This is a genomic window from Aestuariibaculum sediminum (assembly GCF_014596945.1).
Lineage (GTDB): Bacteria > Bacteroidota > Bacteroidia > Flavobacteriales > Flavobacteriaceae > Aestuariibaculum > Aestuariibaculum sediminum.
This window is the reverse complement of the sequence record NZ_JACVXB010000001.1, coordinates 835,028-892,698: the sequence shown is the minus strand read 5'-3', so window position 1 is coordinate 892,698 and position 57,671 is coordinate 835,028. Positions and strand designations below refer to the sequence as shown.

The 57,671-nt window shown below is 33.3% G+C and carries 44 protein-coding genes, 1 tRNA gene and 1 riboswitch (2 of these 46 running past the window's edge); of the genes, 33 read left to right on the top strand and 12 right to left on the bottom strand.

Annotated elements, in window-relative coordinates; genetic code table 11:
- The 6 genes in view from ICJ83_RS04075 to ICJ83_RS04050 are tightly spaced (at most 32 nt apart) and all read left to right on the top strand, a layout consistent with a single transcriptional unit that may run on beyond the window.
- Positions 1–481, top strand: partial view of a DNA cytosine methyltransferase gene (locus ICJ83_RS04075; RefSeq protein WP_188229066.1) — the final stretch only. The gene continues 1,226 nt to the left of window position 1, outside the view; only the last 481 of its 1,707 coding nucleotides appear in the window; its start codon lies beyond the left edge, outside the window; it ends in the stop codon at positions 479–481.
- Position 482: 1 nt separating this feature from the next.
- Positions 483–2,225 (top strand): nuclease-related domain-containing DEAD/DEAH box helicase, encoded by a 1,743-nt coding sequence (locus ICJ83_RS04070; RefSeq protein WP_188229065.1) that lies wholly within the window; start codon positions 483–485, stop codon positions 2,223–2,225.
- Entirely contained in the window at positions 2,225–4,726 is a 2,502-nt protein-coding gene (locus ICJ83_RS04065; RefSeq protein ID WP_188229064.1) for a hypothetical protein, read from the top strand. The genes ICJ83_RS04070 and ICJ83_RS04065 overlap by 1 nt, the downstream gene beginning before the upstream one ends.
- Positions 4,723–9,021 (top strand): helicase-related protein, encoded by a 4,299-nt coding sequence (locus tag ICJ83_RS04060; RefSeq protein ID WP_188229063.1) that lies wholly within the window; start codon positions 4,723–4,725, stop codon positions 9,019–9,021. Before ICJ83_RS04065 ends, ICJ83_RS04060 begins: the two co-directional genes overlap by 4 nt.
- A gap of 4 nt (positions 9,022–9,025) precedes the next feature.
- Entirely contained in the window at positions 9,026–11,290 is a 2,265-nt protein-coding gene (drmB, locus tag ICJ83_RS04055; RefSeq protein WP_188229062.1) for a DUF1998 domain-containing protein, read from the top strand.
- A gap of 32 nt (positions 11,291–11,322) precedes the next feature.
- On the top strand, positions 11,323–11,625 hold the full coding sequence (locus ICJ83_RS04050; RefSeq protein ID WP_188229061.1) for a (deoxy)nucleoside triphosphate pyrophosphohydrolase: 303 nt from the start codon (positions 11,323–11,325) through the stop codon (positions 11,623–11,625).
- Between the two features lie 54 nt (positions 11,626–11,679).
- Here ICJ83_RS04050 and ICJ83_RS04045 read toward each other — a convergent pair whose 3' ends face one another.
- The 4 genes from ICJ83_RS04045 to mce all read right to left on the bottom strand — a co-directional run bounded on the left by ICJ83_RS04045 (position 11,680) and on the right by mce (position 13,862).
- Positions 11,680–11,898, bottom strand: coding sequence for a hypothetical protein (locus tag ICJ83_RS04045; RefSeq protein ID WP_188229060.1), 219 nt, complete (start codon positions 11,896–11,898; stop codon positions 11,680–11,682).
- A 45-nt stretch (positions 11,899–11,943) separates the two neighbouring features.
- Complete coding sequence (locus ICJ83_RS04040) at positions 11,944–13,053, bottom strand: Fic family protein (protein ID WP_188229059.1); 1,110 nt, start codon at positions 13,051–13,053, stop codon at positions 11,944–11,946.
- 277 nt (positions 13,054–13,330) lie between these two features.
- Positions 13,331–13,404 (bottom strand) — tRNA-Ile (locus ICJ83_RS04035).
- A gap of 47 nt (positions 13,405–13,451) precedes the next feature.
- Positions 13,452–13,862: a methylmalonyl-CoA epimerase gene (gene mce, locus ICJ83_RS04030; RefSeq protein ID WP_188229058.1), complete on the bottom strand. Its 411-nt coding sequence runs from the start codon at positions 13,860–13,862 to the stop codon at positions 13,452–13,454.
- Between the two features lie 168 nt (positions 13,863–14,030).
- On the opposite strand from mce, the gene rbfA reads away from it, so the two are divergent.
- The 3 genes from rbfA to ICJ83_RS04015 are packed head-to-tail and all read left to right on the top strand — an operon-like array spanning position 14,031 to position 16,732.
- The gene (rbfA, locus tag ICJ83_RS04025) at positions 14,031–14,435 is read left to right on the top strand and encodes a 30S ribosome-binding factor RbfA (RefSeq protein ID WP_188229057.1); all 405 of its coding nucleotides are present in this window, start codon (positions 14,031–14,033) and stop codon (positions 14,433–14,435) included.
- Entirely contained in the window at positions 14,436–15,641 is a 1,206-nt protein-coding gene (locus ICJ83_RS04020; protein ID WP_188229056.1) for an FtsX-like permease family protein, read from the top strand. It abuts the gene before it with no gap.
- Between the two features lie 23 nt (positions 15,642–15,664).
- Positions 15,665–16,732, top strand: coding sequence for an endonuclease/exonuclease/phosphatase family protein (locus ICJ83_RS04015; RefSeq protein WP_223154584.1), 1,068 nt, complete (start codon positions 15,665–15,667; stop codon positions 16,730–16,732).
- Between the two features lie 145 nt (positions 16,733–16,877).
- Here ICJ83_RS04015 and dusB read toward each other — a convergent pair whose 3' ends face one another.
- The 3 genes from dusB to ICJ83_RS04000 all read right to left on the bottom strand — a co-directional run bounded on the left by dusB (position 16,878) and on the right by ICJ83_RS04000 (position 20,717).
- Complete coding sequence (gene dusB, locus ICJ83_RS04010; RefSeq protein ID WP_188229055.1) at positions 16,878–17,873, bottom strand: tRNA dihydrouridine synthase DusB; 996 nt, start codon at positions 17,871–17,873, stop codon at positions 16,878–16,880.
- Between the two features lie 92 nt (positions 17,874–17,965).
- Entirely contained in the window at positions 17,966–18,724 is a 759-nt protein-coding gene (locus ICJ83_RS04005; RefSeq protein WP_188229054.1) for a LytR/AlgR family response regulator transcription factor, read from the bottom strand.
- A 10-nt stretch (positions 18,725–18,734) separates the two neighbouring features.
- A complete protein-coding gene (locus ICJ83_RS04000) occupies positions 18,735–20,717 on the bottom strand; it encodes a sensor histidine kinase (RefSeq protein ID WP_188229053.1) in 1,983 nt (660 codons plus the stop codon).
- Between the two features lie 151 nt (positions 20,718–20,868).
- Here ICJ83_RS04000 and ICJ83_RS03995 point away from each other — a divergent pair, with 151 nt between their 5' ends.
- The 3 genes from ICJ83_RS03995 (at position 20,869) to ICJ83_RS03985 (ending at position 23,401) form a co-directional block, all read left to right on the top strand.
- On the top strand, positions 20,869–21,612 hold the full coding sequence (locus ICJ83_RS03995) for a prolipoprotein diacylglyceryl transferase (RefSeq protein ID WP_188229052.1): 744 nt from the start codon (positions 20,869–20,871) through the stop codon (positions 21,610–21,612).
- The gene (locus ICJ83_RS03990) at positions 21,602–22,996 is read left to right on the top strand and encodes a radical SAM protein (RefSeq protein WP_188229051.1); all 1,395 of its coding nucleotides are present in this window, start codon (positions 21,602–21,604) and stop codon (positions 22,994–22,996) included. The genes ICJ83_RS03995 and ICJ83_RS03990 overlap by 11 nt, the downstream gene beginning before the upstream one ends.
- Positions 22,997–23,200: 204 nt before the next feature.
- Complete coding sequence (locus ICJ83_RS03985) at positions 23,201–23,401, top strand: hypothetical protein (protein ID WP_188229050.1); 201 nt, start codon at positions 23,201–23,203, stop codon at positions 23,399–23,401.
- Between the two features lie 3 nt (positions 23,402–23,404).
- On the opposite strand, the gene ICJ83_RS03980 is transcribed toward ICJ83_RS03985, so the two are convergent.
- Positions 23,405–25,855 (bottom strand): TonB-dependent receptor plug domain-containing protein, encoded by a 2,451-nt coding sequence (locus tag ICJ83_RS03980; RefSeq protein WP_188229049.1) that lies wholly within the window; start codon positions 25,853–25,855, stop codon positions 23,405–23,407.
- Between the two features lie 202 nt (positions 25,856–26,057).
- Between ICJ83_RS03980 and lepA the strand changes: the two genes are divergently transcribed.
- The 5 genes from lepA to ICJ83_RS03955 all read left to right on the top strand — a co-directional run bounded on the left by lepA (position 26,058) and on the right by ICJ83_RS03955 (position 35,146).
- The gene (gene lepA, locus ICJ83_RS03975) at positions 26,058–27,854 is read left to right on the top strand and encodes a translation elongation factor 4 (protein WP_188229048.1); all 1,797 of its coding nucleotides are present in this window, start codon (positions 26,058–26,060) and stop codon (positions 27,852–27,854) included.
- A 148-nt stretch (positions 27,855–28,002) separates the two neighbouring features.
- A complete protein-coding gene (locus ICJ83_RS03970; RefSeq protein ID WP_188229047.1) occupies positions 28,003–29,424 on the top strand; it encodes a glycogen synthase in 1,422 nt (473 codons plus the stop codon).
- A complete protein-coding gene (locus ICJ83_RS03965; RefSeq protein WP_188229046.1) occupies positions 29,417–30,682 on the top strand; it encodes a glucose-1-phosphate adenylyltransferase in 1,266 nt (421 codons plus the stop codon). Before ICJ83_RS03970 ends, ICJ83_RS03965 begins: the two co-directional genes overlap by 8 nt.
- Before the next feature lie 3 nt (positions 30,683–30,685).
- Positions 30,686–32,602, top strand: a complete 1,917-nt coding sequence (gene glgB / locus ICJ83_RS03960; RefSeq protein ID WP_188229045.1) for a 1,4-alpha-glucan branching protein GlgB — start codon at positions 30,686–30,688, stop codon at positions 32,600–32,602.
- Positions 32,603–32,746: 144 nt separating this feature from the next.
- On the top strand, positions 32,747–35,146 hold the full coding sequence (locus ICJ83_RS03955) for a glycoside hydrolase family 31 protein (protein WP_188229044.1): 2,400 nt from the start codon (positions 32,747–32,749) through the stop codon (positions 35,144–35,146).
- A 109-nt stretch (positions 35,147–35,255) separates the two neighbouring features.
- Here the strand turns inward: ICJ83_RS03955 and ICJ83_RS03950 are convergent, their stop codons facing one another.
- Positions 35,256–37,091, bottom strand: a complete 1,836-nt coding sequence (locus ICJ83_RS03950) for a cation:proton antiporter (protein ID WP_188229043.1) — start codon at positions 37,089–37,091, stop codon at positions 35,256–35,258.
- A gap of 286 nt (positions 37,092–37,377) precedes the next feature.
- Here ICJ83_RS03950 and ICJ83_RS03945 point away from each other — a divergent pair, with 286 nt between their 5' ends.
- The 14 genes from ICJ83_RS03945 (at position 37,378) to ICJ83_RS03880 (ending at position 52,010) form a co-directional block, all read left to right on the top strand.
- Complete coding sequence (locus ICJ83_RS03945; protein ID WP_188229042.1) at positions 37,378–38,238, top strand: MBL fold metallo-hydrolase; 861 nt, start codon at positions 37,378–37,380, stop codon at positions 38,236–38,238.
- A 26-nt stretch (positions 38,239–38,264) separates the two neighbouring features.
- A complete protein-coding gene (locus tag ICJ83_RS03940; protein WP_188229041.1) occupies positions 38,265–39,875 on the top strand; it encodes a S8 family peptidase in 1,611 nt (536 codons plus the stop codon).
- 106 nt (positions 39,876–39,981) lie between these two features.
- Positions 39,982–41,826 carry a M1 family metallopeptidase gene (locus ICJ83_RS03935; RefSeq protein WP_188229040.1) on the top strand — a complete coding sequence of 615 codons (1,845 nt, stop codon included), beginning with the start codon at positions 39,982–39,984 and terminating at the stop codon, positions 41,824–41,826.
- A 130-nt stretch (positions 41,827–41,956) separates the two neighbouring features.
- Positions 41,957–42,054: riboswitch (TPP riboswitch) on the top strand.
- Positions 42,055–42,160: 106 nt separating this feature from the next.
- A complete protein-coding gene (gene thiS, locus ICJ83_RS03930) occupies positions 42,161–42,364 on the top strand; it encodes a sulfur carrier protein ThiS (RefSeq protein ID WP_188229039.1) in 204 nt (67 codons plus the stop codon).
- Positions 42,365–42,386: 22 nt separating this feature from the next.
- On the top strand, positions 42,387–44,246 hold the full coding sequence (gene thiC / locus ICJ83_RS03925; RefSeq protein WP_188229038.1) for a phosphomethylpyrimidine synthase ThiC: 1,860 nt from the start codon (positions 42,387–42,389) through the stop codon (positions 44,244–44,246).
- 9 nt (positions 44,247–44,255) lie between these two features.
- Complete coding sequence (locus ICJ83_RS03920; protein ID WP_188229037.1) at positions 44,256–44,840, top strand: thiamine phosphate synthase; 585 nt, start codon at positions 44,256–44,258, stop codon at positions 44,838–44,840.
- A 4-nt stretch (positions 44,841–44,844) separates the two neighbouring features.
- The gene (locus ICJ83_RS03915) at positions 44,845–45,609 is read left to right on the top strand and encodes a hydroxymethylpyrimidine/phosphomethylpyrimidine kinase (protein ID WP_188229036.1); all 765 of its coding nucleotides are present in this window, start codon (positions 44,845–44,847) and stop codon (positions 45,607–45,609) included.
- Positions 45,610–45,613: 4 nt separating this feature from the next.
- On the top strand, positions 45,614–46,255 hold the full coding sequence (gene thiE, locus ICJ83_RS03910; RefSeq protein ID WP_188229035.1) for a thiamine phosphate synthase: 642 nt from the start codon (positions 45,614–45,616) through the stop codon (positions 46,253–46,255).
- A gap of 2 nt (positions 46,256–46,257) precedes the next feature.
- A complete protein-coding gene (locus ICJ83_RS03905; RefSeq protein WP_188229034.1) occupies positions 46,258–47,028 on the top strand; it encodes a thiazole synthase in 771 nt (256 codons plus the stop codon).
- A gap of 6 nt (positions 47,029–47,034) precedes the next feature.
- The gene (gene thiH, locus ICJ83_RS03900; RefSeq protein WP_188229033.1) at positions 47,035–48,156 is read left to right on the top strand and encodes a 2-iminoacetate synthase ThiH; all 1,122 of its coding nucleotides are present in this window, start codon (positions 47,035–47,037) and stop codon (positions 48,154–48,156) included.
- Positions 48,157–48,300: 144 nt separating this feature from the next.
- Entirely contained in the window at positions 48,301–48,942 is a 642-nt protein-coding gene (locus ICJ83_RS03895; RefSeq protein WP_188229032.1) for a DUF3826 domain-containing protein, read from the top strand.
- A 91-nt stretch (positions 48,943–49,033) separates the two neighbouring features.
- Positions 49,034–49,405, top strand: a complete 372-nt coding sequence (rnpA, locus tag ICJ83_RS03890) for a ribonuclease P protein component (RefSeq protein ID WP_188229031.1) — start codon at positions 49,034–49,036, stop codon at positions 49,403–49,405.
- A gap of 19 nt (positions 49,406–49,424) precedes the next feature.
- Complete coding sequence (locus tag ICJ83_RS03885) at positions 49,425–51,059, top strand: S41 family peptidase (protein WP_188229030.1); 1,635 nt, start codon at positions 49,425–49,427, stop codon at positions 51,057–51,059.
- Between the two features lie 69 nt (positions 51,060–51,128).
- A complete protein-coding gene (locus ICJ83_RS03880; RefSeq protein ID WP_188229029.1) occupies positions 51,129–52,010 on the top strand; it encodes an OmpA family protein in 882 nt (293 codons plus the stop codon).
- A gap of 15 nt (positions 52,011–52,025) precedes the next feature.
- Here the strand turns inward: ICJ83_RS03880 and ICJ83_RS03875 are convergent, their stop codons facing one another.
- Genes ICJ83_RS03875 through rpiB form a run of 3 tightly spaced genes read right to left on the bottom strand, consistent with a single transcriptional unit; the run spans position 52,026 to position 53,876 of the window.
- Entirely contained in the window at positions 52,026–52,469 is a 444-nt protein-coding gene (locus ICJ83_RS03875) for a GNAT family N-acetyltransferase (protein ID WP_188229028.1), read from the bottom strand.
- Positions 52,470–52,523: 54 nt separating this feature from the next.
- On the bottom strand, positions 52,524–53,441 hold the full coding sequence (locus tag ICJ83_RS03870) for a cation diffusion facilitator family transporter (protein ID WP_188229027.1): 918 nt from the start codon (positions 53,439–53,441) through the stop codon (positions 52,524–52,526).
- A complete protein-coding gene (gene rpiB / locus ICJ83_RS03865; protein ID WP_188229026.1) occupies positions 53,442–53,876 on the bottom strand; it encodes a ribose 5-phosphate isomerase B in 435 nt (144 codons plus the stop codon). It lies immediately after the preceding gene.
- A gap of 699 nt (positions 53,877–54,575) precedes the next feature.
- Here rpiB and rnr point away from each other — a divergent pair.
- Together rnr and ICJ83_RS03855 are read left to right on the top strand one after the other, a co-directional pair.
- Positions 54,576–56,768, top strand: coding sequence for a ribonuclease R (gene rnr / locus ICJ83_RS03860; protein ID WP_188229025.1), 2,193 nt, complete (start codon positions 54,576–54,578; stop codon positions 56,766–56,768).
- A gap of 336 nt (positions 56,769–57,104) precedes the next feature.
- Positions 57,105–57,671: the 5' portion of a head GIN domain-containing protein gene (locus tag ICJ83_RS03855; RefSeq protein WP_188229024.1), read on the top strand. It continues 108 nt past the right edge of the window; the window shows 567 of its 675 coding nt (coding positions 1–567); it begins with the start codon at positions 57,105–57,107; its stop codon lies beyond the right edge, outside the window.

Below are 57,671 nucleotides of genomic sequence, written 5' to 3'. Positions count from 1 at the left end.
GTTTAGACGACATGCCATTAAAGAGGGAAATTTAACTGTGACATTATCAAATTATGATATTGAAAAAAACAGTAAATCACATGGAAAATGGTATACCTCAATCCAGTACGGAACTGGTAAAGGGTTTCCTATTCAAAAAGTAGAAGACAGTTATTATAAGGAACTGGAGCCTATATTGAGACTTCATGCAAATGGAGAAAAATTTATTAAAATTATAAATAATGGATTTTCAGAGGCAATAGCTAATTCATCTTTGCTTCAGGACATGTATGAAAAGCAAAAATCAATTTCAAATTATAAAGAACCTACAATCTTAGTTGATGAAATTTCGGTAATACTCAAATCACTTAATATAGAGGACCGAAATTTTAAGCAAAAAAATAATGAGATTTTTTTATATAAAGAAGAAATTCCTGTTAGACAATTATTTGCTCTTTACGCAATAAATAAAATTTCAACGAAAACAAATTTGATTAAGTAACATGCCGGTTTCCTTTTACCCCAATAACCCGATAAATTCACTAGAAAAAATAATTGTCAAAAAGGATGGAACACCTCTCAAGGGTGAAATAGATGTCTACAGAAGGTTGTGGGAGGATTTAAGTAAAAGTCAAATTCAATGGGACGTTTGGCACGATTTAAAATTACCAGAGCATTCGGATAATTTTAACTATTATAAAAAGACAAGTGCTCAGATTGATTTTTTAATAATTTGCGAAAATGGCATAGTCGTTCTGGAAGTAAAAGGAGGTCCAATATCAACAAAAGATAATATATTTTATTATGGTAAAAATTTTGAAAAACCAATAAAGCAAAACCCTTTTAAACAGGCAGAAGGATACAAATTTACTCTTAAGGATATTATCTTAAATAATTTTAAAGATTGCTTTTTTTGTGAAGCTGTAGTTTTTCCTCATGTTAATTATCCTTTTGAGTCTAAGTTAATTGATAGTAATCTCCTTTGGACTTCATTTAATTCAAAAATTTACGACAATTCGATTGAAAAGTTTTTAATAAATGTATTTGAATATTCAAAGAATAAGCATAAAAAACACCATAGAACATATAATTATATTGAAGGCAAAAAATATGTTGCAATAAAAAAAATATTAAGTCCAACAATTGGTGATAGAAATCATTTTAACACAATTAATACTTTAGAATGGCTGGGTATTCAAAATATTGAAATTCTTGAGAGTTTATATAAGAATACTAGAATAATGATTGAAGGGCCTCCTGGAACAGGAAAAACCACTATAGCAAAAGCATTTATAGACAAACAACATAACAAAACAGGAATTTATTTATGTTGGAATAATTTATTAATGCACTACACAAGATCCGTTTTAAATGAACGTAACTTATTAAGTAATCTAGAGGTTACAACTTTTTTTAAGTTTTTTCTAAAGTATAATAAAGATTTAACTTATAATGAATTAATCTCTTTTAATGAAGATGACTTTTATAACCTTGTTAAAGATACTATACTATATCTTGAAATTAATGGAAAACTAAGACCTTATGATTTTATAGTGATAGATGAAGCTCAAGATTTGTTTGATAGAGGAATTGATTTGTTTATAAATAAGTTTTCTGGATATAATGGAAATGGTCTTTTAAATGGAAATTCCTTAATTCTATATGATATTGACCAAAGTTATTCTTCAAGTGGAAGAAATGTTTCTGAAATAGCGGATTTAATGACAGAGTATTATTCCCATTTTAAACTAAATGAAGTAAAAAGAAGTTCTCAGAATCCTAAAATCAGACATTTATCTTCAGAGATTATTGAAAACCCTACAATAATATTAAATCAACAATTTGAAGATTTATATCCTAATATTAAAGTTCAAAGATTTGCTGCTCTAAAATATGTTAAAAAATATATTTTAAAGAATATTTTAACTCCTATTAGAGAAACAGACTCTTCATTAATAGGCAAAGATTGCGTTTTACTTATTGAATCTACTTTTTTAAGAGGCACTTATAAAGGAGATGAAGACCTGAGAGAGATGTTAATTATCAAAGATGTGGAGGAACTGAATCAAAGAAATATAGGAGATACATCAAATAAATTAAGATATACCTCAATACTTAAGTATAAAGGGTTAGAAAAAAAGAATGTATTTCTAGTGGTTTCAGAACCGTCAGAATTAAATAAATATGAACTTTTTGTCGGAATTACAAGAGCAATTTTGAATGTTGAAATTTATATAGTAGCATAATGGAAATTATAAATCAACATATCAATACTCTATTAAAAAAAAACATTCAAAAGAAAGAAGTTAAAAATAATTTGTTTAGTAGTTTAAGCAATTATAAGTTAAAAAAAAGATTTAAAAACGTACTTGCTTATTTCGATTTAATATTAGATTATCACATACAAGATAAATCAAATGATATAAATTCAATTCATATTCATTTTGAACTTGATTTTTCAGATGAATTGGAGGCATTATTATTTGAATTTATCATTCTTAAATTATATTTTAATTCTAATTTAAATGATTTAAATAAGCAAAATAAGGAATATAAAAACCACCTTCTTAAAGATAAAGTAGAGGAGCTTCAAAGGAAGAATAAGATTTTAAATGCACGTTGTCCTGAAGGAGCAAGTGCTAAAAATGGCGGAAATAAGATTTATAAAAAATGGGTATTAAAGAAAAGTGAATCAAATTGTCTTTATACATTTTTTGATAGTTTAGATTTATCTTCAAGCTTTTCTATAAAATCATTAATTAATTGTAAAGTTAGGGAAAAACAGGAAATAATAAAAATATTTAAATTAACGCCTTATGCTGTAGATATTGATAGCAATCAAATAGATTTAGCATATAATTGTTTTAATACTGATTATACCTTAAATGAAATAGATACTCAAAACAGTAGACTAGTTGATAACATTAAAAATATTATTCTATTTGACTGCGAAAGTAAAAAGATAATGTCTAGTTTTTCTTTGCAAGAGATTGAAAAATGGAATGAAGAATATGGAACAAACTTTAATCGTTACGCAATTATAACTTTTGGTAAGGGGCATAAATCTTTTAATTCAATTCGAAATAAAATAGAAATGATTAAGGAAAGGTTTAAAATCCCTCAAAATGCAACATATACAATACTAGGTTCTGAAATTGACTTTCTTTTAAGAAAAAAAGAAAAAACTTCTATTCCAGTTGATTTTTTGGGGTTTGATTCTTGTAGTTTTTGGGATGCATTTCTATTAGAAACTGGTATTAGAGATTTATATGAACTAAGGTCCTTAAAAATGATGAATATTTATTCTTTATGCTTAAATGAAGATATTAAATGTTTTCTTTTAGAAGATCTATTTTCTCTTAATGAATCTTCGGAATTAATTACTTTGACTACTAAACAATTAATTCTTGAATTAAGAGAAGAGGATATAGAAACTCTTAAAGATATTCTTTCGAATGTTTTAGATTTCATCATAAAAATCAATTTAACATCTAAAATTACTGAATTCTTAAATAATGATATTTCAACAATCATTGTAGATGATTCAGTTGTAAAATGTCCAAAATTAATTTCTAAACTAATTAAGACAATTAATCTACCGAGTAATTTTAAATTTAAATTATGGTCTGAATTATCTAATTCAAATTCAGAAGCAGCACTTATACTTTCTTACAGAGATCAAGGAAAGTACCCTAATAATTTTCACCCTAATTTACTTGAAATCACAAAGGAAAAAGACGAAAATTTTAAAGCATTATTAATAAGTTTTTTATTCAAGCATCAGTATAGTTGGTCAAGATATAATCTTTATAATGATTATCATAAATATCTCGATCACAATATTAGGCAGAATAGTTTTGGTTGGGATAAACTTAAAAATTTAATTAGAAATGAAAAGCCCAGTTTAAATCCTAACATTGATTGGAATCTCGAAAATGAATATTCTAGTTCTGATCAAAGAGAGTTTTATAAAATAAAATCAAAAGGTAAAAGCTCTAAAACCTTCTATGGGTCAGACCTATTCATTATATCTGATGAAAGCAATACTACTTTTAGAGTAGAAAGAGTAGATTATTTATCAGAATTAGAATTTGATGATAGAAAAATGTTCATTCAAAATTTAGATGAAATCCAAGAAGATATTAATATTTATGAAAAAATAACAGATACAAAACAACAGGATGAAGAATTAAGTGTCATTCGTGAAAGATTTGATATTGGACATGAAAGTGTAGGAAGGTTATGGAAAATACTATTAAAACAAAAATCAGATGATAGGGGTGAAAGTAAATTATATAGCGAGTTAAAAACCTATTTAGAAACTAAAAATTTAAGAATTGTTTCTTATTCTTACTTTAAAAAGAATTGGATAAATCCTCAAAGTGACTCAATTGCACCTCTTAGTAAGCGTGTTTTTATTGAATTGTGTGAATATTTGGATATACCTAAAATTTACTTTATTATTATTCAAAGGATTAGAAATTCTTCAAAACTATCGAGTCGTAAAAGCACAAAGCAAATGAATCAATTGCTAAAAGATTTGTTTAATGATTGTTGTTTTGATGAGAATATAAATGTTAGAAGTATTATAAGTCAAAAATTGTTTTATTATAAAACGAATCATCCTATAGATGAACTTGGAATTGACGAAAATTACCTGGTAGATAATTTAGTTGTGCTTACGGAATTAATTCAGCCAGAATTAAAACTAATTGAACTTGAAACTATTGAAAAAATTGAAGCATGAGTAAGATATTAAATAAAAGAAAATCTTTAGAACGTTTTATTCGAGAACAAACTTTAGGGCCAGGAATAAATGGGTATCGATTTGTAGATTTAGAAAATGAAAATATTGTTAATAAGCTTCTTATTGAAGAAGCTCCTTTAGACTACTCATCTGAAATTTTAGATATTGTTCCTGCTGCTATATATAGTACAGGAATTTTATTTCCTGAAGATAACAGCGATACTTGTAAATCTGGAATTACCTTAGATAACAATGAACAAACAGATCAAAAAGATGAAGTATATGAACAAGATTCTCAAAATAGTAGTTCTGAAGATATAGAAGACACAGAAGGTGTTGAATTAAATCAAATGTTTCCCAGAACAATGGGGTTAACATGTTGTTTGGATGAGAAAGTACTAGAAAAAGGAGAAATAGAATTTAAAGTTCGTTTCCGATATTATCAAAAATTAAAGAAAGATATAGAAGGAAAGTTTAATAATAAATATGGACTTCTTTGTGAAGTTAATCCTGATGAAATACAGAGATTCTTAATGAAATATGAGTTCAATTCGTTTAGAATTAGGTCTATTAATGAAAATCATTTTTTATTACTTTCTAAATTATCGCATGATGAAATTACACAAACAAAGAAAAGGGTTAGAGAAGTGCAGAAGGCCGTTGCAGAAAGACTTTTCGATGAAGCTAGTGCAATTTTAAAAATTCCTCAACTGACAAAGGCCTCTTGCTATCTTAGTAATTTGAAATCATCTATATACTATGAATTAAAAAGTACAATTACAGATAAAGATTTACAAAAGAAAGTTTATGGGGTAACTCAGAAAATTGAGCTTATTGAAAATATAACAGATCATTTAAGAAATTTATTAGATGTTTACTCTGCTGGTTATGGTTTATGGCAGTCTAAACCTATTGAAAGAATTATAAAATTAGCAAATATTAATTTCCCAAAGACTCTAAGAAAAAAATCGTACTTGTATACTAAAAAAAATGAGGATGGGATTATCTCGATTATCAGAGAAGATGGTATTATTCAAAATGGATTAAAAGATGTTTTTCGATTTGATTTAGATGACAAAAAAGAAGATTACGCTTCAATATCAGTCAACATCCAATTAAGTAGAGATTCAAGAAAGGAAAACAACCAAGTGTTTTTTAAAATTCAATTGGTAAATACAAGTATTCCATTTATTAAAGATAAACAAAACGACAGTAGGTATTATTCTACTTTTAATGAATTGGTCAATCAAAAATCATTTTTTGGTGTTAATCTTTCTGTTGAGAATGCTTTTTTGAGGCCATATAGTAATCATTCCTATAAACCTGATAAAGAAAATATTTATTCTGAAGATACAACAACATCATTTATTTATTACCAATTCAAGGATTTTGCGATTGGTCATGGATGTTCCGTAAGGTGGAGCCACAATAATGGCACTCCATTTGTTGAAACGGAATATTTACCTTCATGTGAAACTCCAGATATTGATCCCGTACCAAGAAATAAAAGTAAGGAAGCTGTATTTGATAAAAAGGAAGGATTTGTTTCTCCTTTATTTTTGGAAAATTCAAAATCTCAAGAATTTAAATGGCTATCTATTTTTTCAGATGCATCTAATAATGATATTATTAAAGGTTTAAATGAATTTGTCGATTCCTATAGAATCTGGATTGATATAAAAAGAAAAGACGAAAAATATCAAGGAGCTTTTTCTGGTATTGCAAATCAGGAACTTGAAAAATGCCTGAAGGATTATGAAAGAATGAAAAAAAATATTACAATTTTTCTTTCAGGCAAAAGTAATGAAGAAAAACTTGATTCTTTTCGGCTAATGAATGCAGCAATGTTTATGCAATTGTGGCACTCGGTAAATGCCAAAAATGGTAAGGTAACATCATTAATGAGTAAAGATGATTTTAGTTATTTTAATTCGGATTTTTATTCCAATGTTGATGATAAGCTATTCCCTCCATTCACACAATCAGCAGGATGGAGAGCTTTTCAGCTTGCTTTCATACTTTTAAATCTAGATTCAATTTATAAAGAAGATGTCGATAATAATTGGGACACAAGAAATAATTGGGTTGATTTACTATGGTTTCCTACTGGAGGCGGGAAAACAGAAGCTTATTTAGGTTTAATTGCCTTAACTATAATAAATAGAAGGAAAGAGTTCAAAGAAAGAGGTGGAGGTACCGCTGCCATCATGAGGTATACTCTTCGATTGCTAACTATGCAACAATTCCAAAGAGCAACTTTAGTAATCATGTCATTAGAATTAATAAGGAGATGGGGGAATTATCAATTAGGAGAAGAACCTATTTCTATTGGACTATGGGTGGGGAATAATTCTTTACCAAACAAATTATTGCATAGGCCCAATGATCGAAATAAAGATTCTCTTTTATCTGAGTTTGAAAAATTAAATAGAAACGAGAAAAATAAAGTTCCTTTGGATAAATGTCCTTGGTGTGGTTCTAAAATAAAAGGTGAAACTGCAACTCATTCAGACTCAACCGCATCTGTATTTAACAAAGATAAACTTTATTTAATTTGCTCTAATTCTCAAAAATGTTCATTTGCTTTCGGTAAAGGAAGGCCGAGCCATAGAAAATTATATCAAGGCCCAATACCTGTTTGTTTATCAGATGAAACTATTTATCAACATCCACCAGCATTACTTTTTGGAACAGTAGATAAGTTTGCTCAATTAGCTCATAAAGTGGATGGAACTAACAATGGTAGAAATGCCGATTCAAGAAGAATATTTGGTACAGGTAACTGGGAGCAAGGAAAACCTAAAAATGGTTATTTACCTCCGGATTTAATAATTCAAGATGAGTTACACTTACTATTGGGGCCACTTGGTTCGGCAGTAGCTTTGTTTGAGTCAGCTGTAGATCAACTATGTACCAGGGAAGACGGTACGAGGCCTAAAATTATTTCATCAACCGCGACAACGAGAAACACTCAATTACAAATTGCGGCACTTTTTGATAGAAAAGTAAATCTTTTTCCAAAGCCTGGTGTGGAGTGTGATGATTCGTTCTTTGCCTTTTATCGAAGAAGGTTTAAAAGCCCTGAAGATAAAATACCTGAATATCTTTCTAAAAGAAAATATATTGGCGTTTTACCAACAGGTAGAACACAAATTTGGATGCAGATGAGGTTAGCTGCTATATTAATGACTCATAGAGCAATTTTTGAACTAAAGGAATTGGGAGATAAGCATCCCGTGGAATTTGATTCATATAAAGATTTTGAAAAAGCAATTGATTTTTATCATACAACTATATCCTATTTCAATAGTCTCAAAGAAGTTGGAAAAACACAATCTCAAATTCAATCATATATTTTAAAAGAATTAAGAAGGGTGTTTTCAAGGTCTGTAAGACCTCAAAAATTAATGCATTCTATTTATACTTATGGACCAATTCAAGAATCAGAATTAACAGGAAGATTGTCCGGAGAAGAGGTTAAAAACGAATTAAAAAATGTACAAACGAAATGGGATGCAAAAAAACGTTTTGCTTACAAGCAAGATGATGAGTTGATTAGGGGAAAGATCCCTCCAGAATTCGTTGTTGCAACTAATATGATTTCAGTAGGTATTGATGTCTCTAGATTCAATAGTATTATTATGAATTCTATGCCAAGAAATACAGCCGAATATATTCAAGCAAGCAGTCGTGTAGCTAGGAATGATTATGGACTTGTATTAACAGTTCATCATCCGTTTAGGGCAAGAGATATTTCTCATTATGAAAAATTTATTGAATTTCACGAAAAAATGTATAGTTATGTTGAACCAATATCCATAACGCCTTTTACCCAAAAAGCAGTAGAAAGATACATGGGTTTGTATTTAGCAACTATGATTAGGCATACAACTATATTTACAGAAAGACAGTCTGCTAGTGATATCTCCTCAATTTCAGAAAGAGAATTAGCAATTATTATTTCTAATTTGACTAGTTATTTTGAATCAAGGAAATTAAGAATGAATTACTTTGACAAATTAATAAGCAACTTACTGAAGGAAGAAGATGTTGTTCAAATAAAAAAATGGATTGAGATTGCTTTTAATGAATGGAAAGAAGAGTCAAATAAGAATTTAGCTCAAAATAAGAGGTTTGTTTTTAATAATAAATCAGCTAAATCTATTCCTCCACAAGAACAACTCTATGTTGATATTGAAGAATATGAAGGAAATATTCATAGTAAAAAATGGCAAATACCCATGTCTTTAAGAGTGATTGAACCGGAAGCTGCAATCAAAATAAATTCAATTTAAAAATATGATATTAAAACAAAATCAATATAATCAAGGAGTTGGAAAATATAAATTACTATCCTCTACATCTGGTGTTGGTTCAATAATCACTACTAAACTTGGTTCATATGTCTTAATTTCAGATATAAATAAATGGAAATTCATTAGATGGGCTAATTCAAAAATTGAAATTATTAGAACTAATAATTCAGATGATAAAAAAGTTTATGAATTAAGTAAATCAGAAGTTTTAAATAGAGGATTAGAATTTATAGATGATTTAAGGTTTATTAAGTTTGTTAAGTCTGAAAAAAATCTTGAAAATTTAGTTTGCTTAGTAGGTATCCCTCATATGTCATTAAATGAGTCATTTAATACGCCGAATTGGAGAAATCACCCTATTAGAACGGCTTTAAAGAATACAGGAGAACAATTTGAAGGAGTATCAAGTCACTATATGATTAATGGGAATCATTTTCCAAAATGGTTCAAAAATAGTAAAGGAGAATTAAAAAAGATTGGTGAATGGTTTTCAATATGGGAAAGGGAATGCCGGAGGTATCCGGAAACATTAAAGTTAGATTATTTTGCTCCGCCAAGGGACGCAAACCATTTTTTAAGAGTGATTAATTCTAAAAATGAGGATAGAAATACAATTAGGATTAGAGAGTATAAAACTTTAGAACAAACAAATCTTGTTTTAATTTGTCCAAATGGACATCTTTCGGATATACCTTGGCCAAATTATTTAAGGTGGAAAACGGAAAAACATCTTAGGCTAAGACCTGATGACGACAAAGGAGAAAACCTGTTATCAAGTGAAAGTGTTGGTCCTTGCTGTAGTAATCCAAAGCTTAAATGGACAGAAAGCAAAACAAAGTCTGAAGGATATGGTAGTATTTATTTAGAATGTTCTAGTTGCGGATTAGGCACAAATTCAGATAAAGATAAACCTAAAATTAATCTTGAAGGAATCAATAGTCTTGAACCATATTGTATAGGACAAAAAACCTGGGAAATAGATATTGATAACCCTTCAATTATACCTTATGAAAGTTGTTATGTTAGAAATGACAATAAAAATGGCAGAGAAAAAATGAAGATAGCTCTAGTGACCGCTAATAATGTATATTATGCAAATGGATTTTCCAGTTTATTTATCCCGATGCATTTGGCTGAAAATAAGCCAAAAGAAATAATTGAAGCATTAGATATTTTAGAAAAAAAATATGATAAATATTTAGCTAGAACTGGAATGTCTCGAGAAGAATATTGGAATCATAAATTTGATTTCGATGATTTTTTAATTGATAATGACTTTAATCTTAATGAGCATGAAGATTTTTTTAGGAAGAAACTTGAATTAGAATTTTTAAATATTTCGAATACAGATGAAATTCATGATAAACATGAAGAATATAGATGGCAAGAATACAGATGTTTTTCGACTCATTCATCTTTGCCGGATATTGAAATAAATAAAGGGTTACGATTTAAGGATATTAACCTACCTTCTGAGTTAACTGATTTTTTTAAGAAAATTCAAAAGGTGGAAGAATTAAAAGTAACTAACGTTCAGTTCGATTTTACAAGGGTTAAGCCAAAAGAAAGAATTGTTTTAAATGGAGAGGTGAAAGAATCTTCTTCTGGTCAAAATATATTTTCGATTGATTCTAAAGAATTATTTACGCTACCCGCAAATGAAGCTTTGGGAGAAGGGCTTTTCTTTGAATTCTCTAATGGGCAAATTGAAAAATGGATATCAAAAAATAGAACACACTTAGATCTTAGATTCGAAAACTATTTTAAAGAACTTCCTAATCCAAATAGTCAAGGTTTAAGTTCAAAAATGAAAATTTACAATAACAAATATAAACACTTTTTAATTCATTCATTCTCACATATGATAATGAGAGAACTAGAGTTTTCTTGTGGATACCCAACTGCCAGTTTAAAGGAGAGGCTTTATATATCTACAAACCATGAAAAGTTAATGTCTGGAGTGTTGATATATACAGCGGAAGGCTCCGAGGGAAGTATGGGGGGATTGGTTTCTCAAGGCGAACCTGAAAAAATATTAGATATAATAAGAAAAGGATTAGAAAGATCTCAAAATTGTTCTTCAGACCCTTTATGTTGGGAATCTGAAGGTCAAGGAGTTTTTGACCTAAATTTAGCAGCTTGTTTTTCTTGTTCATTAGTTGCCGAGACAGCTTGTGAAGAAATGAATTTAGGCTTAGACAGAAGGGTGCTTATTGATGAGGAATTTGGGTTTTTAAAGGATATTTAATTACAAAAAAGTATTGTAAGTAATCATTTAACATGGCTGGTAAATGGGAATTTCCAGGTGGTAATATTGAAAAAAATGAATCTGAAATTGAAGCTTTAAAAAGAGAGCTAAGGGAAGAACTAGGAATGTTTGTTAATGTCCAGGAAAAAATAGGCTCTAACATTCACAACTATGATGATTTCACAATTAATCTTATTGCTTACAGGTGTGAATTTAAGTCTGCCTCTTTTAAGCTAACAGATCATGATCAATACAATTGGGTGGAACCAAAAAATTTAAGTAAATATGATTTAGCAAAAGCCGATATACCAATAGTAAATCTTATTCCAGATTAAATTTACTTTCTAATAAGTTAAATAAGGTTTAATTTAACGTATTAGAGAATGATTCTAGTTATTTATCTTTAGTATACCAAATAAGTCAAGAACATAGCTCAAAGCATCAGCATCTGAAAAATCAAGGGCATGTTCCTTTTTTGACTTGCCTTTGTTTAATCCATAACGGCTGTTATATCGATTATTAAAATCTGCTTTAACTAGATCATACAATTTATCTTTTTCATCAAAATCTAAAGCTTTATATACTTCAAATACAGTTTTGGCATCCATTAATTTTATTTTAAGAAATAACGTTATTCAAGTATATATTAAAATTTAAATTTTCAACCAATATCTAGTACTTTTTAATGCACCTGTTTTGTGTAGCATACCTTTATCCAACATATCTTTTAAATCACGAGTCGCCGTTGATGCAGAAGTCTTTGCTATTCGTGTATAGTTTTCAGCACTTAAACCACCAATAAAACCTTGAGGTCCGGCATCAAAAAGACGTTTTACCACTTTTAACTGGCGTTCATTCATAGATGTTAAGAAACGATCAAAAAACTTCGCTTTTTCAATAATAAAATCGATTAATTTAAGTGTTTCCTCCTGGGCATCTAGTATTGTTTGTCCGAAATAAACTAGCCAATCTGTAATCTCGCAAGTTTTATTATTATCCGCTAAAGCATCATAATATTTATTTTTACTAGCCTCTATAGTTTTAGATAAAGAAACTAATGCAGCTTCACCGATACTTAAAGAAATGGATTTTTCGGCTAATGCTCGTGCAATTCTTCCGTTTCCATCTTCAAAAGGATGAATACTTACAAAATAAAGATGAGCTATGCCAGCTTTAGCAAGAGGCAAGATCTCATTTCCACTTTCATAATGGCTCGTATTAAACCAATTTACAAAGCCATCCATTTCCTGTTTCATTTCACTTGACGGTGGCGCTTCAAAATGCACAATATGTTTATCTAATCTCCCCGAAACAACTTGCATAGGATCTTCATGAGTACGATATCTACCTACATCTTTTAAGTCTCGCCTTCCATTCGTTAGCATTTTATGCCAATCATACATTTTTTGATGCGTAAGCGGCTCATCAAAGTTTCTATATAAATCTACCATCATTTCAGAAACGCCAAACTCGGCAGGTTTTATATTTCTTTTTTCTACACTTAGTCCGAGATTCTTTTTAATAGATGATTGAATACTATCTCTATCAAGGTACTCCCCTTCAATTTCCGATGTTTTTAAAGCTTCGTTTGATAAGACTTCAATTAAGAATTGTTCCTTTTCTTCAGTATTAACATGTTTAATAGCACCTAAAACTGTTCCAATATTTTTAGAGAATTGTAATTCTAAAGCCTTTAATTTAGCTTCGTCATAAGTTAAGTTAGGCCATTCCTCAGATTGCCAATTCCATATTTTTCGTATCATGAGCTATAAAAAAATAGTTTATAGCTCAAATATAACTAAATTTTGAGCTATATTTTTAATTTATTTAGCTCATATAGAAATTAGAAAGTGATGGATTAAATAAAAATTATAGGCAAATTATTGCTAATTTCACTTAATTTACTCATATTCAATAACATAAACAATTGATTTACAGCAACATAAAACACAACCAACCTGCGTTGCCCCCAATGTTGCCCCTTTGAAAAGAAAAAGCCTCGTAAACTCAATGTTTACAAGGCTTTACGATTTCAAATCGTGGTCCCACCTGGGCTCGAACCAGGGACTTTCTGATTATGAGTCAGATACTCTAACCAACTGAGTTATAGGACCGAAATCGGCTGCGAATTTAATACTATTTTTAAAACCCCACAAGAAAATTATCCTTTTAAATTTATTTCCTGACAAAGTTCTATTAAAACACCATTTGAACTTTTTGGATGAAGAAAAACAACTAACTTATTATCAGCACCTTTCTTTGGCGAATCGCCTAAAACAACGAATCCTTCTGCTTTTAATCTTTTTATTTCTTTTTCTATATCTTCCACATCAAACGCAATATGATGCACTCCTTCACCTCGACTTTTTATAAAATTCGCGATAGGACTTGCATCATTTATAGCCTCTAATAGTTCAATTTTATTAGCCCCAACTTTAAAAAATGAGGTTTTCACCCCTTCACTTTCCAAGGTTTCCGTTTTATAACTTGCGGTCCCCAGAAGTTTGGTAAACAATATATTCGATTCTTCCAAATTTTTTACTGCAATGCCAATATGCTCAACTTTGTTCATATGATAGGTCTTTAGCTTAAGATACAAATTTTGTAAATCAAAAGTAAGATTATCTTTAAATATCCTGTATTTTTGCATTGTAAACTACTAAATAGTATACGAATAATTCAAATTGGTTGAATATTTAAATTCGCCATTAAATAAGAGTCCGTTTAAACAGGTATAAGCATGAGTAACGCAGAGGAAAGTCAAAGACAAAAAAAAATAGGATCGGTTTTACAGCGCGATTTAGTTGAAGTATTACAAGGTGCTGCTACGCAAGGCGGTATGCAAGGTATTATCATATCGGTATCGAAAGTTAAAGTAACTGTCGATTTAAGTGTAGCCAAAGTATATTTAAGCATTTTTCCGAATGCTAAAGCCCAAGAATTACTTAAAGGAATTAAATCGAACACGCCTTTAATTCGTCATGAGTTGGCACAGCGTACCAAAAACCAATTACGCCGTATGCCAAATCTTGAATTTTTTATTGACGACTCTTTAGAATATATCGAAAAAATAGACCGTTCTTTAAAGGGTGAAGATAATCCTATTAAGGATCCTAGTATTTTAGATAAAAGAAAAAAATCGTAATTGAGTTTCCCGTTATATATAGCCAAACGTTACCTACATTCTAAAAGTAGCAACAACGCTATTAATATAATAACTATCATCGCTATAATAGGCGTTATTTTAGGTGCTGCTTCTTTATTTATAGTACTTTCCGGCTTTGCTGGCCTTAAAGATTTTACACTCCAGTTTTCAAGTGTTGTTGACCCCGATTTAAAGGCTGAAACCGCATTCGGAAAATCTATTGAATTATCCGATGAAAAAAAAGCACAACTTGATACCATTCAAGGTATTGCCACTTACTCTAAAATTGTAGAAGAACGGGTTATAATCTCTTCTAACAATAAAAATACGATTGCAACCATAAAGGGCGTAGATAAAAACTTTGAACACATAATTGCAGTTGATTCCATTTTAGATAACGGCAACTGGTTCAATCAAAAGACCCGTGAAATTGTTGTTGGTTGGGGGTTATCTTCTTCGCTTTCATTAGGGCTATTAGACTACACAAAACCATTAACCATTTACGTGCCCAAACCCGGAAAAGGTCAAATTACTTCAACAAAAAACGCATACAATTCGGTAAAAGTGAATAATGTTGGTGTTTTTTATATTAATGAAGATTTAAACGACAATTATATTTTTGCGCCCATAGATATGGTTCAACGGTTGCTTAGCTATGAACCTAACCAGATAACAGCATTAGAATTTAAGCTTAAAGAAAACGCCGATATTGAAGCCACAAAACAAACTATAAGCTCAATACTGGGTGATGCCTTTATTTTAAAAAATCGGGAACAATTAAATGACGCATTATATAAAATGCTCAATACCGAATATCTTGCGGTATACCTAATATTTACACTGGTGCTTATTATAGCGTTTTTCAATATTGTTGGCTCTTTAATTATGATGATGCTCGATAAAAAACACAGCCTCAATACCCTATATAATATCGGGGCCACCGTACGAGACATTCGACGCATTTTCTTTTACCAAGGAAGCCTAATGAGTATTATTGGTGGATTAATTGGATTAACAATTAGTGTTATTGTGGTTATACTTCAACAACGTTATGCCCTTTTAATGATTACCCCGTCGCTCCCATATCCGGTAGCAATAAAAATTGAAAACTTTTTTATTGCGTTTTTCACCATTTCGGTTTTAGGCGTTTTGGCATCAAAAATTGCCTCAGCCCGTATTACCGAATCTTTAATTAAAACTTACTAAACTAAAATAAACCCAACCAAACTATGCTATTCCCTAAATTAACATACCTTAAAAAGTATTTACTTTTGTTAGGTTGTATTGCCTTTTGCTTTATTAATATTCAATGCAAACAAGAGAAAATAATTAAATTAAAAGTGCTTCAATTTAATATCTGGCAGGAAGGGACAGTTGTTGAAAACGGATTTCAGGGTATTGTAGACGAAATAATAAGGACCGATGCCGATTTAATAGCGTTTAGCGAAGTACGAAACTATAATGGCGTAGATTTTAGTAAGCATATACTTGAAGCTTTAAAAGCCAAAGGACACATGTACTATGCGCAACCTAGTGAAGATACCGGATTACTGTCTCGATATCCTATAGTGGAACAAACCGCATTGTACCCTGTAACAAACGATCATGGCTCTATAACGAAAGCCATAATTAATATTCTTGGTGTTGAAGTCGCCTTTTACAGCGGACATTTAGATTACTTAAATTGTGCATTATACTTGCCACGAGGCTACGACGGCTCGACATGGAAAAAACTCGATAGCATTATTACAGATGTTGATGTTATACAGAAAAACAACCTTGAATCGATGCGTGATGACGCTATAGATGCTTTTATTGCTGACGCAGAAATAGAAAAACAACAGGGCCGTTTAATAATTTATGGTGGCGACAACAACGAACCATCACATTTAGACTGGATTGAAGCTAATAAAAACTTGTATGATCATAATGGCGTTGTTATAAACTGGAGAAACACTAAAACACTGGAAAACAAAGGATTTAAAGATGCCTACCGTGAAATTTATCCGAATCCTTTAACACACCCAGGATTTACCTATCCTGCCAATAACCCACTAGTTCCATTAAGCAAACTCGCCTGGAGTCCTGAAGCCGACGACAGAGACCGCATTGATTTTATCTTTTACTATCCTGATGAACGATTACAACTAAAAGATTCTAAAATACTTGGTCCTATAGGAGATATCTCAAGAAACGAACGCGTATTAGAGCTCACTGAAGACGCAATTATTGAACCTTTAAACATTTGGCCTACAGACCATAAGGCTGTTATTGCTGAATTTGCTTTGAAGTTTTAAGAGCTGCAAAAGCGATAGAAGTGACAGCTTTTGTAAAATTAGTCAGTTCAAGTGAATTTTACGATTGCATTCAGTAAAATTTATATCGAGAAAAGAATGTTACAAAACGACAACGTATAGCGCGGTGGCTTGCCATTTGCCCTAATTAACTTGAAAACTGATAATCGCCGAATTTCTCTAAAACTTCATCGAAGGCTGCAAATACATCTTTTGGATCGTCGCTGGTTACCATTTTAGTTCGGTATTCTTTAAAGTGCGGAATACCTTTAAAGTAATTCGTGTAATGACGACGCGTTTCAAAAACACCAAGGGTTTCACCTTTCCAGTCGATAGACATTTGTAAATGACGACGCGCAGCTTCCACACGCTCTTCTATGGTTATTGGATCCAGATGTTCTCCTGTTTTAAAGAAGTGTTTTACCTGCTTAAAAAACCACGGGTTACCAATACTGGCTCGACCAATCATGGCACCATCAAGACCGTAACTGTCTCGCATTTCTACTGCCTTTTCTGGGGTATCAACATCGCCGTTACCAAATACAGGAATATGCATTCTCGGGTTGTTTTTTACCTGAGCAATAGGCTTCCAATCGGCATTACCTTTGTACATTTGAGCTCTGGTACGTCCATGAATAGCGATGGCTTTACACCCCACATCCTGCAAGCGTTCGGCAACTTCAACAATGCGAATAGAGTCGTGGTCCCAACCCAAACGCGTTTTTACTGTTATAGGAATATTGGTACGTTTTACCATTTCGGCCGTAAGTTGCTCCATCAAACAAACGTCTTTTAAAATACCTGCACCAGCGCCTTTACTTACAACTTTTTTAACTGGACAACCAAAGTTAATATCGATAATATCGGGCTTAAATTCCGATACGATATCAATAGTTTGCAACATACTGTCCAGATTGGCTCCAAAAATTTGAATACCTACAGGGCGTTCCTTTTCGTAGATATCCAGTTTCATAACACTTTTAGCAGCATTACGAATTAAGCCTTCACTCGACACGAATTCGGTATACACCACATCGGCTCCTTGTTCTTTACAAAGGGCACGAAATGGTGGGTCGCTCACATCTTCCATTGGTGCTAAAAGCAATGGAAATTCTCCTAATTCTATATTATCAATCTTAACCACAGTATGTTACCTTATTTTTTGAAGCTGCAAAGATACATAATTATATCATATTTCTAGGTGTACTTAATTAACGGGTATTAATAAACAAAAAATTACAAATTCATCCACGACTTAATACCTTCTACATAACTTCTACCGGTTGTTATAGTGATTTTACTCGAGGTATTAAGGGTTAATATATATCTGTTATTAAAATATTTTTGAACTTCTTTTACATGATCGGTATTAATAATAACACCTCGATGTACTCTTAAAAACGCCTTTGGCAGGGTTTGTTCTAACTTTAACAACGATTGTTCACTTAAATGATTCTCATGTTTTGTATGTATAATTACATATTTATCTTTTGCTTCGAAATACAAGACTTCATCTAATTTTATAAAAACAATTTTATCTCCCTTTTTTACAGTTATAGATGTTTTTTTAGTTTCCTGTTTTAATTCGGATAATATTTTAAGGCTTTGCAACAGATCTTCGTTTGAAGTTCTGTCAAACAATTTAAGTTTATCTATAGTAACTTCTAACCGTTCCTTACGCACTGGCTTTACCAGATAGTCGGCACTGTTGGTTTCAAAGGCTTGTAAAGCATATTGATCGTAGGCTGTACAGAAAATAACCATTGGAACGACCTCTAACGATTGCAGTAATTGAAATCCTGTTAGGCCGGGCATTTCAATATCTAAAAATATAAGATCGGGGTTTAAATCATTAATTAGTTGTCTCGCTTCTGTGCCATTTTCTGCTAAACCAATAACTTCAAATGTATTTGGAAACATTGCCAACAAACGTTGCAAACGATTTCGGGCCGACTGCTCATCGTCTATAATAATGGTTTTATATTTTGAACTCATTGTGGCTATATTAATCTTCAATTACTATTTCTATTTTCTTTTCGGGTTGATTTACCCAATTTAACTTCGCACGCGATTTATAACTTAAACGCAACAAATCGAATACCGATTGCAATCCGTGACCACTTACCAACCCTTCGGGAAATTCTGGGCCATTATCGTATACAGAAATAAGTAACCCCTTTTTTGTTTTTTCTATTATCAATTTGATAATTCCTTTGGTTTCTAATTTCGAAATACCATGTTTTACGGCATTCTCTACTAAGGGTTGTAATAAAAACATAGGTAATGGTTGGGTCTCCAAACCTTTATCTACTTCAATGGAAAATTCAAGTCGCTCACCAAAACGAATTTGTTCAATTTCTAAATACGTTTGCACCAGTTCCACCTCATCTTTTACGGTACTCATTTGCTTTCCTTGTCGGTTTATGGAATAACGAAATAAATCGGATAAAGACAATGCCATTTTCTCGGTTTTAACGGCATCGGTATGTGATAACTCGGCAATAGAGTTTAATGCATTATATAAAAAATGTGGGTTAATTTGCGATTGTAACGATTTAAGCTCGGCTTGGGTATTTAATGCTTTTAGCTCACTTAATTCTAAATCCTTTTGTTTTATAATAGTATCAGAATAACTCTTTAAATATATTAAAACACCTCTTGCAATAGCCACTACTAAAGCTATAGCAAATAAAGGGTTAATTATAGACATCGCATTGAGACCTACAGTCGCAAAATATTTTGAAACGATATAATAATAAATGGAGAACGGAATAAGAACAGCGATAAGCAGTGATGCTATTTTTAAAAAAAGCACCGCATAAAAAGCCATGCCTTGCTTTAAAAACAGCTTTTCTAAACCCCATACAAAACATGACACCACCAGACTTGGAGTAAAAACAAATACTAACACCTTAAGCACTTCACCCCAACCTGAATATGAAATTAAGTTAGGGTTAGCTAAATGATCGTACAAACGATTTAACCCTAAAATACTTGAAAGTATAATTAGTGCAGGCACCAAATAATTAAGATAACTGCTTTTAAAATAAGAACTAAGAAAGAAATCTTTCGAAAGGATAACGACACACAAAACCAATAAGGCAATTATAACTCCTGAGAATACTTTTAATTCACTAGAACTTAAATAATGCATAGCATAACGCCAGTTATAATGTTTATATAAATACGCTTGAAATTGTTCATCAAAATCCGGAGCATACAATTTTTTAAGCAAAAACTCATCCTGATAAGTAAAAGTGTAGGCGATAGGAACATACGTTGCACTATTAAAAACGGCACTCGGGACAATTGACTTTACAGCATTGGAATTTTCTTTTATATCGCATAAACTGCGGAGCATTTCATATTTAACAAGCTTCTCTTTTTTTATAAACGGCACAGAGTCATTTAATGAAAAATATATGTAATTAACATCAAAATAGTTATAAGATACACTTTTATTTGTTCTGAAAATATAATTACCTAAACCTAAATCTGTTCTAATTCCTCTATGTAATAAAGTTTTTGGAAGTGTTGTATCGTAACCATTAAAATGCATTTTTATAGTCGCCGTGATTAAATCAAGAATCTTAAAGTCTCCTTTGTATTTATAGCCTTCTTCAAGATTATGATAAACACCTGATTTTCTCACTTGCTGAGAAGACATTCCTATATAATTGTTGAAATAATCAATGGTTTTGTGAGGCAGTAACTCCCTTAGTTCTTTTATAGTATTATTAACCGCTAAACTATCTTCTTTAGAAGCATCATATAATTCAAATAAAATAGGAGTTTTGTATCTATTAATAAATCTCCCATTACCATCATTTGTCGTAAGACGGTCTTTAACATATTCCCAGTTTTGGTCTGGTTCCTTTTTTAAATATCTGTTAGGCAAATGCTTATCTCTATTAAAATCTTTAATTGCAGGATAAATAAAAATCCCTAGAAGCAATAAAATAAGTACGGTTGGTTTGATGTGTTTCATGGTTGTTCTGTTTTATTAATATCACAAAGCAACACGATACCCTTAGAGTAAAAAACCATTTTCCGACGAACGACACAAATCCAGAATAGACAGCATTTTATATTTAAAACATTTATGTATTTTAACTTTTTCATTTTAAAACAGAAACCTCTTGCACATTCCCTTTGAACCTGAACTCTTTGGAATAACTATAAATATACATTTAGTATTAGAATATCTGGCTTTTTTTGTAGCCTACCGATATTATGTCTATGTAAGAAAACAAAACCACGATCATATCAATTCTTTAAACCGGTTATCAATTATTCTAGGAGCTGCATTAGGGGCTTTAATCGGGTCGCGATTGGTTGGGTTTTTAGAAAATCCATTGATAAAATTTTCAGCGATAAACCTAATTAACATCTTAAATACCAAAACCATTATGGGCGGTCTGTTTGGTGGTTTATTAGGTGTAGAATTAGCCAAAAAAATAATTGGTGAAAAACAATCGTCTGGCGACTTATTTGTTTTTCCTATTATTATGGGCATTTTTATTGGGCGCATAGGTTGCTTTCTTTCTGGAACCAATGAGTTTACTTATGGCTGCGAAACCACTTCTATTTTCGGAATGAATTTAGGTGATGGCGTTTTACGGCATCCAACCTCATTATACGAACTGGTATTTTTAATCGTTTTATTTTTTAGTTTGAACTACGTTAAAAATAACATCAAATTAGAACAAGGCGACCTGTTTAAAATCTTTATGCTCGCTTATTTTGGATTTAGGTTTTGCATTGAGTTTATTAAACCTAACATCTTTTTTGTTTACGGATTAAGTAGTATTCAGCTTTTATGCATAATTTGTTGGTTGTATTATAGTCCTTTCATCTTTCAAAAAATAAAACATGCCCACTAGAAAATATACTTATTACGATTTTACCTTAAGCCTTTGTCCGGAATGCCTGCAGCGTGTCGATGCCAAAATTGTGTTTGAAAACGACAAGGTTTACATGTTAAAACGTTGTAACGATCACGGAAACAGTAAAGTGTTAATTGCCGACGATATCGAATATTACAAAAACATTCGCAATTACAACAAACCCAGCGAAACGCCTTATACGTTTAACACCAAAACCCATTACGGCTGCCCTTACGATTGCGGACTTTGCCCAGACCACGAGCAACACAGCTGTTTAACGGTTATTGAGGTTACCGATCGCTGTAATTTAACCTGCCCAACGTGTTACGCAGGCTCCTCGCCTACTTACGGCAGGCACCGTACTTTAGAGGAAATTAAAACCATGCTCGATACCATTGTTAAAAATGAAGGCGAACCCGATGTGGTTCAAATTTCTGGTGGCGAACCAACTATTCATCCACAATTCTGGGAGATTTTAGACTATGCCAAATCCTTACCCATTAGGCATTTAATGCTGAATACTAATGGCATTAAAATTGCAAAGGATTTCGCTTTTGCAGAAAAATTAAAAACCTATACACCAGATTTTGAAATCTATTTACAATTCGATTCGTTTGAAGATAGCGTATTGCAGGAGCTTCGTGGTGCCAACTTATGGGAAATAAGAAAGCAAGCCCTTGAAAATTTAAATAGATTAAACCTATCGACAACCTTGGTTGTTACGCTTCAAAAAGGTTTAAATGATAATGAAATAGGTAAAATTATAAACTATGCCATAAAGCAAAAATGCGTTCGAGGTGTCACATTTCAACCCACGCAAATTGCAGGTCGATTAGAACATTTTAATCCGGAAACCGATAGAATGACGCTAACTGAGGTTAGACGAAAAATATTGGAGCAAACCTCTATTTTTAATCCCGACGATTTACTGCCGGTGCCGTGTAATCCCGATGCTTTGGTAATGGGTTATGCCTTAAAATTAGATGGTGAAGTATTTCCGTTAACGCGATATATTAACCCGAATGACTTGCTCGATAACAGTAAAAACACCATTATTTACGAGCAGGATGAGCAGCTGCATGGTAAGATGATTGAGCTGTTTAGCACAGGAAATTCGGTAGAAGTTGCCGAAGAAAATCTGAAATCGATTATGTGTTGCTTACCTAATATTGATGCACCTAATTTGGGTTACGATAATTTATTCAGAATCATAATTATGCAATTTATTGATGCTTATAATTTTGATGTTCGTGCCATTAAAAAATCATGTGTTCATATTGTAAATAAGGATAACAAAATTATACCTTTTGAAACTATGAATCTGTTTTACAGAGATGATAAAAAACAACGTTTGGAAGAGCTTAGAAATAAAACAATATAAACTATGGGAAATGAATCTGCTTTACTATTGATCATTTTTATAGGATTATTTTTGTTTTTCGGATTACCAATCGTACTCTTAATAGTTGGTCTTATAAAAAGGAAAACAAACCCAAAATTATCAAAAAAGTTATTAATTGCCGCCGTAGTTTACCTGATTATAAGTTTAGGTTTTTGTGGCAGTTTAACATTATTTTAATGTACCATGCATTTATTATTAGAATTACAAGGTTTAAACGGCATAATTGTTATTATGCTTGCAATCATGCTAGGCCCAGCCATTTTGTTAGCTTTTATTGGGTTTATGGTTAGAAAAAACAATAAAAAAGCAGCCAATATTTTATTTATCCTGGCTGTGTTATATGTATTAGTTAGTTTTGGTATTTGCGGTAGTTTACTAACATAACCGTTACTTTTCAATGGCATATTCTGTATACTTCACAATGGGTATTCCTGTAGCAGTTATCCCTTCTAAAGTTACCTTAACATTTGTTTCCAGTTTGCTGTTTTTATAATTTAATTTAACCATTCCAAGGTCACCAGGATGCACGTAAGGATTCCAGTACATGGTGTTTTTTATAGTATCGTTATTATACATATCGAATTGTGCATCTTCCCCTCTTTCGGGCGAATAAAATTCGCGAGCAGCATAAAACCCTTCTACCTCCTTTTTTATCGAATGATATTCTTTTACTGCATTATTGGTAACGGTTCCTATTTTGGTATAAATTAAAATCACACCATTTGCACCATCTGGTCCAAACATAACGGTACTTGCCCCCTTAAACACCTCAATTCTATCCACATCAGCAGGATTAAGATAAGATATATTTTCATCAGGAAAAGTAGCAAAATCATCTATCCTTATATGTGCAGGGCCATTAAATCGAGGAAAACTTACCACATCATTAGTTACCGTTACACCTGGCACCAAAAATTGAATAAGCTGATAAATATCAGAATACATAGGTGTATTATCATCTATTTTATAAGAATAATCCGGTGTGCCATATAAACTTGGTCGTTGTTCTTCTTTTTTAGCAATAATCTCGACTTCATCGAGCATGTTCTCGGGAGAAATACCATAAGCTATATATTTATTGTACACATGTTTTTTTATAGCTTCAAACCTCAAGGTATCAGCATCTTGGTCAGTTACTGGCCTAAAGGTTACCTCCAGTGGCTTAACCTCCAAATCATCTAATAACAATTCACCTCTTCCCTTTCCTTTTTGGTTAACTGCATTTACCAGCATCGTTGTTTTACCGGTATATTGAACCTCTTTAAAATTAAATCGCCCATTAGCATCAGAAATTTCACTAAATAACTGCATGCCCTCTTTTTTGTTTAAAAGTGCCAAGGTTATATTATTATTTTCTTTGGGTTTATTTCCTAAAAGCTGTTTTATAGTACCAGAAACAGGAAAGCCTTTTTCTATTTTAAATTCAGGGTTTTTATCTATTTCAGGAATGCTTTTCCATAAAAAATCACGCCAACCCTGCGTTAAAAGAAGCAGATCTAAAAACAACAATCGTTTTTTATTATTTACATCAAAATAAAATCCAGGATTATGTACTTTACCTCTAATATCCGATTCCATTAAATAATAAGAACAAATGGTTGTTCCAAACTTTGCATCATCCGTTACACTACTTTCGTCAACACTACTCACCGAAAAGCTTGCAGAAACAGGATCTCCAGCTTTATTTTTAGCAACTACAGTTAAGGCAACTTGCTCTTCAGGCTTGTAACTTTTTTTATCGGTTGTTAAACGAATATTTAAATCGGATTCTGAAGTTTTATCGATATAAACTAAGCGCTCGCTTTGCGGAATTCCCTGTGCATCGTATACAGTAACCTGACAGATACCTTCTGGGATTTTTTCTTTCGGTAATTCAAAAAAAATCTGCTTTTCATTAAAAGCTAATTCGCCCTGAAAATAAGTAACACCTCTTACTCTGGCTACAACAGCAATAGGTTTGCCATTGTTATTTTTAAAGGTTTTATCATTTGTTTTTACAGAAACCACATCCTTACCTTTTACCTTAAGCATACTTAATAATAAACCCGTTTCGCTAATTTCTGGCAACAAAAACTCTTGTTTTTCACCTGACTTAAAAGTTAGTTCGGCCTTATATTTCATACCAGGCAGGGGCAAAAATTGAAAACGCCCCATGCCATCGTGTATACTGGAAAACATAGTAATTAAATCGCCTTCACTGTCAAAAATTTGCCCCTTTACCTCGACTGGATTGCCATTTTGATCGGAAGTTTTAAAAGCTACAAGGCTGGTTATGTTTTCTACAAGGTTTCCTCCTTCCGGAAAGAATTGACAATTATATTTAGGTTTTTCCAGAACAGCTGTTTGAGTTGTTTCCTTTTTCCGCCTGCGCTCTTTGTCTTCCGTTTTCTGAATGCCATCGTTAAATACGTCTATAATTTCTATAGTTTTTTCAAACACAAAATCGTGACCAAAATTCCGATCCCAATTCGTGTAAGCTCTTAACTGATATACACCACCGGTGGTAACACCTAAAGAATCCGACAACTTAAAATCACCATGTCCCAAACCACTTTCCAACCTCGTTTTATTGCGGGCTATAATTTTGGAACTGGGAGAAATTAATTCCACATAAAGCACTTTACTTTGATCGATAAGCAGGTTATTATAAGCCAAAACAGAATACGCTTTGTACCACAGGGTTTCACCAATAGTATAACTAGACCTATCGGTGTGCACATACACTTTTTCAATACTGGGAAGCTTATTTTCGGTTTGAGAATACATTACAGTTGTTGAAATAATCGCCAAAACAACTAAAAACAAACCTTTTAAAGTTTTTATAAAATGATTTTGCATTTACCTAACTTAATAATCCTTTGCTTGGACAATAAATGTAGGTAAAAGTTTAAACTAAAGTATCAAATAAACATTTTCCTTATCATAATTATTGTCAAAAGTTAATTTATGAATAGACAATGATAACAAGTCTAATAAATATTGAGATATACTACTTGAAAACATCTATATTTGCAAATTATATCTAGGTTTAGATTCGTTTATGAAGAATATTAGAAACTTTTGCATTATTGCGCATATCGATCACGGGAAAAGTACACTTGCAGATCGCCTATTAGATTATACTGGTTCGGTGACCGAAAGAGAAAAACAAAACCAGCTATTAGATAATATGGATTTGGAGCGCGAGCGTGGAATTACTATTAAATCGCACGCCATTCAAATGGATTACATCTATGAGGGTGAACACTATATTTTAAATCTTATTGACACCCCAGGCCATGTCGATTTCTCGTACGAAGTATCGCGATCTATTGCAGCCTGTGAAGGTGCTCTTCTTATTGTAGATGCCGCACAAAGTATTCAGGCGCAAACTATTTCTAATTTATATTTAGCTCTAGAAAACGACCTGGAAATTATTCCTGTATTAAATAAAGTAGACCTGCCTAGTGCCAACCCTGAAGAAGTGACCGATGATATTGTGGATTTATTAGGATGCGCCCCTGAAGAAGTTATTCACGCCAGTGGAAAAACAGGCTTTGGTGTAGACAACATATTAAAAGCCATTATTGAACGTATTCCTGCTCCTAAAGGTGATCCAGAAGCGCCTTTACAAGCATTAATTTTCGATTCAGTTTACAACACTTTTAGAGGAATTGAGACCTATTTTAGAGTATTTAATGGTGAAATTAAAAAAGGACAGCACATTAAATTCGTAGCTACGGGTAAAGATTATTATGCCGACGAAGTTGGTACTTTAAAATTGACTCAGGTCGCTAAAAAAGATATTAAAACTGGCGATGTAGGCTACCTTATTACAGGTATTAAAACAGCCAAAGAAGTAAAAGTTGGTGATACCATTACCGATTTCGAAAAACCTACGCAAAATATCGTTGAAGGTTTCGAAGATGTAAAACCTATGGTTTTTGCCGGAATATACCCTGTTGACACAGAAGACTATGAAGACCTTCGTGCCTCGATGGAAAAACTTCAATTAAATGATGCCTCTTTGGTTTTCCAACCAGAAAGTTCGGCAGCATTAGGTTTTGGTTTCCGTTGTGGATTTTTAGGTATGCTTCACATGGAAATTATTCAGGAGCGTTTAGAACGTGAATTCGATATGACGGTTATTACTACCGTACCCAACGTATCTTACCACGCCTACACCAATAAAAACACTGAAGAAACCATTATTGTAAACAATCCTTCTGATTTACCAGATCCTTCTACCTTAAACCGTGTTGAAGAACCTTATATTAAGGCAACCATTATTACCAAGTCAGACTTTATTGGTAACGTCATGTCTCTATGTATTGAAAAACGTGGTATAGTTACCAATCAAACATATTTAACACCAGAACGTGTTGAATTATCATTTGAAATGCCTTTAGCTGAAATTGTTTTTGATTTCTACGATCGTCTAAAAACCGTTTCTAAAGGTTACGCTTCTTTCGATTACCATCCTATAGGAATGAAGCCTTCAAAACTGGTACGTTTAGATATTCTTTTAAATGCACAACCTGTTGATGCACTTTCAGCTTTAATACACGCCGATAATGCACAAACTATAGGTAGAAAAATGTGTGAAAAATTAAAAGAACTTATCCCGCGTCAGCAATTTGACATTCCCGTACAAGCTGCCATTGGAGCTAAAATAGTTTCAAGAGAAACCATAAAAGCGTTACGTAAAGATGTAACCGCTAAATGTTATGGTGGCGATATTTCTCGTAAGCGTAAATTACTCGAAAAACAGAAAAAAGGTAAAAAACGCATGAGGCAAGTAGGTAATGTAGAAATACCGCAACAAGCATTTATGGCGGTATTAAAGCTTAACGACTAACATTTTTACAATCATCTTTCGTTTTTCTAGGAAATTATTATTGATATTTTCGTATTATTTCGATAATGTAATTTTTTCTTTAAAAATGAACCTATGTTAAAATAGTGGATAATATTTTTGTAAGTTTATCAAAAACCAAAAGTATTTAATGACTATTTTACATGTTAGCGCAGAGTGCTATCCCGTTGCAAAAGTTGGGGGTTTGGCCGATGTTGTAGGAGCCTTACCTAAATATCAAAACAGTAATGGTAACAGAGCGCAGGTTATCATGCCTTTTTATGATAATAAATTTACCCAAAACAACACCTTCCATTCAGTTTACGATGGTGAACTAAATTTAGGAGACACCTCCTACAATTTTCAAATAATGGTACTTCAGGAAAAACCATTAGATTTCGATGTGTTTTTTGTTAATGTGCCTGATTTGTTATTTAAAGATTATGTGTACTCTTTTGATGACACCGAACGATTCTTAGCCTTTCAAATAGCAAGTTTAGATTGGTTATTAACCTGGGATGCTTACCCCGATATTATTCATTGTCACGACCACCATACTGGGCTAGTGCCTTTTATGCTTCAGGAAAGTTACAAATATGAAGCTTTTAGAGATATTCCAAACTTATTAACCATACACAATGCGCAGTATCAAGGTTGGTTTTCACATGATAAAGTAGGCTTAATTCCGCCATTCAATTTTGATCATGTTGGTTTATTGGATTGGGGCGGACAAATTAACCCTTTGGCTGCTGCTATTAAATGTGCATGGCGTGTTACTACCGTTTCACCAAGCTATATGGAAGAACTGAAGCACGCTGCAAATGGTTTAGAAAGTTTGTTAAGTGCTGAAAGCGAAAAATGTGTTGGTATCTTAAATGGAATCGACACCAATGTATGGAATCCTAATACAGATAACTATATAATAAAAAATTATACACAAAAAAGTGTAACTCAAGGAGCCAACGCTAATAAAAAGCATTTATGTGAAACGTTTAATCTTGATTACAAGAAACCGTTATTTGCATTTATTGGAAGACTGGTAGGCGAAAAAGGATCAGACTTATTTCCCGAAGTTTTTAAAAATGCTTTGGAAACCAATTCTTGCTCTATGTTACTTCTTGGGTCTGGAAACCCTGAAGTTGAAGCGCAATTAGAAGCCTTAAAAAGTGAATTTAAAGGAATTTACAATGCTTTTATTGGTTACGACGAAAAATTATCGCATATTATATACGCGGGAGCAGACTTTTTACTTATGCCTTCTCGGGTTGAGCCTTGCGGCCTAAACCAAATGTATGCCCTACGATACGGGACTATTCCAATAGTGCGAAGTATTGGCGGTTTAAAAGACACCGTTATAGATATTAGTGAAGAAAACGGTTTCGGAATTTGTCATGAAAACACTACCGTTACAGAAATAAATGAAGCCATAAACAGAGGAATTACCCTATTTAAAGACCAACCAACCTATAAAGGCATTAGAAAAAAAATAATGGATATCGACCATTCTTGGGACGCTTCTGCCGTAGAGTACATTAATTTATATAACACATTAAAACTTACCAGAAATGATTAACAACAAGGTTTTAGCCATCATATTAGGTGGCGGTCAAGGATCTAGATTACACCCCTTAACAGAGAAGCGATCTAAACCGGCAGTCCCTATTGCAGGAAAATATAGGTTGGTAGATATACCTATTTCAAACTGTATTAATGCCGATATTAAGCGCATGTTTGTATTAACTCAGTTTAACTCAGCTTCACTAAACCGACATATTAAAAATACGTACCATTTTAGTTTTTTTAGCAGTGCTTTTGTTGATGTTCTTGCTGCCGAGCAAACTCCAGAAAACAAAGGTTGGTTTCAAGGTACTGCCGATGCCGTAAGACAAAGTATGCACCATGTTTTAAGACATGAATGTGAATACATTTTAATTTTGTCTGGCGACCAACTTTATCAAATGGACTACGATAAAATGATTGAAGCACACGAAAAAAGTGGAGCCGAAATATCAATTGCTACCATCCCTGTGAACGCTAAAGACGCCCCTGGCTTTGGTATTCTAAAATCGAACGATGAAAGCATTATAACATCTTTTATCGAAAAACCAGATTCAAGTTTATTACCAGAATGGACGTCGGAAGTAAGCGACGAGATGAAAAAAGAAGGTCGCCACTATTTGGCTTCAATGGGTATTTACATCTTTAACAAAGATTTGTTAATCGAGTTAATGAATGACGAATCTACAATCGATTTCGGTAAAGAAATCATTCCACAATCTATCGATAAACACAAAACACTAAGTTATCAATATGAAGGCTACTGGACCGATATTGGAACTATAGAATCCTTCTTTGAAGCCAACATTAAATTAACCGACGATATTCCAAAATTCGATTTATACGACGAACGCAGACGTATTTACACGCATGCCCGAATGTTGCCAACAACCAAATTAGCAGGAACATCTCTGGACAAAGCCGTAATAGCCGAAGGCTGTATAATTTCAGCCGCTAAAATTGAAGAATCTGTTATTGGAATTCGTTCAAGAATAGGAAAAGAATCCACAGTAATTAAAACCTACATGATGGGATGCGATTCCTATGAAACACTTGAAGAAATTGAAAATAAAAACATAAAAATATTAATGGGTATTGGCGAGCGTTGTTTCATTAAAAACGCGATTCTAGACAAAAATTGCCGCATTGGAGACGATGTAAGAATAAATGGAGGCAAACATCTCGAAGACACCGAAAATGACATGTATGCTATACGAGATGGCATTGTAGTAGTAAAAAATGGTGCAACCATACCTAACGGATTTGTAATATAACATATGGCTCAAACAAAAGTTTATAGTCTATTCACAGACTTCGATATCAATTTATTTAAAGCTGGTAAACACTATAGGCTTTACGAAAAATTTGGCTCTCATATAGTAACAGTAGATGGCATTGAAGGCACCTACTTTGCCGTTTGGGCACCAAGCGCAAAACGTGTTTCGGTAATTGGCGATTTTAACTTCTGGACCGAAGGTGAACACGAATTAAACGTGCGCTGGGATAGCAGTGGTATTTGGGAAGGTTTTATTCCCTTTGTTGGAAAAGGAAACATTTACAAATACAAAATAGAAAGCCATAACAATGGCATAAAAACCGAAAAAGCCGACCCCTACGCCAGACGCTGTGAGCATCCACCCAAAACAGCTTCTGTTGTTTGGGAAGATAAATACAAATGGAAAGATAACGACTGGATGAAAACCCGCAAAAAGCACAATGCTTTGAATGCACCCTATTCAGTATATGAAGTTCATTTAGGCTCTTGGAAACGCAACTTAGAAGAAGACCGCTCATTATCGTATTTTGAATTGGCAGACGACTTGGTAAACTACGTGAAGGATATGAATTTTACTCACGTCGAATTAATGCCTGTTATGGAATTTCCTTATGACCCGTCTTGGGGTTATCAAATTACAGGGTATTTTGCGCCAACTTCGCGTTATGGTTATCCAGAAGAATTTAAATATCTGGTAGATAAACTTCATCAAAATGGAATTGGTATTATTTTAGACTGGGTACCGTCTCATTTCCCTGAAGATGCCCACGGTCTTGGCTTTTTTGATGGTTCGAATCTTTATGAACATCCCGATAAACGCAAAGGCTATCATCAAGACTGGAAAAGTTTAATTTTTAATTACGGCCGCAATGAAGTCAAATCGTTTTTAATAAGTAATGCCATTTTTTGGTTAGACCAATATCATGCCGATGGCCTACGCGTTGATGCGGTAGCTTCTATGCTCTTTTTAGATTACTCTCGAGAAGACGGCGAATGGGAACCGAACATTTATGGCGGAAGAGAAAATCTGGAAGCTATAGAATTCATGAAAGAATTAAATAAAGAAATTTATGCTTCGTATCCGGATGTACAAACCATCGCCGAAGAGTCTACGGCCTTCCCAGGCGTATCTAAACCTGTTTTTACAGGAGGTTTAGGATTTGGTATGAAATGGATGATGGGTTGGATGCACGATACCTTAGAATACTTTGGTAAAGATCCCGTATATCGCAAATATCATCAAAACGACATCACGTTTAGTTTGGCTTACGCCTTTTCTGAAAACTTTATGTTACCATTGTCTCACGACGAAGTCGTTTACGGCAAAAATTCCATTTTAGGACGTATGCCTGGCGACGAATGGCAGCGTTTTGCGAACCTTCGCTTGCTTTATGGGTATATGTTTACACATCCAGGCACAAAACTGCTATTTATGGGAGGTGAATTTGGACAGTATAATGAATGGGATTTTCAAGCGAGTTTAAATTGGAATTTATTAGAATTCGAACCGCATAAAAACCTTCAAAACTATTACAAAGCATTAAATAAATTATATACCACAACACCAGCTCTATTTGAAAAAGCGTTTTCAGGTGAAGGTTTTGAATGGATAAATTACGGCGATCATGAAAACTCAGTAATCTCATATATTCGTAAAGGCGACAACCCAAATGAAAATGTTATTGTTGTATGTAATTTAACACCAACCATTCACGAAAACTACAAAATAGGCCTACCAGAGGTTAGCGGGAAAATCAAGGAAATATTTAATAGCGACTCTAAGGATTTTGGAGGAAGTGGTGTAACCAATTCAAAAGCCATAACTATAAAGAAAAAACCATGGAATGGGAAGCCCCATTCGGCAGCTATTACATTACCGCCTTTGGCTATTACAGTTTTCAGCTATAATCACGGTTAACGTTTTCGTTATACAATAAGCAATTAAACAACCCATATGTTGATATTAAATTAATATATGGGTTATATTTTTACAGATTATATCATATTAAACTTTATTTGTTTTACTAATTTTAATAACTATTTATCCTAAAGTTATTTTTATATGATTTTAAACACAGAATTAGAGTACAAGGGCAACTTATTCCCTTCCAATATAATAGCCTTCGAAAAAAACCTAGACACCCTTAATTTTACAACAGCCAACGGAGTTATTTTACAAATAACCGTGCTACGTGATAGCGTATTGCGATTTAGATATAGTACAACTGGTAGTTTTGAAAACGACTTCTCGTATGCCATTACCAAATACGCTAGTCGCGGATATAATCATCTCGAAGTAAAAGAAGAAAATGATAAATACATCATTCTTACCTCTAAACTTAAATGCGAGATTAATAAAACAGATTTAAGAACGGCTATTTACGAAGCTAAAACAGAACAATTACTATGTGAAGACGAATTAGGTTTCCATTGGGAAGAAAGCTATGAGTTTGGCGGCGATATTGTTAAGATGTCTAAAGTTTCTCAGGAAGGTGAAAGCTACTACGGTCTGGGTGATAAACCAGCCGATGTAAACTTAAAGGGTAAACGTTTTGAAAATTGGGTAACCGATTCGTATGCCTACGGTAAACACACCGATCCTATCTATAAAACCATTCCGTTTTATACGGCATTGCATCATAAAAAATCCTATGGCATCTTTTTCGACAATACCTTTAGGTCTTATTTCGATTTTTGCCAGGAACGACGTAATGTGTCTAGCTTTTGGGCACAAGGTGGTGAAATGAATTATTATTTTATTTATGGTCCTGATATGTCTGAGGTTGTGGCTAATTATACCGATTTAACAGGAAAACCGCATCAATTACCACCACTATGGGCGTTAGGCTACCATCAATGTAAATGGAGTTATTATCCGGAATCTAAAGTAAAAGAAATAACCAATAAATTCAGAGAACTTAAAATACCATGTGATGCCATATATCTAGACATCGATTATATGGAAGGCTTTAGATGTTTTACCTGGAGTAAAGAATATTTTCCAGACCCTAAACGCATGGTGAAGGAACTAGCTGATGATGGTTTTAAAACCATCGTTATTATCGATCCAGGAATTAAAATAGATCACGAGTATTCGGTATTTAAAGAAGGCTTAGATAAAGATTATTTTTGTAAACGTGCCGATGGACCTTATATGAAAGGTAAAGTATGGCCTGGAGAATGTTATTTCCCCGATTTTACAAATCCCGAAGTTCGCGAATGGTGGTCGAATTTATTTCAGGAATTAATTGAAGATATTGGTGTAAAAGGTGTTTGGAACGACATGAACGAACCTGCGGTTATGGATGTCCCTGGAAAAACATTTCCAGACGACGTGCGTCATGATTACGAAGGCAACCCTTGTAGCCACCGAAAAGCACATAATATTTACGGTATGCAAATGGCCAGAGCAACCTATCAAGGATTGAAAAAGTTTGCTTATCCAAAACGACCTTTTGTTATTACACGTGCTGCATATTCAGGAACACAACGCTATACATCTAGCTGGACTGGCGACAACGTGGCTTCATGGGAACATTTATCCATTGCTAACATTCAGGCTCAGCGCATGTGTATGTCTGGATTTTCTTTTATAGGATCGGATATTGGCGGTTTCGCCGAACAACCTAATGGCGAACTATATGCGCGTTGGATTCAGTTAGGAATTTTCCACCCATTTTGTAGAACACACTCGTCTGGAGATCATGGCGATCAAGAACCCTGGACTTTTGGTAAAAACATTACCGATGTAGTTCGTAAGTTTATAGAGTTAAGATATGAGCTTCTGCCCTATTTATACACCTGTTTTTGGCGTTACGCCGAAGAAGGTATACCAATGCTTAAATCTTTGGTATTATACGATCAGGAGGACACGCATACACATTACAGAAGCGACGAATTTATTTGTGGAGAAAAAATACTGGCTTGTCCTATTTTAGAACCCAACGCTAAAGGCAGACGCATGTATTTCCCGAAAGGAGAATGGTATAATTTCTGGACGGATGAAGTTGTGGAAGGTGGACAAGAACTATGGGCTGATGCCGACTTAGACAGTATGCCTGTATTCGTAAAAGCAGGTGCTATCATTCCTAAATATCCCGTACAGCAATATGTTGGAGAAAAGGATATCGATGAATTAAAACTTGAGGTATACTTTAAATTAGGAAAGGAAACTTCAGAAGTTTATGAGGATGCTCACGATGGCTATGATTATATTAAAGGGCGTTACAGCCTGAGAAATTTTACGCTAAACGGAGAGAAAAATCAATTAGTGATTCAACAACATAAATCTGGAAAATATACCACCCCTTACAATACGTTTAAAGTGCAATTACATGGTTTACCATTTAAAATAAAAAAAGTAATCATTGATAAGGTGGAATATTCTATTAAAGATCTTAAAATAGACGAAAATAACGCTTTTGTTATTGAAAAGGATTTTACCGATTTACATATTCTGTAACAAAAACAACAGTATTAAAACTAAAAAAGCTCACTGGTAAATCAGTGAGCTTTTTTTATACTTATGCTACTTAAAATTAAAAGCGTTATCTATACTAATAATTGGCGTACTATACTTTTTCTACATCAAAAGGTTTTCCCAGATAAACTAACTTATAACCTTTCTTTATACTGTCTACATTCAAATTATTAGATGAAATAATATGAAGCTCTCCACCATTATCCTTTATGAACAACGGAATAATATCATCATCCTTATCGGTAATTGATATCAAGTTTTGATAGTGATCACGACTTTCTAAATCAATCTCCTGAATAGAAGGAAATTTATCGGTTACCTCCGAAAGGGAATTGTAATCATCTTTATATGAAAATAAGCCTTCTTTAGGCCTGCTCTTTTTATCTAATATCTCTTGACTGGTAACCACTCTAAACGCCCCATTTTCTCCAAATTGTTTACTGAATTTGTTTATTGCATATTTATTGATATCGGGGTTTGCGGTTAATGCCATTAAATAACCAACATCGTTAAGTTCAATATTATCTATTAAATTATCAGAATAAATATTTGTAGTTAATGCTTCTAAACCTAATTCACGTGCTTTAGAGATATTATTCTCATTACTATCAATTAAAACCACATGACGGCCGTTATCCTCAAGGTAATGCCCGAGTAATCTTGATATTTTTGAAGCACCAACAATTAAAATACCTCCCGATTTGGTTAAGAAAACACCCGATGCTTTAGCAAAACTTCTCGCTGTAGTGGCATTTAGTAAAACGGTACCCAATACAATTACAAAAACCAAAGGTGTTATATATTCGGCATTTTCAACACCGTTTTTGGACAAAGTAATACCAAATAAAGAAGCGATACCTGCAGCAACAATACCACGCGGACCAACCCAACTAATAAATAATCGTTCGTTAAGTTTTAATGATGATCCTTGTGTACTAAGGAATACACCAACTGGCCTTAAAATGAACACTACAATAGCAAATAATGCCAGCGTTTCCCAATTGTAAATTAATAACAAGTCGTCCATATTAATATTTGCTGAAAGCAGGATAAATAATATGGAAATAAGTAACACACTTAATGATTCTTTAAAATATAACAGTTCCTTTAAATATGGTGATTTAGAATTCCCTAAAACCATACCCATAACAACAACAGCTAAAAGTCCAGATTCATGAGCAAAAGCATCAGATAAAACAAAGACGCCTAACACTGAAGCTAAAGCAAAAACGTTTAATAAGTAATGTGGTATCCATCGACGGTTAATCGCGAAATTTAAAGCATGAGCAAAAGTAAACCCAAAGGTAAACCCAAAAAGAACAATCTTGAAGAATTCAATAAACGCCGTTTTTGTAAACTCACCTCCAGCATCAACACTAATAAATTCGAAAACCAATACGGCTACTAATGCTCCAATAGGGTCTATTAAAATACCTTCCCACTTTAAAACGGCGGACACATCTTTTTTAAGCGGTATATTCCTTAAAATTGGTGTTATTACGGTTGGACCCGTTACGATAATTAAAGCTGAAAATAAAAAAGAAATCTCCCAATTTAGATGAAATACAAAATGTGCTGCTACGGCACCTCCAAAAAAGGTAACCACAGAGCCTACGGTTATAAGTTTAGTTATAACAGGCCCTACATTTTTTATTTCGCCCATTCTAAGAGTTAATCCACCTTCAAACAGAATTATACTAATGGCAAGCGAAACGAAATAAAACAGACTTTCATCAGGAAACAAACCTTTTCCATTTTTATATACAGGCTGTATCCATTTGGTGCCATCTTCACTTAAAAATTCGGCGGCAATAGGCCCTACTAAAAGCCCTATTAAAATTAAAGGTAAAATTGCGGGAATTTTAAATTTCCAAGCTACCCATTGAGCCAAAATTCCTAAAATTATAATTCCTGCTAGTTCAATCATATACTTTTGTTTTCGACTAAAAATAGTAATTTAAACGATTTTGACCACGTAATTTCCCATAAATCCAATAGTTTTTAATCTTTACATCTATTAGCAGTTTTCAAACTATGGCTTTTCCTTATTCTTTTAAAACTTTAAAAACTCTGTTTTTCATATCTAATTCATAAAAATGCGTCCTTCATTTTATGATATGTTCTATTTCACACTACCTAATTTGCTAATTTCTTCTTAATATATTCTTAACAATTTTAAGCAATTACTGTATTTTTAGTAATTTGCACGACTTATGAATTTATACCCTATAAACGCAGGAAACTTTAAGCTCGATGGTGGTGCTATGTTTGGAGTAGTTCCAAAAACGCTTTGGCAAAAAACAAATCCTGCCGATGCTAATAATATGATTGATATTGCAGCGCGATGTTTATTAATTGAACATGACAAGCGGTTGATATTAATTGATACCGGGATGGGTAATAAACAATCTGATAAATTTTTCGGGTATTACCATTTGTGGGGTAACGATTCTATTGATAAATCTTTAAAACAGTTTGGATTTCATCGCGACGACATTACAGATGTATTTCTAACCCATTTACATTTCGATCATTGCGGCGGTGCTATTCAATGGAATAAAGATAAAACAGGGTATGAACCCGCATTTAAAAATGCTCGTTTTTGGAGTAATAAAAATCATTGGCAATGGGCAACCGAACCCAACCGAAGGGAACAGGCTTCATTTTTAAAAGAAAATATTTTCCCTATTGAAGAAAGCGGACAATTAAAATTTACAGAGCTTCCAGAGGGCAATATCTTAAGTAATTCAGAACTAGGTTTCGATATCTATTTTGCCGATGGTCATACCGAAAAACAAATGATTCCGATGATAAAGTATCAAGGGAAAACCATTGCTTTTATGGCCGATTTATTACCTACTGCTGGGCATTTACCATTACCTTATGTTATGGGGTACGACACAAGACCTCTATTAACTCTTGATGAAAAAGAAAAATTTTTAAATCTTGCGGCAAACGAAAACTTCTATTTGTTTTTAGAACACGATGCACACAACCCAATTATTACGGTAAAGCATACCGACAAAGGCGTTCGACTACATGAAGTTTTTACTGCTAAAGATATATTCAAATAAAAATAGACTAAAACAATAATTACCAAATGAAAACAATTCAAAGATTATCATTATCAGTGGCTGCAACAGCTATATTATCTGGTTGCGGTGGCTCAAGTTTCATATCTACCCCAGTTGAAAATATAGACTCTTCTCCTTTAAAAGTTTCTGAATTAACCGAACAAGAAAAACACACTTGGGGACATTTAGATTTAGTTAAAGATACCATTCCAGGAATGAGTGTTGAAAAAGCGTATGCCGAGTTACTTAAAAAGAAAAAAGGAAACAGCATTATTGTAGCAGTAATAGACTCTGGTATTGATATTGACCATGAAGATTTAAATGATGTTATCTGGACAAACGAAGATGAAATTCCAGGAAACGGTATCGACGATGACAAAAATGGTTATATTGATGATGTTCATGGTTGGAATTTCTTAGGAGATGGTTACGACGAACAACTAGAGCTTACCCGTATTGTTGCAAGTGGCGACACCAGTAATCCGCAATACGCAGCAGCTAAGGCCGAATATGATGAAGAATTTAAAAAATGGTCTGAAAGAAAAATGCGTTACGAGCAAATTTATGCGCAAATTAAATCGGCCGACGAAGCTTTTACAAAACACTTCAATAAAGCAGATTATACTAAAGAAGACATCAATGCTATTGGAGAAACCGCAAATGCTGACTTAAAACAAGCCGTACAAATGGCAAACTTTATGTTTAGTAATGGTTTAGAATCTATTCAAGATGCTAAAAAAGAAATTAAAGGTGGACTTGAAAGTATTACCGATCGTTTAAACTATAATTTAAACCTAAACTTTAATGGTCGTGTAACTGGAGATGACGCTGAAGATATGTCTACCAAATATTATGGTAACGGCAACGTTAAACCTGTTAAGAAATCAGAAAGTCACGGAACACACGTTGCAGGAATTATTGCTGCTGAGCGCGGAAATGGATTAGGTGCCGATGGCGTAGCAAATAACGTTAAAATTATGTCTGTAAGAGCAGTACCAAACGGCGATGAGTACGACAAAGATGTTGCTTTAGCAATTCGTTATGCTGTAGATAATGGCGCAAAAGTAATCAACGGAAGTTTTGGTAAAAGTTACTCACCACACAGTGAATGGGTGCGTGATGCTATTAAATATGCTGCCGATAACGATGTTGTTTTTGTACATGCAGCAGGTAACGATAGTAAAGATGTTGACGTAGAATCTAACTTCCCAGACGATAACGTAAACTACGTTGAAGTAGCCAAAAATTATATTAGAGTAGGTGCCTTAGAACCTAAATACGGTTCTGGAATGGTGGCAGGATTCTCTAACTATGGTAAAAAGAATGTTGATGTTTTTGCTCCAGGTGCAAAAGTGTATTCAACAACTCCTGAAAACGAATACGATACTAAAGGAGGTACCTCTATGGCAGCACCTGCTGTTGCCGGTGTAGCTGCTTTAATTCGTTCAAATTTCCCTGAATTAAGTGCTGAACAAGTAAAACAAATTATATTAGATTCTGGTTTAGCCTTAAACGTAAAAGTTGTTGTTGGAGGCGATACTAATAATGTAAAACCATTTAGCGAACTCTCAACATCAGGACGCATAGTAAATGCTTACAACGCTTTAATTATGGCTGCAAAAGTAGCGGCTAAATAAACAATCAATTCATAATTAAAAAAGAGGCGTTGAGCCTCTTTTTTAAATTATAAAGTACTATAATTTGTGAAAACAAATCTCTTTAATTTATAAATCATACTTTTAGATGAAAAAGCTTTTTATCTCTATTTTAAGTTTATCCTTGTTAATGGCTTGTGGTGGCTCTAAAGAGTACAGAACGATTACGCCAACGGTTCCCGTTATTCCTAATGCCCCGGCAGCATCTACCTATTGGCAACAACATGTAGATTACACTATGGATATCGACATGGATGTAAACGCCTATCAATACAAAGGAAAACAAACTTTAGTTTACACAAACAACTCTCCAGATGTATTAAATAAAGTATTCTATCATTTGTACTTCAACGCGTTTCAACCAGGAAGCGAAATGGATGTACGTTCTCGCACCATCGCCGATCCTGATGGCAGAGTAAAAGACCGCATAAGTAAACTTAAACCAGATGAAATAGGATACATTAAAGTTAACTCGTTGAAACAAAATGGTACAAATTTAACTTACGAAACAGTCGGAACTGTTTTAGAGGTAAATTTAGAAAAACCTATTCAACCGGGGGAAAGTGTTACTTTCGATATGGTATACAATGCCCAGGTGCCTGTTCAAATTCGTCGTTCTGGAAGAAATAACAAAGAAGGTGTAGCTCTTTCAATGTCTCAATGGTATCCAAAATTAGCAGAATACGATTACGAAGGCTGGCACACCGACCCTTATATAGGTCGTGAATTTCACGGCGTTTGGGGTAATTTCGATGTTACCCTTCATATTGATAAAAATTACGTAGTAGGCGGAACTGGTTACCTTCAAAACCCTAACGAGATTGGATATGGTTACGAAACGTCAACCGTTAATCGTCCTGATGGAGAAAAATTAACATGGCATTTTGTAGCACCAAATGTGCACGATTTTACCTGGGCTGCCGACCCAGATTATATCCATGATACGATGCAGGTTCCTAATGGTCCGCTTTTACACTTCTTATACAAAAAAACCATGGCTAAAGATAAACTGGATAACTGGAAAAACCTTCAAAAAAGAGCAGTTCAGTTAATGCAGTTTTACAGCAGTAATATTGGTCAATATCCATATAAACAATATTCTATTATTCAAGGCGGAGACGGCGGTATGGAATACGCGATGTGTACCCTTATTCTGGGAGAAGGAACATTCGATGGGCTTTTTGGTGTTACAGCGCACGAAATGGCACACACGTGGTTTCAATTTTTATTAGCAACCAACGAATTAACTAACTATTGGATGGACGAAGGTTTTACCGAATATTTCGGGGAATTAGCGGGTAGTAGTATATTTAATACACCTTTTGAAGAACCTACACAACGTATTTACGATGTGTATTATGCCTATGTAAAATCAGGAACCGAACAACCACAAACCACACACGCCGATCGTTTTAACTACAACCGATCATCATCAATTTCAGCTTACTATAAGGGGTATATTTTCTTAAATCAATTGGCCTATATTATAGGTGAAGAAAACCAGAAAGAAACCATCAAACAATACTTTAAAGACTGGTCTTTTAAACATCCAACACGTACCGATTTTATTAGAGTTGCTGAGAAAGTTTCAGGCCTTGAGTTAGATTGGTACTTAAACGACTGGACGCGTACCACAAATACCATTGATTATGCTGTAAAAGTAATTAATGGTGAAAACATTACTTTAGAACGTATCGGTTTAATGCCAATGCCTATAGATTTAACAGTAACATACACCGACGGAACAACCGAAGATTTCTATATTCCGTTACAAATGATGCGTGGTGAAAAACCTACATCAGCAACTATAGCACCAGACTGGGCATGGGCATACCCTGTGTATACGTTAAAAGCTAATAAAACAGTTAAATCGGTGCAAATCGACCCTAAAAAGATGATGGCCGATATTAACAGAGAAAACAACAAAAAGTAAAGCAAAAAGTTTAACTACTTTTTCAAATTTGAGAGGCTTCTTTTTATTTAAGGAGCCTCTTTTTTATTTAATAATTTTAAAAATCTTATAATCATTTGTCCTAACCATATATTTTTTAATACCTTCGTAACGTAAACTTTAGGGGTGTTCTAAACCATATAGAACTGAGACATACCCTTTGAACCTGATACGGTTAGTACCGTCGAAGGGAAAAGTTGAATAGCCTGTTGCAATGCAGGCTAGCACCTTTTCATTAGTGTACTTCAAATCGTGAAGTACTTTTTTTCAAAGTCATTATTTTCCTCTTCAGTTTACGATATAAAATGTATTGTAAATGATAACCATTCAACTTAACGAACAAACCCTGAAAATTGATAAAAACATCAAAATTTCAGAATTACTGCAACAGGAAAATTTTCCGCAGCTTGGCATTGCCGTAGCTATTAATCAACAGATTATTTCAAAATCGAATTGGGATATGCAACATCTTCATGATGGTGACAATATTCTCATCATTCAAGCAACCCAAGGCGGATAAAAAACTACGAAAATCAAACAGCATGAAAAATAAAGACACCGCTCCGAAGCAAGAGCAAATTACACGAAACCCATTTCCTAACTCTAAAAAAATTTATGTATCCGGAAAAATCCACCCACAGATAAAAGTAGCGATGCGTGAAATTTCTTTGAGTGACACCAAGGATACCTTCACTGGAAAATTAACGCCAAATGAACCCGTAACGGTTTATGATACTTCAGGTCCGTATACAGATCCAAATAAAGAAATCAATGTGCACAATGGTATTGAACGCATTCGAGAATCGTGGATTTTAGACCGTGGCGATGTGGAGCATTTAGATCAGTTTTCTTCTAAATATTGTAATGAACGTTTAAATGATTCGAGTTTAGATCACATGCGTTTTGCACATTTAAAAAAACCTCTGCGTGCTAAAAAAGGGAAAAATGTAACCCAGCTACATTACGCTAAACAAGGTATAATTACTCCAGAGATGGAATACATTGCCATTCGTGAAAATCAGCGTATCAATGAAATGACCGAAATTAGAAAACAACATCCGGGACAAGATTTTGGCGCCGCAATTCCTAATAAAATTACGCCAGAATTTGTTAGAGATGAAGTGGCTCGTGGTCGCGCTGTTATTCCATCAAATATCAATCATCCCGAAGCTGAACCTATGATTTTAGGTCGAAATTTCTTAGTAAAAATCAATGCGAATATTGGTAACTCGGCAACAACATCATCTATTGAAGAAGAAGTTGAAAAAGCCGTTTGGGCTTGTCGTTGGGGTGCAGATAATATCATGGATTTATCCACTGGGCAAAACATTCACGAAACCCGCGAATGGATTATTCGTAACTCTCCTGTTCCTGTGGGAACTGTGCCAATTTACCAAGCATTAGAAAAAGTAAATGGTGTTGCCGAAGATTTAACCTGGGAAATCTTTAGAGATACCTTAATTGAACAGGCCGAGCAAGGCGTTGATTATTTTACTATTCATGCCGGTGTATTATTACGCTATGTCCCTATGACGGCTAAACGTGTTACTGGTATTGTTTCTCGTGGCGGTTCTATCATGGCAAAGTGGTGTTTAGCACATCATAAAGAAAGTTTCTTATATACGCATTTCGAAGAGATTTGTGACATAATGAAAGCTTATGATGTGGCCTTTTCATTGGGAGATGGCTTACGACCAGGATCGATTGCAGATGCTAACGATGAAGCTCAGTTTGCAGAATTAGAAACCCTAGGTGAACTTACACAAATTGCTCGTAAACATGAAGTACAATGCTTTATCGAAGGCCCTGGGCACGTTCCAATGCATATGATTAAAGAAAATATGGAAAAGCAAATTGAGGTTTGTGATGAGGCGCCATTTTACACTTTAGGACCTCTTACCACCGATATTGCTCCAGGTTACGACCACATTACTTCTGGTATTGGAGCCGCCATGATTGGCTGGTACGGCTGTGCCATGCTTTGTTATGTTACTCCAAAAGAACATTTAGGTTTACCGAATAAAGAAGATGTTAGAGTAGGTGTGGTAACCTACAAATTAGCAGCTCATGCTGCCGACTTAGCTAAAGGACACCCCGGTGCGCAACATCGCGATAATGCCTTAAGTATGGCACGTTTTGAATTTCGTTGGGAAGACCAGTTTAATCTTGGATTAGATCCAGAACGGGCGCGAGAATATCACGATGAAACCCTTCCTGCTCAAGGTGCTAAAATAGCGCACTTCTGTTCAATGTGCGGACCTAAATTCTGCTCTATGAAAATATCTCAGGAAGTACGTGACTTTGCCAAAGAAAATGATATTGTAGAAAACGAAGTGATTCAAAAAGGTATGGAAGAAAAGTCTCAGGAATTTAAAGAAAACGGTTCGGAAGTTTACTTATAAATTTAAAATATGATCATTGTAATTGCGCCTGAGCATGATATAAAAAATGAAATTGTAATCCTTCACGAATTATTTCACGAAGGATTACAATACTATCATTTAAGAAAACCACATAAAACATATACCGCGTATGAAGTGTATTTAAATCAAATAGATTCTAAATTCCATAATAGGGTAGTGGTTCATCAATCTCACAAGCTTTTAGATGATTATAACTTAAAAGGTCTTCATTTTCAGGAAACCAAAAGAAGAACTTTAACGTTAGACACATTTCAAAACCTAAGAGACAATTCGACTATAACGATTAGTAGTTCTTTTCATTCACCTAATGAACTTACTAATTGCAAGTTTAATTTTGATTATTATTTTTTGAGTCCGGTATTTTCATCGATTTCAAAACAAGGATATGAAGGGCAGGAATTCAATGTAAATCACATTAACAAAACAGTTATAGGAATGGGAGGTGTTACAACCAAAAACCTTACTGTGTTTGATAAGCTCGGTTATAAAGGTATTGGTGTTTTAGGTAGCATTTGGAACAGTGAAACGCCAGTAGAAGATTTTAAAATTATGCAAAAGCATTATAAAAACTAATTAGTTGAATACGAAAAAATACATATTATCCATCGGGGGATTCGACCCCAGTAGTGGGGCCGGAATTACTCAGGATATAAAAACCTTTGAAGCACATGGCCTTTACGGATTATCGGTTTGTACAGCTATAACGGTTCAAAATGATATTGATTTTAAAGAATGTATCTGGACGCATCCTGACATCATTTCGGCTCAAATTAAAACGCTCTTTGAACGTTTTGACATAACTGTCGTTAAAATAGGGATTATACAATCCTGGGATATATTACTTCAAATTTTAAAGCAATTAAAACACCTAAACTCTAATATAAAGGTTGTTTTAGACCCTATTTTAAAAGCAAGCTCTGGTTTTGATTTTCATTCTAAAAACAACCAATCTACTTTAGATGCCGTTTGGACCTACTGCGATATTATTACCCCGAATTACGATGAAGTTAAAAACCTTTATCCTGAATTAGATTTTCAGGAAACTCTGGAACACATTTCAAAATTCACTAATATTCATTTAAAAGGAGGACATCGGAAAGACAAAAAAGGATGGGACGAGCTGTATTACATTCGTATTGTTATGGTAAACATACCGCCTCATACTCAAATCATTTCTAATAAACATGGTAGTGGTTGTGTATTATCATCGGCATTAGCTTCGAATTTAGCTTTAGAGCTGCCATTGGAAGATGCTTCAAAACTAGCAAAATATTACACCGAACAGTTTTTAAATTCTAACCCGAGTTTACTTGGAAATCACACCTACCAAATACAAAAATAACAACATGAACATCGCCAAATTACATTATATATCACAAGGAAACACACCAGAAGAACATCTTCAAAACATACAAAAAGCTTGCACCTATGGTGCCGAATTGGTACAACTTCGACTTAAAAATACAGAAGAAAATACCATTTTAAAAACTGCTGAAAAAGCCCGTGCTATTACAGGACATTATCAAACGCGATTAATTATTAATGACCATTACAAAATAGCGAAAGCAGTAAATGCCGATGGGGTTCATTTAGGTAAAACAGATATATGTCCCACCATTGCCCGGGAATATTTAGGTAAATGGTTTATTATAGGAGGAACCGCAAACACCCTTGAAGATTGTAAAAATCTAATTTCAAAAAAAGTGGATTATATTGGTTTAGGTCCTTACAGATTTACTAAAACAAAGGAAAATTTAAGTCCGATTTTAGGTTTAGAAGGTTATCAACTTATTCTTAAGGAATTAAAAACTAAAACGCCAATTATAGCAATTGGCGGTATAGTTGAAGAAGATATTACAGCGCTAATAAAATCAGGTGTTTATGGAATAGCGATGTCGGGATCAATAACACAGAATTTCAATAATCTCTCAAAATTCAACAAATTACTAAACGCATCAGCAACTTTAGAACAACGACACACTTTTTAATTATGACAGATTTACTAAACATAGCAGATAAAACCTTCCAATCCAGATTATTCACGGGAACCGGAAAATTTAGTTCCAATCAACTCATGTCCGACGCATTAATTGCCAGTGAAAGCGAACTTATAACCGTAGCTTTAAAACGTGTAGATGTAAATAATGAACAAGACAAAATGCTGAAAAGTATTATGCGTCCAACTATTAATTTATTGCCAAATACATCGGGGGTTCGCAATGCAAAAGAAGCCGTTTTCGCTGCCCAATTAGCCAGAGAAGCTCTGGAAACAAACTGGATAAAATTAGAAATTCATCCTGATCCAAAATATTTACTACCAGATCCTATTGAAACCTTAAAAGCCGCGAAAGAACTAATAAAATTAGGCTTCGTTGTGATGCCATACATACATGCCGATCCGGTACTATGCAAACGACTTGAAGATGTAGGAACTCAATGCGTCATGCCTTTAGGTGCACCTATTGGCACGAATAAAGGTTTAAAAACTTTAGATTTTTTAGACATAATTATTGAACAAAGTAATGTACCTGTTATTGTAGATGCCGGAATTGGAAGTCCGTCGCATGCTGCTCATGCCATGGAATTAGGTGCCGACGCTGTTTTAGTAAATACCGCAATTGCGGTCTCACAAGATCCGATAATGATGGCAAAAGCCTTTAAAATGGCGGTTGAAGCTGGTCGTATGGCCTACAATGCGAAACTCGCATCTGTTAAAACGCATGCTGAAGCCAGCAGCCCATTAACCAGTTTTTTAAATTAAGTTATTATGAACACCTCGTTTCAAACCATTTTTAATACTTATAATTGGGAAGAGACTTTAAAAAGTATTCAAGTTAAAACAACACAAGACGTTGAATTTGCCTTAGCTAAAACCAAACGCGACTTAGAAGATTTTAAAGCCTTGATTTCACCTGCGGCCAGACCTTATTTAGAACAAATGGCTCAGCAAAGTCAACTAATTACAAAAAAACGATTTGGTAATACCATTCAAATGTATGTGCCTATGTATTTGTCTAACGAATGCCAAAACATTTGTACCTATTGTGGTTTTAGTATGACTAATAAAATTCCCAGAAGAACCTTAACCGATGCTGAAATTTTAAAGGAAGTTGCCTTCTTAAAATCCAAAGGTTACGATCACATCCTGTTGGTTACGGGTGAAGCAAATAAAACAGTGGGTGTACCTTATATAAAACATGCCATGGAACTGATTAAAAGTCAGTTTTCAAACATTACTATTGAAGTTCAGCCCTTACATCAAAATGAATATGAAGAACTGATTCAAGCCAATCTATATGCGGTTTTAGTATATCAGGAAACCTATAACAGAGCTGAATATAAAAAGCATCACCCAAAAGGAAAAAAATCGAATTTCAATTTTCGTTTGGAAACACCAGACCGTTTGGGACGCGCCGGAATTCATAAAATTGGATTAGGTGCTTTATTTGGTTTAGAAGATTGGCGTGCGGACAGTTTTTTTACAGCCTTGCATTTAAAATACCTTCAGAAAACCTACTGGAAAACCAAGTATTCAATTTCATTTCCGCGCCTAAGACCACATAGTGGAGGTTTAGAACCCAAAGTTGAAATGACCGATCGGGATTTAGTGCAAACCATTTGTGCCTTCAGACTGTTAGACGAAGATGTTGAGTTATCTATGAGCACGCGAGAAAGTGAAACTTTTAGAAATAATATTGTAAATCTTGGCATAACTTCAATAAGTGCCGAATCGAAAACCAACCCAGGTGGGTATGCCGTAGAACCGCAATCTTTAGAACAATTTGAGATATCCGACGAACGTCCTACTGAATCAATAATCAATATGTTGCAAAAACAAGGTTTAGAACCTGTATGGAAAGACTGGGAAAACAATTGGCCAGTAGGATAAACTAATATTTCTAAATGATTTACAAAAGATAGTTTATTCAATAAATTAACCTAAAATATAAAAATATCGATTATCGGTTATAAGTTTGAGATTGCGTAACATTTAATTTACATTTATACAATCTAAAACCTATTAACCTAAAACATGCTAAATTTAAACAAAAACATACTTTCAAAAATTGGTCTGATTCTAATTGTTTTAACTTCATATTCAGCAAGTTCACAAACAGAAAGTTTATGGGACAAAGCTAGTGGTTGGGTAAATCAAATTAATATCAATAATGATGATACCAAAACAACGGTTACATCCATTATAACATCGCATTTAACAGCGGTAAGAAATTGGCATAACAGTCATTCTATTAATGATGTTCCAGAGGGTATCAACCCGATTACAGGAGAAGAATTAACAGAATTAGACCGCTCTATTATCGTCGATTCGGCATTACCAGATGAAGTACATTCAGAATTAATGAATGGGTTACGAAAACATTTAAATCAAACTCAAATAGACTTTATTCTAGATCAGTATACAAGCAATAGAGTAGAGGAAACCATGAAAAAATATAAAGATATTTTATTTTATTTAAAATCATATGAGCAAACCGAGCTCATTAAAAACCTTAAGAAAGCTCGAGAAATGGCTATCGATTTTAAAAATGAAGCTCAAATTTCGGCTATTTTTGAAATATATAACACCAAAAATATTGCCTTTTTAAAACGTAAGGGACGTAATTGGGATCGTTTATATAAAAGCTACAACGACCGTATAGGAACGCAAAAATAATGATATAAAACGATTAATATTAGTACAAAAATCACTTAGTATATAAGTGATTTTTTTAATTCCGTACCTTTGAGCCATTAAAATATTTAAATTGAAATTTACTTACAATAAAAAAGAAAAAGTAAAAAGTAAAAAGCTTATTGAACAGCTATTTACCGAGGGACAATCTGTTTCGGCCTACCCATTACGATTGGTATATATACAAACAGCTTTTAATGAACCTATAGTAGCTAAAACTGGCGTGTCTGTAAGTAAACGACAATTTAAAACGGCTGTGGCTCGAAATCGTATAAAACGATTAATGAGAGAAGCCTACCGCTTAAACAAAGCTTCATATTTTAACAACATTTCAACCCAATATGCGTTTATGATTTTGTACATTGGTAAAGAGAAACCTACTTTAAATCAAATTGAAAATAGAATGCAGCATCTTTTCAATAAGTTTAAAAATCAAGTTTCTTAATCCTTTAAAACGGTAAAAAATGAAAAGGTTACTAAAAAAAAGCGTTATCATTCCGGTACTGGCATGTGGTTTATTTTTAACCACAACAGCCTTTAAAAATGATTTTTTTGAGATTGCTAAACAACTCGAAATCTTCACAACTTTATTTAAAGAGCTCAACATGAATTATGTTGATGAAACCAACCCTGGTGATTTAATGGATACCGCAATAAAAAGTATGCTCGCCGATTTAGACCCGTATACTAATTTCATGAATGAGCAGGACGTTGAAGCTGCACGAATTAATAACACCGGCGATTACACAGGTATTGGAGCTAAAATAAAAACATTAAAAGATAAGTTAATTGTTATAGAACCTTATAAAGATTATCCAGCAGATAAAGCAGGTTTAAAAGCTGGCGACGAAATATTAAAGGTTGGTAATATACTTATTCAAGATTATAAAGATAATGCAGGAGAGCTATTAAGGGGCGTTACTGGTAGCAGTGTTGAAGTAACTTATAAACGTCAAGGAAAAACGTTTACAACCACTATTGATCGTGCTGAAGTTGAAATTAAAGCGGTTCCTTATTATTCTAAAATAAACGATAACACAGGGTATATTGTATTATCGCGTTTTAATGAAAAAGCTGCCTCAGAAACCAACTATGCTTTACGTGATTTAAAGGCTCAGGGAGCGCAACGTATTATACTTGATTTACGTGGAAATCCAGGTGGATTATTAAATGAAGCTATTAAAATTGTTAACTTATTTGTTCCAAAAGGACAGCTGGTAGTAACCACAAAATCGAAAGTAAAAAAATATAATAAAACCTATTACACACAAGACGAACCTATTGATACCGAAATTCCATTAGTTGTTTTAATTGATGGAAGCAGTGCTTCTGCCAGCGAAATTGTTTCTGGCTCCTTACAAGACCTAGACCGCGCTGTTATTGTAGGCTCCAGAAGTTTTGGTAAAGGCTTAGTGCAACGTCCAAAACAACTTATTTACGGTACTCAGGTTAAAATTACAATTTCAAGATATTACACTCCATCGGGACGTTGTATACAGGCTTTAGATTACTGGCATAGAAATGAAAAAGGAGAAGCAGTACGAGTAAAACAAGAAAATTATAACGAATACAAAACCAAAAGTGGTAGAAAAGTATTTGATGGTGGCGGTATATTTCCCGATGCCCGAGTTGAAACTTCTAACAACCCAGCAATAACCAACGCTATTCTTAAAAACAATTTAATATTTGATTTTGCAACAAAGTATTACTATAATCATAAAGTAGAAAATATAGATAATTTTAAACTTACAGATAGCGATTTTAATGATTTTAAATCCTATTTAAAATCGAATAATTTTTCTTTCGAAACGGAAACTGAAAAAGCCTTAAATAAAGCTTATGAAGCTGCAACAAAAGAAGAATTAAACATAACAATTGATAAAGATTTTAAAACGCTTATAAATAATTTAAACAAATCTAAAACCAGTATTTTAGATGATAATAAAGACTATTTACTTGAATTATTAACCGAGGAAATTGTTAAACGTTACGTATATCGTGAAGGATTATACGACTATTATAAAACCCATGATAACGAAATTAAAAAAGCAACCGAAATTCTTAGTAATCCTTCAGTTTACAACGGGTTTTTAAGATAGAATCTAATAAATTCTCATTAAATTTCGTTAAAAATAGTATATTTATAAACGTGTATATTTTTACAAATTATGAATAAACTATTCACATTAACCATACTATTCTTTGTTAGTATAACCTATGCTCAAAATAACATTACTCACGAAGTTTATTTTGAAACCGATAAGTATGAGGTTATAACTACCGAAGAAAACCGACTATTGCTTTTTATTTCTGGATTAGCAGATATAGATATTGAATCTATAGCAATATTCGGTTTTTGCGATGATGTGGGTGCCGATAGTTATAATCAAAAACTTTCGCAGCAACGTGCCGAAGCTATAAAAGCCATATTATCTAATCATGAAATTAGCGAAAACGTAATTACCAATGTAGATGGTAAAGGCGAAATATTACTTAAAATAGTAAACGAAACTAATGTTGCTAAAATCCGCGGATTAAACCGAAAGGTTCAAATTATAATAAATCCAAAACCACCTATCCTACCAAAACCAGTGGAAGCAACTAAAAAAGAAGCTTCTGTTGAAGAAAAAAAATTAGAAACTGCCGAAGTTATAAAAGGTGACGTTAAAGTTGGAGATAAAATAAGGTTTGAAAATATTCTATTTAAAACAGGATACAGCGTTATTAATCCGGAATCTAAAAAAACCCTGAACGATATAGCGGATGCTTTAGTGGAACGTGAGGATATTTACTTTACTATAGAGGGACATGTGTGTTGCACCCAGTTTAGTCGAGATGCTATAGATCGTAAAACAAAACAACGTAATTTATCGGTGGCCAGAGCTAAATTTGTATACGATTATTTTGCTAAAAAAGGCGTGAGTAAAAAACGTATGCGCTATCTAGGTATGCGACGTAAATTTCCGCTTGGAGGAGATCCAAAATACGACCGTCGTGTAGAAATTGTAATTACTTACGTAGATGATAAAGCAAAAAAAATCTCTAGATAAAGAATAGTTATAACACTATTCTTTAACCATAGCAATATGTGGAATATCATCTTCTAAATACGTCTCACCAACTTCAACAAATCCTAAATTGTTATAGAAATTTTTCAAATAAACCTGAGCGGAAAGTCGAATTGTGGTTTCATTAAAATGTGTTTTTATCGCTTTAATAGACGCTTTCATTATATCATAACCATATTTAAAATCACGCTCATTTAAGTCTACTACAACACGGCCAATACTCGAAAACTCAAAATAATCACCAGGTTTAAAAGCTCGTGCATAAGCGACAATTTTATTGTTTTTAAAACCTAAAATATGTATGGCCCTTGGATCTTTACCATCGACATCCTGATAGACACAGTTTTGTTCTACAACAAATACTTCAGAACGTAATTGTAATATATTGTACAATTCGTGAATATTGAGTTCGTCGAAAGTTTTAACTTGTATACTTAGCATAAATTAGGGTTTCGATAATTACTACTCAAGGTTATTAACAAGATAATAAAAATATTAATCTTGTACAATAACCTCCTTATCGTCTGATTTTCTGAATTCTGGCTGAATATTCACATGATTGATATTATACCTTATTAACACTAAATCTTCAATATTGTGTAAAACTTCATCGAACTGAGATAACGTAATATCTTTATAAAAATCAATATGAGCTTCTAGATGAACTTCATCCTCATTAAGCTGCCAAACATGCACATGATGTACATTTTTAATACCTTCAATAGCATTAATTTCCTTAACTATTTGTTTTACTGGTATGTGATCTGGCGTAAATAACATAAGCACTTTAGTTGATGTTTTTAATAAATCGTATCCCATATAAATTAAATAGATAGCAATAGCTAAGGTAAGTACACTATCTACCCAAAAAACCTGATAAAACTTCATTAATAAACCACCAATAAGTACGGCAACACTTGCTAACATATCTGTTAATAAGTGTAAATATGCACTACGCATATTCATGTTAGAATTGGCATCTTTTTTTAGTAGTAACACACTGGCACCGTTAGCAATAATAGCTATTAAAGACAACCAAATAACCAGTCCTGTTTTAATTTCTTCGGGATGTTGAAAACGTTTTACAGCTTCAATAATTAAAAGAATTGCTACAATAATTAAAGTTGCTGCATTAATGAAGGCTGCTAATATTTCTGCACGTTTATAACCAAATGTTCTGTGTATTGAAGCTTCTTTTTTAGAAAGTTTATTAGCTATATAACTAACTATTAAAGATAAAACATCACTAAAATTATGAAGCGCATCACTTAATAATGCCAGACTTCCAGACACTAAACCACCAATAATTTGTGAGGCCGTAATAACTATATTTAATACTATAGATATTAAAAGATTACGGCCTTTTAAATCTTCGTGCGCATGCGCGTGGTTATGCGAGTGCCCGTGCGACATTTAGCAAGATAAAGGTATTTTATCAATACGTGTTTGATGTCTGCCACCTTCAAATTCGGTATTTAAAAACACATCCACCATTTCAATAGCTTGTTGGATAGCTGTAAATCTTGCTGGAATACATAAAATGTTAGCATTATTATGACTACGAATTAAATGTACAATCTCCTTGTTCCAACATAATCCAGCACGTATTTTTTGGTGTTTATTAGCAGTCATTGCCACACCATTAGCACTACCGCAAATTAAGATTCCAAAATCGGCATCTTTATTCTCAACATCGGTAGCAACTGGATGTACAAAATCGGCATAATCTACACTACTGTCACTATCGGTACCATAATTTTTTACAGTAAAACCTTTTGATTCTAAATGCTTTACAATAGCAAATTTATAATCGGTTCCGGCATGATCGTTTCCTATAGAAATATTCATTGTTTATATATTAAAGTAAATAACAATACAAAAGTACTAACTAAAAATGATTTACGTGAATTGTGTAATAGTATATTAACAACTTGTTAATACCTGTTAATACTTACTCAAAAATAATTTATTGTTTTCTCAATTTTTTTTCCAATCAAAAATCAATAACAGTTCACCAAAAAATAAGTCTACTTTTTTTAGCATAATTATAAGACTAAAAAATGGGTGATATAAACATGATTATTAAAATTAAATATTAAAAAAAAGCTGTTACTAACGGTTATCAACAACTGTTAATAGTAGTTTAAAAGCGTTTTATTACTAGCTATTTAACTATGCTTTTATCTGTTAATATCCCTCTAACAGTTTGTAAAGAACAAATATTCCTAATCAATCCTAAAAAAGTTATTCTAGATATTAACAGACAATAATAACACATCATTTTTTTTTAATTTTTAAAAGAAGATAAATGATTATTATATCTATTGTGGATAACTCGATATTTAACTTTGGTTTTAAAGTTTTATAGTTGTGATTATGACTTTTTAATATTCGAGGCTGTTTTTGTAATTTAACATAAGCTAAACATAGTTTAAATTTTTAATTGTAACTTTGAAGAAGAAATAGCAAATACTTCGCTTTTATTTAAGCTATTTTTTAACTGAATTTCCTGTATCTTAGGAAATGACAATGAATCAATGAAATTACATGAGTAAAAAAAGAAAAAGGAAATCGAAAAAAGGTATTTCCAACCTATCAAATACCATTCTTAGTATTTTAAAAAAAGAAAGAAATCAAACTTTCAACTATAAACAAATTGCTGCAAAGTTAGGCGTTAATGATGCCAGTAGCCGAAATCAAATTATAAAAAAATTACGCGACCTACAAGGTAAAAAGGAAATAGAAGAAGTAGAACGCGGTAAATTTAAAGCTGTTATTAATACCGAATACCATACAGGTATTTTAGATCTCTCAGGCAAAGGGACTGGATACGTTATTTGCGATGACTTCGATGAGGACGTGTTTATAGCTTCAAATAATATCAATAAAGCATTAAATGGAGACGAAGTTGAATTTTACGTGTATAAGCGCCGTAAACGCGGTAAAATTGAAGGAGAGATAGTCAATATCATAAAACGAGAGAAAAACGAATACGTGGGCGTTATTCAGCTTCATGAGAAGTATGCATTCGTTATTGCCGACAGCAATAAAATGTATAAAGATATTTTTATCCCGATTAACAAGGTTAATAAAGCTGAAGATGGCGATAAAGTTTTAGTTCGATTGGAAGATTGGCCAGAGAAAGCCGATTCACCTTATGGAAAAGTTATTGAAGTTTTAGGAAAACCAGGAGAACATAATACAGAAATTCATGCGATTTTAGCAGAATATGGTTTGCCTTTTGAATTTCCTTATGAAGTTGAAAAATTTGCTAATGATTTAGATACTTCAATAACCAAAGAAGAAATTGCCAGGCGTCGCGATATGCGTAACGATTTAACCTTTACTATCGATCCAAAAGATGCTAAAGATTTCGATGATGCCTTATCCTTTACCTTACTTAAAGATGGTTTGTATGAAATAGGAATTCATATTGCCGATGTATCGCATTACGTTAAGGAAGGTACAGTTTTAGATGATGAAGCTTACGAACGGGCAACCTCTGTTTATTTAGTTGATAGGGTAGTACCTATGTTACCAGAAGTACTTTCTAACAACGCTTGTTCGCTACGTCCACATGAAGAAAAATATACGTTTTCGGCTGTTTTTCAAATGAATGATAAATGCGAAATTAAAAACCAGTGGTTTGGTAGAACTGTAACTTATAGCGATGCGCGTTTTGCTTACGAAGAAGCTCAGGCTATCATCGAATCAAAAACAAATGAAATTCCGCAAGAGGTGTCGTTAACTGGTAAAGCATATCAAACCGATGAAAAAATAGCAGAAGCCATTTTAAAAATGGACGAACTGGCGAAAAAAATGCGCAACAAACGCATGCGCAACGGTGCCATTTCGTTCGATAAAGTGGAAGTAAAATTTAATCTTGACGAAGAGGCAAATCCAATTGGTGTATTTTTCAAAACCAGTAAAGACGCTAATAAACTTATTGAAGAATTTATGTTGTTAGCCAATCGAAAAGTTGCTGAGTTTATAGGAAAACAATCGCCGAAAAAAACATTTGTTTATCGAGTTCATGATGAGCCAGATGTGAGTAAACTTGCAAACTTACAAGGCATCGTTTCGAAGTTTGGATACAAACTAAATTTTAAAGATAGAAAAACCACATCGGCTTCGTTAAATAATTTATTAAGTGAAGTTGTTGGTAAAAAGGAGCAAAATTTAGTTGATACGCTTACCATAAGAAGTATGAGTAAAGCCGAATATACAACGCATAATATTGGGCATTACGGACTGGCTTTTGATTATTACAGCCATTTTACATCACCTATTCGTCGTTACCCCGATGTGATGGCGCATCGCTTATTACAACATTACCTCGATGGTGGAAAATCGGCTAATGAAGAGGCTTACGAAGATAAGTGTAAACATTCCAGCGATATGGAAAATTTAGCCACTAAAGCCGAACGCGATTCTATAAAATACATGCAAATTCGGTTTATGGAAGATCACAAAGATCAAAATTTTGTTGGTGTAATATCTGGTGTTACCGACTGGGGAATTTATGTCGAAATTATCGAAAATAAATGTGAAGGTATGGTAAGTGTTCGTGATATGAACGACGACCATTATGCTTTCGATCAGGATTTGTATGCCATGATAGGTCGATCGACAAAAAATATGTATCAGTTAGGTGACGAGGTTGTGGTAAAAGTTAAAAATACCGATTTGGTTAAAAAACATCTCGATTTTAACCTTATTGGTAAATATGAAAATGAATAATTTTTATTTCAAATAAACATTAAGGCGAATGGCAAGCCACAGCGCTATCCGCTGTAGTTTTGTAAAATTCGTCAGTTCGAGTGAATTTTTCGATTGAAAATGAGAAAAATTTGTATTGAGAACCTAATTTTAAAAAAGCTGCTGCTACTATCCTTTGGCAGGGTAAATAACTTAAAAAGACTTTGTAAAACTGAAGCGTCAGTTCAAGTAATTTCGAAGAACGAAAAATTGTATCAAGAACTCTTAAATTTATTGTTTTTAATAAAAATCCAAAACCATATTTACTACGGTACAATTATTGATAAAATCACTCCTAAATTAAAATTTTAATTACAAATGAAAACCTTAATAAAACTATTCGTTTTTTGTATAACAACAATCATTTACGCTCAAGCACCCGTTGAAACGGAAATTGGAGAATTCAACGAATTAAAAGTATACGATTTAATTCAGGTGAAACTGGTAAAGGCTAATGAAAATAAGGCCGTAATTTCTGGTAAAAATAAAAACAACGTGGTTTTTAATAATAAAAACGGTGTTTTAAAGATTAAAATGGAATTCGAAAAACTTTTTGATGGCGATGCTACAAATGTAACTTTGTATTATACTTCTTTTGATACTATTGATGTAAATGAAGGATCTAAAGTTGAAAGCGATGATGAAATAAAACAGTTTGAAGTTAATTTACGTGCTCAGGAAGGTGGTATTATTAAAGTTCCAATTAATGTTTCAGTTGTAAACACAAAAGCAGTAACTGGAGGTATTGTTGAAACAAAAGGAACCGCTAAAGAGCAAACTGTTGCTTTAAGAACTGGTGGCGTTTTTAAAGGTACTCATTTAGAAACTAAATATACCGATGTAACCATAAATGCGGCAGGCGAAGCTTATGTAAGAGCTTCTGAG

Bases quoted from the DNA above. Each gene is read 5' to 3' on its own strand.
- ICJ83_RS04070 (WP_188229065.1), top strand. From the start codon at position 483: ATGCCGGTTTCCTTTTACCCCAATAACCCGATAAATTCACTAGAAAAA.
- ICJ83_RS04065 (WP_188229064.1), top strand. From the start codon at position 2,225: ATGGAAATTATAAATCAACATATCAATACTCTATTAAAAAAAAACATT.
- ICJ83_RS04060 (WP_188229063.1), top strand. From the start codon at position 4,723: ATGAGTAAGATATTAAATAAAAGAAAATCTTTAGAACGTTTTATTCGA.
- drmB (WP_188229062.1), top strand. From the start codon at position 9,026: ATGATATTAAAACAAAATCAATATAATCAAGGAGTTGGAAAATATAAA.
- ICJ83_RS04050 (WP_188229061.1), top strand. From the start codon at position 11,323: ATGGCTGGTAAATGGGAATTTCCAGGTGGTAATATTGAAAAAAATGAA.
- ICJ83_RS04045 (WP_188229060.1), bottom strand. From the start codon at position 11,898: ATGGATGCCAAAACTGTATTTGAAGTATATAAAGCTTTAGATTTTGAT.
- ICJ83_RS04040 (WP_188229059.1), bottom strand. From the start codon at position 13,053: ATGATACGAAAAATATGGAATTGGCAATCTGAGGAATGGCCTAACTTA.
- mce (WP_188229058.1), bottom strand. From the start codon at position 13,862: ATGAACAAAGTTGAGCATATTGGCATTGCAGTAAAAAATTTGGAAGAA.
- rbfA (WP_188229057.1), top strand. From the start codon at position 14,031: ATGAGTAACGCAGAGGAAAGTCAAAGACAAAAAAAAATAGGATCGGTT.
- ICJ83_RS04015 (WP_223154584.1), top strand. From the start codon at position 15,665: ATGCTATTCCCTAAATTAACATACCTTAAAAAGTATTTACTTTTGTTA.
- ICJ83_RS04005 (WP_188229054.1), bottom strand. From the start codon at position 18,724: ATGAGTTCAAAATATAAAACCATTATTATAGACGATGAGCAGTCGGCC.
- ICJ83_RS04000 (WP_188229053.1), bottom strand. From the start codon at position 20,717: ATGAAACACATCAAACCAACCGTACTTATTTTATTGCTTCTAGGGATT.
- ICJ83_RS03990 (WP_188229051.1), top strand. From the start codon at position 21,602: ATGCCCACTAGAAAATATACTTATTACGATTTTACCTTAAGCCTTTGT.
- ICJ83_RS03985 (WP_188229050.1), top strand. From the start codon at position 23,201: ATGCATTTATTATTAGAATTACAAGGTTTAAACGGCATAATTGTTATT.
- ICJ83_RS03980 (WP_188229049.1), bottom strand. From the start codon at position 25,855: ATGCAAAATCATTTTATAAAAACTTTAAAAGGTTTGTTTTTAGTTGTT.
- lepA (WP_188229048.1), top strand. From the start codon at position 26,058: ATGAAGAATATTAGAAACTTTTGCATTATTGCGCATATCGATCACGGG.
- ICJ83_RS03970 (WP_188229047.1), top strand. From the start codon at position 28,003: ATGACTATTTTACATGTTAGCGCAGAGTGCTATCCCGTTGCAAAAGTT.
- ICJ83_RS03965 (WP_188229046.1), top strand. From the start codon at position 29,417: ATGATTAACAACAAGGTTTTAGCCATCATATTAGGTGGCGGTCAAGGA.
- glgB (WP_188229045.1), top strand. From the start codon at position 30,686: ATGGCTCAAACAAAAGTTTATAGTCTATTCACAGACTTCGATATCAAT.
- ICJ83_RS03955 (WP_188229044.1), top strand. From the start codon at position 32,747: ATGATTTTAAACACAGAATTAGAGTACAAGGGCAACTTATTCCCTTCC.
- ICJ83_RS03950 (WP_188229043.1), bottom strand. From the start codon at position 37,091: ATGATTGAACTAGCAGGAATTATAATTTTAGGAATTTTGGCTCAATGG.
- ICJ83_RS03945 (WP_188229042.1), top strand. From the start codon at position 37,378: ATGAATTTATACCCTATAAACGCAGGAAACTTTAAGCTCGATGGTGGT.
- ICJ83_RS03940 (WP_188229041.1), top strand. From the start codon at position 38,265: ATGAAAACAATTCAAAGATTATCATTATCAGTGGCTGCAACAGCTATA.
- ICJ83_RS03935 (WP_188229040.1), top strand. From the start codon at position 39,982: ATGAAAAAGCTTTTTATCTCTATTTTAAGTTTATCCTTGTTAATGGCT.
- thiS (WP_188229039.1), top strand. From the start codon at position 42,161: ATGATAACCATTCAACTTAACGAACAAACCCTGAAAATTGATAAAAAC.
- thiC (WP_188229038.1), top strand. From the start codon at position 42,387: ATGAAAAATAAAGACACCGCTCCGAAGCAAGAGCAAATTACACGAAAC.
- ICJ83_RS03920 (WP_188229037.1), top strand. From the start codon at position 44,256: ATGATCATTGTAATTGCGCCTGAGCATGATATAAAAAATGAAATTGTA.
- thiE (WP_188229035.1), top strand. From the start codon at position 45,614: ATGAACATCGCCAAATTACATTATATATCACAAGGAAACACACCAGAA.
- ICJ83_RS03905 (WP_188229034.1), top strand. From the start codon at position 46,258: ATGACAGATTTACTAAACATAGCAGATAAAACCTTCCAATCCAGATTA.
- thiH (WP_188229033.1), top strand. From the start codon at position 47,035: ATGAACACCTCGTTTCAAACCATTTTTAATACTTATAATTGGGAAGAG.
- ICJ83_RS03895 (WP_188229032.1), top strand. From the start codon at position 48,301: ATGCTAAATTTAAACAAAAACATACTTTCAAAAATTGGTCTGATTCTA.
- ICJ83_RS03885 (WP_188229030.1), top strand. From the start codon at position 49,425: ATGAAAAGGTTACTAAAAAAAAGCGTTATCATTCCGGTACTGGCATGT.
- ICJ83_RS03880 (WP_188229029.1), top strand. From the start codon at position 51,129: ATGAATAAACTATTCACATTAACCATACTATTCTTTGTTAGTATAACC.
- ICJ83_RS03875 (WP_188229028.1), bottom strand. From the start codon at position 52,469: ATGCTAAGTATACAAGTTAAAACTTTCGACGAACTCAATATTCACGAA.
- ICJ83_RS03870 (WP_188229027.1), bottom strand. From the start codon at position 53,441: ATGTCGCACGGGCACTCGCATAACCACGCGCATGCGCACGAAGATTTA.
- rpiB (WP_188229026.1), bottom strand. From the start codon at position 53,876: ATGAATATTTCTATAGGAAACGATCATGCCGGAACCGATTATAAATTT.
- rnr (WP_188229025.1), top strand. From the start codon at position 54,576: ATGAGTAAAAAAAGAAAAAGGAAATCGAAAAAAGGTATTTCCAACCTA.